This is a genomic window from Salipiger sp. ABN3_019 (assembly GCF_056158605.1).
On record NZ_JBSWTP010000010.1, the window covers coordinates 1,296,087 to 1,343,451 of the forward strand.

Annotated in this window: 38 protein-coding genes (1 of these 38 running past the window's edge); 21 read left to right on the forward strand and 17 right to left on the reverse strand. The window is 66.4% G+C overall.

The window, feature by feature from the left end:
- The 4 genes in view from ACXAD2_RS28125 to ACXAD2_RS28140 are tightly spaced (each overlapping or abutting the next) and all read left to right on the forward strand, a layout consistent with a single transcriptional unit that may run on beyond the window.
- Window positions 1-519: the 3' portion of an ABC transporter permease gene (locus ACXAD2_RS28125; protein WP_475178236.1), read on the forward strand. The gene continues 420 nt to the left of window position 1, outside the view; 519 of the gene's 939 nt are visible here — the last part of the coding sequence; its start codon lies beyond the left edge, outside the window; its stop codon occupies window positions 517-519.
- Complete coding sequence (locus ACXAD2_RS28130; RefSeq protein WP_475178239.1) at window positions 516-1,481, forward strand: ABC transporter ATP-binding protein; 966 nt, start codon at window positions 516-518, stop codon at window positions 1,479-1,481. The genes ACXAD2_RS28125 and ACXAD2_RS28130 overlap by 4 nt, the downstream gene beginning before the upstream one ends.
- Window positions 1,478-2,500 (forward strand): ABC transporter ATP-binding protein, encoded by a 1,023-nt coding sequence (locus tag ACXAD2_RS28135; protein WP_475178241.1) that lies wholly within the window; start codon window positions 1,478-1,480, stop codon window positions 2,498-2,500. Before ACXAD2_RS28130 ends, ACXAD2_RS28135 begins: the two co-directional genes overlap by 4 nt.
- Window positions 2,497-3,978, forward strand: a complete 1,482-nt coding sequence (locus ACXAD2_RS28140) for a carboxypeptidase M32 (protein WP_475178245.1) — start codon at window positions 2,497-2,499, stop codon at window positions 3,976-3,978. Before ACXAD2_RS28135 ends, ACXAD2_RS28140 begins: the two co-directional genes overlap by 4 nt.
- 18 nt (window positions 3,979-3,996) lie before the next feature.
- Here the strand turns inward: ACXAD2_RS28140 and ACXAD2_RS28145 are convergent, their stop codons facing one another.
- Window positions 3,997-4,890 (reverse strand): LysR substrate-binding domain-containing protein, encoded by an 894-nt coding sequence (locus tag ACXAD2_RS28145; protein ID WP_066104977.1) that lies wholly within the window; start codon window positions 4,888-4,890, stop codon window positions 3,997-3,999.
- Between the two features lie 119 nt (window positions 4,891-5,009).
- On the opposite strand from ACXAD2_RS28145, the gene ACXAD2_RS28150 reads away from it, so the two are divergent.
- From ACXAD2_RS28150 to ACXAD2_RS28165, 4 genes are read left to right on the forward strand one after another with little or no spacing between them, the layout of a single operon-like run.
- Window positions 5,010-5,291, forward strand: coding sequence for a (2Fe-2S)-binding protein (locus ACXAD2_RS28150; RefSeq protein ID WP_475178251.1), 282 nt, complete (start codon window positions 5,010-5,012; stop codon window positions 5,289-5,291).
- A complete protein-coding gene (locus tag ACXAD2_RS28155; RefSeq protein ID WP_475178254.1) occupies window positions 5,288-6,667 on the forward strand; it encodes an FAD-dependent oxidoreductase in 1,380 nt (459 codons plus the stop codon). The genes ACXAD2_RS28150 and ACXAD2_RS28155 overlap by 4 nt, the downstream gene beginning before the upstream one ends.
- Entirely contained in the window at window positions 6,664-7,815 is a 1,152-nt protein-coding gene (locus ACXAD2_RS28160) for an NAD(P)/FAD-dependent oxidoreductase (protein WP_475178257.1), read from the forward strand. The genes ACXAD2_RS28155 and ACXAD2_RS28160 overlap by 4 nt, the downstream gene beginning before the upstream one ends.
- On the forward strand, window positions 7,812-8,156 hold the full coding sequence (locus ACXAD2_RS28165) for a RidA family protein (RefSeq protein ID WP_475178261.1): 345 nt from the start codon (window positions 7,812-7,814) through the stop codon (window positions 8,154-8,156). The genes ACXAD2_RS28160 and ACXAD2_RS28165 overlap by 4 nt, the downstream gene beginning before the upstream one ends.
- 164 nt (window positions 8,157-8,320) lie before the next feature.
- Here ACXAD2_RS28165 and ACXAD2_RS28170 read toward each other — a convergent pair whose 3' ends face one another.
- The 7 genes from ACXAD2_RS28170 to ACXAD2_RS28200 all read right to left on the reverse strand — a co-directional run bounded on the left by ACXAD2_RS28170 (window position 8,321) and on the right by ACXAD2_RS28200 (window position 17,348).
- The gene (locus ACXAD2_RS28170) at window positions 8,321-10,054 is read right to left on the reverse strand and encodes a hydantoinase B/oxoprolinase family protein (protein ID WP_475178263.1); all 1,734 of its coding nucleotides are present in this window, start codon (window positions 10,052-10,054) and stop codon (window positions 8,321-8,323) included.
- Window positions 10,055-10,057: 3 nt separating this feature from the next.
- Window positions 10,058-12,082, reverse strand: a complete 2,025-nt coding sequence (locus ACXAD2_RS28175; RefSeq protein WP_475178267.1) for a hydantoinase/oxoprolinase family protein — start codon at window positions 12,080-12,082, stop codon at window positions 10,058-10,060.
- Window positions 12,083-12,109: 27 nt separating this feature from the next.
- Window positions 12,110-13,399 (reverse strand): TRAP transporter large permease, encoded by a 1,290-nt coding sequence (locus ACXAD2_RS28180; protein ID WP_066104955.1) that lies wholly within the window; start codon window positions 13,397-13,399, stop codon window positions 12,110-12,112.
- Complete coding sequence (locus ACXAD2_RS28185; protein WP_475178273.1) at window positions 13,396-13,893, reverse strand: TRAP transporter small permease; 498 nt, start codon at window positions 13,891-13,893, stop codon at window positions 13,396-13,398. The genes ACXAD2_RS28180 and ACXAD2_RS28185 overlap by 4 nt, the downstream gene beginning before the upstream one ends.
- Window positions 13,894-13,964: 71 nt before the next feature.
- A complete protein-coding gene (locus ACXAD2_RS28190; protein ID WP_475178276.1) occupies window positions 13,965-14,960 on the reverse strand; it encodes a TRAP transporter substrate-binding protein in 996 nt (331 codons plus the stop codon).
- A 27-nt stretch (window positions 14,961-14,987) separates the two neighbouring features.
- Entirely contained in the window at window positions 14,988-16,100 is a 1,113-nt protein-coding gene (locus ACXAD2_RS28195) for an NAD(P)/FAD-dependent oxidoreductase (RefSeq protein ID WP_475178281.1), read from the reverse strand.
- 576 nt (window positions 16,101-16,676) lie between these two features.
- Window positions 16,677-17,348, reverse strand: a complete 672-nt coding sequence (locus ACXAD2_RS28200) for a GntR family transcriptional regulator (RefSeq protein ID WP_475178283.1) — start codon at window positions 17,346-17,348, stop codon at window positions 16,677-16,679.
- Between the two features lie 119 nt (window positions 17,349-17,467).
- On the opposite strand from ACXAD2_RS28200, the gene ACXAD2_RS28205 reads away from it, so the two are divergent.
- The 11 genes from ACXAD2_RS28205 to ACXAD2_RS28255 all read left to right on the forward strand — a co-directional run bounded on the left by ACXAD2_RS28205 (window position 17,468) and on the right by ACXAD2_RS28255 (window position 31,305).
- Window positions 17,468-19,567, forward strand: a complete 2,100-nt coding sequence (locus ACXAD2_RS28205) for a hydantoinase/oxoprolinase family protein (protein ID WP_475178285.1) — start codon at window positions 17,468-17,470, stop codon at window positions 19,565-19,567.
- Window positions 19,564-21,168 carry a hydantoinase B/oxoprolinase family protein gene (locus ACXAD2_RS28210; protein ID WP_475178288.1) on the forward strand — a complete coding sequence of 535 codons (1,605 nt, stop codon included), beginning with the start codon at window positions 19,564-19,566 and terminating at the stop codon, window positions 21,166-21,168. Before ACXAD2_RS28205 ends, ACXAD2_RS28210 begins: the two co-directional genes overlap by 4 nt.
- A 67-nt stretch (window positions 21,169-21,235) precedes the next feature.
- Window positions 21,236-22,765 (forward strand): ABC transporter substrate-binding protein, encoded by a 1,530-nt coding sequence (locus ACXAD2_RS28215; RefSeq protein WP_475178291.1) that lies wholly within the window; start codon window positions 21,236-21,238, stop codon window positions 22,763-22,765.
- A gap of 10 nt (window positions 22,766-22,775) precedes the next feature.
- Entirely contained in the window at window positions 22,776-23,732 is a 957-nt protein-coding gene (locus ACXAD2_RS28220; protein WP_066104934.1) for an ABC transporter permease, read from the forward strand.
- Complete coding sequence (locus ACXAD2_RS28225) at window positions 23,732-25,585, forward strand: dipeptide/oligopeptide/nickel ABC transporter permease/ATP-binding protein (protein ID WP_475178296.1); 1,854 nt, start codon at window positions 23,732-23,734, stop codon at window positions 25,583-25,585. Before ACXAD2_RS28220 ends, ACXAD2_RS28225 begins: the two co-directional genes overlap by 1 nt.
- Window positions 25,582-26,589 carry an ABC transporter ATP-binding protein gene (locus tag ACXAD2_RS28230; RefSeq protein WP_475178299.1) on the forward strand — a complete coding sequence of 336 codons (1,008 nt, stop codon included), beginning with the start codon at window positions 25,582-25,584 and terminating at the stop codon, window positions 26,587-26,589. The genes ACXAD2_RS28225 and ACXAD2_RS28230 overlap by 4 nt, the downstream gene beginning before the upstream one ends.
- A gap of 289 nt (window positions 26,590-26,878) precedes the next feature.
- Complete coding sequence (locus ACXAD2_RS28235; RefSeq protein WP_475178301.1) at window positions 26,879-27,688, forward strand: creatininase family protein; 810 nt, start codon at window positions 26,879-26,881, stop codon at window positions 27,686-27,688.
- 76 nt (window positions 27,689-27,764) lie between these two features.
- Window positions 27,765-28,766 carry a TRAP transporter substrate-binding protein gene (locus tag ACXAD2_RS28240; protein WP_475178304.1) on the forward strand — a complete coding sequence of 334 codons (1,002 nt, stop codon included), beginning with the start codon at window positions 27,765-27,767 and terminating at the stop codon, window positions 28,764-28,766.
- Window positions 28,763-29,326, forward strand: coding sequence for a TRAP transporter small permease (locus ACXAD2_RS28245; protein WP_475178306.1), 564 nt, complete (start codon window positions 28,763-28,765; stop codon window positions 29,324-29,326). Before ACXAD2_RS28240 ends, ACXAD2_RS28245 begins: the two co-directional genes overlap by 4 nt.
- A 3-nt stretch (window positions 29,327-29,329) precedes the next feature.
- Window positions 29,330-30,616 (forward strand): TRAP transporter large permease, encoded by a 1,287-nt coding sequence (locus tag ACXAD2_RS28250; protein WP_475178310.1) that lies wholly within the window; start codon window positions 29,330-29,332, stop codon window positions 30,614-30,616.
- A gap of 11 nt (window positions 30,617-30,627) precedes the next feature.
- Window positions 30,628-31,305, forward strand: a complete 678-nt coding sequence (locus tag ACXAD2_RS28255; protein WP_475178313.1) for an RraA family protein — start codon at window positions 30,628-30,630, stop codon at window positions 31,303-31,305.
- Window positions 31,306-31,309: 4 nt separating this feature from the next.
- On the opposite strand, the gene ACXAD2_RS28260 is transcribed toward ACXAD2_RS28255, so the two are convergent.
- Window positions 31,310-32,221 (reverse strand): LysR family transcriptional regulator, encoded by a 912-nt coding sequence (locus ACXAD2_RS28260; RefSeq protein WP_475178316.1) that lies wholly within the window; start codon window positions 32,219-32,221, stop codon window positions 31,310-31,312.
- 41 nt (window positions 32,222-32,262) lie between these two features.
- On the opposite strand from ACXAD2_RS28260, the gene ACXAD2_RS28265 reads away from it, so the two are divergent.
- Window positions 32,263-33,195 (forward strand): 2-hydroxyacid dehydrogenase, encoded by a 933-nt coding sequence (locus ACXAD2_RS28265; protein ID WP_475178320.1) that lies wholly within the window; start codon window positions 32,263-32,265, stop codon window positions 33,193-33,195.
- 66 nt (window positions 33,196-33,261) lie between these two features.
- Here ACXAD2_RS28265 and ACXAD2_RS28270 read toward each other — a convergent pair whose 3' ends face one another.
- The 7 genes from ACXAD2_RS28270 to ACXAD2_RS28300 all read right to left on the reverse strand — a co-directional run bounded on the left by ACXAD2_RS28270 (window position 33,262) and on the right by ACXAD2_RS28300 (window position 44,144).
- On the reverse strand, window positions 33,262-33,990 hold the full coding sequence (locus ACXAD2_RS28270; protein WP_066104903.1) for an SDR family NAD(P)-dependent oxidoreductase: 729 nt from the start codon (window positions 33,988-33,990) through the stop codon (window positions 33,262-33,264).
- Window positions 33,991-34,051: 61 nt separating this feature from the next.
- Complete coding sequence (ggt, locus tag ACXAD2_RS28275; RefSeq protein WP_475178329.1) at window positions 34,052-35,719, reverse strand: gamma-glutamyltransferase; 1,668 nt, start codon at window positions 35,717-35,719, stop codon at window positions 34,052-34,054.
- A 420-nt stretch (window positions 35,720-36,139) separates the two neighbouring features.
- A complete protein-coding gene (locus ACXAD2_RS28280; RefSeq protein ID WP_475178333.1) occupies window positions 36,140-37,543 on the reverse strand; it encodes an FGGY family carbohydrate kinase in 1,404 nt (467 codons plus the stop codon).
- A gap of 3 nt (window positions 37,544-37,546) precedes the next feature.
- Window positions 37,547-38,779, reverse strand: a complete 1,233-nt coding sequence (locus ACXAD2_RS28285; protein ID WP_475178335.1) for an NAD(P)/FAD-dependent oxidoreductase — start codon at window positions 38,777-38,779, stop codon at window positions 37,547-37,549.
- Window positions 38,776-40,170, reverse strand: a complete 1,395-nt coding sequence (locus ACXAD2_RS28290) for an FAD-dependent oxidoreductase (RefSeq protein ID WP_475178338.1) — start codon at window positions 40,168-40,170, stop codon at window positions 38,776-38,778. The genes ACXAD2_RS28285 and ACXAD2_RS28290 overlap by 4 nt, the downstream gene beginning before the upstream one ends.
- A 160-nt stretch (window positions 40,171-40,330) precedes the next feature.
- A complete protein-coding gene (locus ACXAD2_RS28295) occupies window positions 40,331-41,089 on the reverse strand; it encodes a DeoR/GlpR family DNA-binding transcription regulator (RefSeq protein ID WP_475178341.1) in 759 nt (252 codons plus the stop codon).
- A gap of 223 nt (window positions 41,090-41,312) precedes the next feature.
- Window positions 41,313-44,144: an FAD-binding and (Fe-S)-binding domain-containing protein gene (locus ACXAD2_RS28300; RefSeq protein WP_475178345.1), complete on the reverse strand. Its 2,832-nt coding sequence runs from the start codon at window positions 44,142-44,144 to the stop codon at window positions 41,313-41,315.
- Between the two features lie 60 nt (window positions 44,145-44,204).
- Between ACXAD2_RS28300 and ACXAD2_RS28305 the strand changes: the two genes are divergently transcribed.
- The gene (locus ACXAD2_RS28305) at window positions 44,205-45,140 is read left to right on the forward strand and encodes a LysR family transcriptional regulator (RefSeq protein ID WP_475178348.1); all 936 of its coding nucleotides are present in this window, start codon (window positions 44,205-44,207) and stop codon (window positions 45,138-45,140) included.
- A 37-nt stretch (window positions 45,141-45,177) separates the two neighbouring features.
- On the opposite strand, the gene ACXAD2_RS28310 is transcribed toward ACXAD2_RS28305, so the two are convergent.
- Window positions 45,178-47,103 (reverse strand): HWE histidine kinase domain-containing protein, encoded by a 1,926-nt coding sequence (locus tag ACXAD2_RS28310; protein WP_475178351.1) that lies wholly within the window; start codon window positions 47,101-47,103, stop codon window positions 45,178-45,180.
- Window positions 47,104-47,365 lie beyond the last annotated feature (262 nt).

Below are 47,365 nucleotides of genomic sequence, written 5' to 3' on the forward strand. Positions count from 1 at the left end.
ATCGAGAGCCTGCTGATGCGGATCGTCGATCTGCAACTGTCGATGCCGGCGATCCTGCTGGCGCTGGTGCTGGTTGCAATGCTGGGTCAGGGCGTGGGGCAGATCATCCTCGCGCTTGTGGTGGCGCAATACGCCTATTTCGCCCGCACCACCCATGGTGCCGCCACCGTCGAGCGCAGCAAGGATTACATCGAGGCCGCGCGCTCCACCCCGCTGCCGACGCGCCGCGTGCTGTTCCGCCACCTGCTGCCGAACGTCCTGCCGCCGCTCATCGTGGTGGCCACGGTGCAGGTCGCCAGCGCCATCGCGCTGGAGGCGACGCTGTCCTTCCTCGGCGTGGGCCTGCCGCTGACCGAACCCTCGCTAGGCTCGCTGATCTCGAACGGCTTCAAATACATCCACTCGGACCGCTATTGGCTGTCCATCTATCCGGGGATTTTCCTGATGATCACCGTGGTTGCCATCAACCTCGTCGGAGACCAGGTGCGGACCGTGCTCGACCCGCGAGGCCAACGATGAGCGCCGCGCTGGACGTGCGCGGGCTGACCACGCGCTTCGACACCCGCAAGGGCCCGGTCACCGCCGTGAACGATGTGAGCTTCGCGGTCGCGCCGGGCCGGATCATGGGGCTCGTTGGCGAGAGCGGCTCGGGCAAGAGCGTGACCGGCTTTTCGGTGCTCGGGCTGATCGACGCCCCCGGCGAGGTCACCGGCGGTCAGGTGCTGGTCGAGGGACAGGAACTGCGCGCCCTGCCGCCCGACGCCATGCGCAAAATGCGCGGCAGCAAGGTCTCGATGGTCTTTCAGGACCCAATGATGACCCTGAACCCGGTGCTGCGGGTCGGGGATCAGATGGCCATGGCTGTGCGCGTACACGAGAAGATGAGCAAACGCGCCGCATGGGACCGCGCGCGGCAGGCGCTCGAGACGGTGGGCATCCCTGCCCCTGCCGAGCGGCTCAAGGCCTACCCCCACCAGCTTTCGGGCGGCATGCGCCAGCGCGTCGCCATCGCCATGGCGCTGCTGCACCAGCCCGCTGTGATCATCGCCGACGAGCCCACGACGGCGCTCGATGTGTCGATCCAAGGCCAGATCCTTGCCGAGGTGCGCCGCCTTGCCGATGAGACCGGAACCGCGATCGTCTGGGTCACGCATGATCTGGCGGTGGTCTCATCGCTCGCCGACGATATTGCGGTGATGTACGCGGGCCGCATCGTCGAAAGCGGCACCGCCGAGCAGGTGATCGAAGCACCGCGCCATCCTTACACCCGGGGCCTGATCGAAAGCGTACCAAGCCTGCACGAGCCGGGCCGCAAGCTGCCGCAGATTCCCGGCTCCACCCCGCAGCTTGCCAATCTGCCCTCGGGCTGCCCGTTCCGCCCGCGCTGCGCCTTTGCCACCGAAGCCTGCACGACCGCACCGCCCCTGCATGAGACCCATGGCCGCCGCGTGCTGTGCCATCACCCGCTGGAGGCCCAATGACCGACGCGCTGCTGAAAATCGAAAACGTCTCGAAACGGTTCAGTCGCAAGCCCGGCCTTCTTGGGCGCGGGATCGACAGGCTCACCGGTCGCAGTTCGGAAAGCACCGTGCATGCGCTCACCGATGTGTCGCTGCAGGTTGCCCGCGGCGAGGTGCTGGGGGTCGTTGGCGAGTTAGGCTGCGGCAAATCCACCCTCGGGCGCATCGTGTCGGGCATCTATGCGCCGACCGAAGGGGCCGTCACGCTTGACGGCCAGCCAGTGGCCAAGGGCAGCGATCGCGGTATCGAGAAGCTGACCACCCGAGTGCAGATGATCCATCAGGATCCCTTCGCCAGCCTCAACCCGCGCATGAAGGTGGGCGAGACCATTTCCGAGGGCCCGCGCGTGCACGGCATCGTCGAGCCCGCGCGCCTGCGTGCGCGGGTGTCGGAACTGCTCGAACAGGTCGGGCTTGAGGGCGCTTATGCGGGACGGCTGCCGCACCAGTTCTCGGGCGGGCAGCGCCAGCGCATCGCCATCGCCCGCGCACTGGCGATGGAGCCGGAACTGCTGGTGCTGGACGAAGCCGTGGCCTCGCTCGATGTCTCGATTCAGGCGCAGGTGCTGAACCTCTTCCTCGACCTGCGGCGCGAGCTTGATCTGACCGCGCTTTTCATCAGCCACGATCTCTCGGTCGTCCGCCACGTCTGTGACCGGGTGGCGATCATGTATCTTGGCCGGGTGGTCGAACTGACCAGCGCCGCGCGCATCTACGCGCAACCGCTGCACCCCTATACCAAGGCGCTCTTTGCCTCGGTGCCGACGCTGGGCACCGGGCGCGCGTCGTTCCATCCGATCAAGGGCGAAATCCCCTCGCCCCTGAACCCGCCCAAGGGCTGTGCCTTCCACCCGCGCTGTCCGCTCGCCGGGCCGCGATGCAAGGCCGAGACCCCGCGCCTCACCGAGCCGGAGGCGGCGCATTCGGTCGCCTGCCACCTGCACGATGGCGGCACGGGATCCGCCGAGGTGGCGGCATGAACTCGACACTGAGGACCCGCGTCGCACGGCTGAACGATGTGCTGTGCAGCGTGAATGCGCTGCAATGGGACGCAAGGGTGATGATGCCCCGTGGCGGCGCCGAAAGCCGCGGCCACCAGATCGCCACGCTGAAGGGCATTGCCCGTGAGATGATCCTCGACCCGGCGATGGAGGAGGCCGCGCAGGCGGCCCTCGGGACCGGCGAAGACGCCTCGGCGCGTGCGGTGCTGGCTGCGCGCGCGTGGCACGCCGCGATCCCCGCCGACCTGCTGCGCCGCCTTGCCGAGCAATCGGCCCTCGCTGGCACGGTCTGGGCCGAAGCGCGCGCGGCCGGGGATTTCGCACTCTTCCAGCCCTATCTGCAGCAGATGCTGGATCTGTCGCGGCAGGTCTCGGCGGCCAGCGGGGTCGGCAGCCACCCCTATGATCCCATGGTGCATGTCTTCGAACCCGGCGAGACCGCCGCCAGCCTTGGCAGCCTCTTCGACAGGCTGCGCGCCGCGCAGAAACCGATCCTCGACCGCGCGCTCGGCAAGCCCCGCCCCCGCACCGATTTCCTCTACCGCGACTACCCGGTGGCGCAGCAGCAGGCCTTCTGCCGCGCGCTGGTCGCCGAGCTTGGCTATGACTTCACGCGCGGGCGGCTCGACACCGCCGTGCATCCGTTCGAGATTTCCATGACCCGCAGCGACGTGCGCATCACCTCGCGCTGGCCGACAAACTATCTGCCCATGGCGATCTTTGGCTCGGTCCACGAGACCGGTCATGCGCTCTATGAGATGGGTGTCGATCCGGCGCTGAGCCGAAGTGCGATGACCACCGACATGATCGGGCTCTATGCGGTTGGCGGCACCAGCTTTGGCATGCACGAAAGCCAGTCGCGCCTGCTGGAAAACCACGTCGGACGGTCTCCGGCCTTCTGGGCGCGCCACTTCGGGACATTGCGCGACCATTTCCCGCAGCAGCTTTCGGACGTCACCGAAGAAGAGTTCGTCGCCGCGGTGAACCGGGTCGAGCCGGGGCTCATTCGCGTCGAGGCGGACGAGCTGTGCTATGACTTCCACATCATGCTGCGCGTGCGTCTGGAGATGGCGCTGATGGAGGGGGCTCTGTCCGTCGCCGACCTTCCCGCAGCGTGGAACGAGGCGATGCGGAGCGACCTTGGCGTGGAGGTTCCGCATGACGGTATGGGATGTCTGCAGGATGTCCACTGGTCGTCGGGCTACATCGGGTCTTTCCCGACCTACACCATCGGTAATATCACCGCTGCGCAGATCATGAGCGCCCTGCGCGCGCAGCAGCCAGAGGTCGGCACGGCGCTGTCGCGAGGCGAGACCGCACCATTGCGGGCGGCGCTGGAGCGCCATGTCTGGCGGCACGGGCGCGGGCGCAGCCGCGCTGAACTTCTGGGCGCGCTCGGGCAAGAGGCGTCGGACCCGACCGCCTATATCGCCTATCTGCAAAGCAAGTTCGGCTGAGCGCAGGGCGCAAGTCGCTCAACCGCTGTAGCGGGCGACTTGGGCATCAAAGACCTCGAGCAGCGCCTCCAAATCCGGCCCCAGCGACATGCCGCGCGGCCGGATGATCGCCAGCCTGAAGCGCGCGTCGGTCTCGAAGGGCCGCGCCAGACCACCCTGCGCCTCATGCGAACGGGCGGTGAAGGGATCGACGAGCGAAACGCCCAGACCGCGCAGCACCAGCGCCGAGACCAGCGTCGACAGATGCGATTGCACGATGACCTCTGGCGCATTGACCATCTTGCCGAACTCGCGCTGCAGGAAGGCGCCCGTGGCGGTGTTCTCGCTGTAGCCAACCACCGACTGTCCGGCGAAATCCTCAAGCCGCAGGCGATCCTTGGCGCCAAGCGGGTGCTCGGGCGGCAAGATACAGACGTATTCCAGCTCCACCGTGCGCACCAAGTCGATATCGTGCTCGTGCCGCGTCGGTGAGGTGAACCCAAGCTGGCTCTGGCGCGAGGCGACCTGCCGCACCACGTTGTGGGTTTGCATCGAGAGCAGTTGCACGCGGAAATTCGGGCGCTTCACCAGCAGATCGACCAGCGCGTCGGGCAGCAGCGAATGCGCCAGTGCGGGCATCGCCGCAACTGCGACCGTGCTGCGCCGACCCTGACGGATCTCGGTCGCAGTCTTCTCGATGGTCGCGAGGCCGACGAAAGAGCGCTCCACCTCCACCGCAAGCTCCCGCGCCTCGGGGGTGGGAACGATCTTGCCGCCGAAGCGGGTGAAGAGTTGCAGCCCCGTCCGATCCTCGAGATCGCGGATCAGGCGGCTCACCGCGGGCTGCGAGACATTCATGATCTCGGCGGCGCCAGAGACGCTGCCGCTTTCGAGAACGGTCTTGAAGGCTTCGAGCGCGCGTTGTGACAGCATGGCTATAACATTCCCGGATGGAGGTCGCTGTATTTGTTATTTGATTTATGGGCGCCAATGCAAGGAAACTGCCTCTCGAAACAGATATTTCTGCCACCGAAAGAGCCCCGTAACCGCCCATGTACACGCGAACCGAGCCGGTCAGGACACCGATCACATTCACCTTCGAGGGCCGGTCGATCAGCGCCGATGCGGGCGAGAGCCTTGCCGCCGCCCTGCTGGCCGAAAACGTGGGGTCCTTCCGCGATACGCCGGTCAGCGGAGCGCCGCGCGCGCCGTATTGCATGATGGGCACCTGCTTTGAGTGTCTGGTGACGGTCGATGGCGTGCCGAACCGGCAGGCCTGCATGACCGAGGTGCGTGAGGGCATGGTGGTCAACCGCCAGAAAGGCGCCGCATGACCCATCAGGACCTTTGCATCATCGGGGCTGGCCCGGCTGGCATGGACGCGGCGATTGCCGCCCGGCAGGCGGGGCTTTCGGTCACCGTGCTCGACGAGGCGCTGCGCCCCGGCGGGCAGATTTACCGCGATGTCACCCGCGCCGACGATGCCCGCCTAAAGATCCTCGGGCCGGACTACGCGGCGGGCCGCAAGCTGGCCGAGGCCTTTGCCGCCAGCGACAGCACCTATCTCTCGGGCGCCACCGTCTGGCATGTGGAGCAGGATGCGTCGGGCTATGCGCTGTCCTACTCGCAGAACGGTGCCTCGCATGTGGTGCGGGCGGATGCGCTGATCGTCGCCACCGGCGCGGTCGAGCGGCCGATGCCCCTGCCCGGCTGGACCCTGCCCGGCGTGACCACCACCGGAGCGCTGCAGATCCTGCTGAAGACGGCGGGCACGGTCGCCGAGGATGTGGTGCTGATTGGCTGCGGTCCGCTGCAGCTGCTGCTTGCGGCGCAGATGGTTGCCGCAGGGCGTCCGCCCCGCGCCATCCTCGAAACGGTGCCCAACGCCAACTACCTGAGCGCGCTGAAGCATCTGCCGGGGGCGCTGCGCGGCATGGGTTATCTCACCAAGGGCCTGACGCTGCTGCGCAAGGTCCGCGCGGCGGGCGTGCCCATCTACCGCGATGTTCAGGACATCTCGCTGGACGGCGACAGCCAGCTTGAAGCGGTCAGCTTCTCTGCCGGGGGCCGCAGCCATCGCATCGAGACCGGCACCGCCGGGCTGCACCATGGCGTCGTGCCGAACCAGCAGATCACCCGGCTGATGCGTTGCGAGCATGTCTGGAACGACGCGCAGCACGCGTTCCAGCCGGTGACGGACAGCTACGGTGAAACCTCCCTGCACGGCCTCTATGTGGCGGGTGACGGCGCGGGCATCCGCGGCGCACGCTCTGCGGCCTTGGCCGGGCGCATCGCCGCCCTGCGCGTGGCGGAAAAATCTGGACGTCCCGCTTCGCCGGACCTGCCCCGGCTGCGCCGCGAGCTGGCCAGGGACGCCGCCGTGCGCCCCTTCCTCGAAACGCTCTACGCGCCCGCGGCACAGGCACTGGCGCCGCGCGACGAGGTGATGATCTGCCGCTGCGAAGAGGTCACCGCCGGTCAGATCCGCGCCGCGGCCAAGGCCAATGCGCCCGGCCCGAACCAAGTGAAATCCTTCCTGCGCACCGGCATGGGCCCCTGTCAGGGCCGCACCTGCGGGCTGGCGGTCACCGGGCTGATCGCCGAAACCTCCGGGCGCAGCCCCGGCGAGACCGGCTATTTCCGCATTCGCCCGCCGCTCAAGCCGCTGTCGCTTTCCGAACTCGCCGCCTTCGAGCCCGACACGGAATGACCTCGGGCGCGGCATCCGATCTGCTGGTCAGCGGCGGCGGGCTGCACGGCTGCGCCGCCGCGATGTTTGCCGCCGAGCGGGGCCTGCGCGTGACCCTTCTGGAGAAGGACAGCGTGAGCCGCCATGCGTCGGGCGCGAACGCTGGCGGGGTGCGGCGGCTGTGGCGCGACCTAGCAGAGGTGCCGCTGGCGAACCTGTCGATGCAGATGTGGCACCGGATGTCGCAGATCGTTCAGGACGACTGCGGCTTTCAGCCGGTGCCGGGGATCAAGGTCGCCGAAGGCGATGCCGATATGGAGGTGCTCGCCGCCCGCGTCACCCGGATGCAGGAGGCCGGGCATACGCACGAACGGCTGATCGACCGCGCCGAGTTGCGGGCGCTTGTGCCCGCCATCTCCGAACACTGCACCGGCGGTCTGCTGTCCGAGGACGGATTTGCCATGCCCGCCCAGACCACCGCCGCCTTCGCCCGCCGCGCCCGCGCGCTCGGCGTGACGATCCTCGAAGGCGAAGCGGTGAAGGCGATCGAGCACAGCCGCGGGCTCTGGCGCGTGGAGACGCAGAGCGAGCGCCACACCGGCGCCAAGCTGCTCAACTGCGCTGGCGCATGGGGCGGCAGGATCGCCGAGCTGCTGGGCGAGACGGCGCCGGTAGAGGCCATCGCGCCGCTGATGATCGTCACCCAGCGCATGCGCCCCTTCTGCAGCGCCGTGATCGGCGTGGCGCGGCGGCAGCTCTCGTTCAAGCAGATGGCCAATGGCACGGTGGTGATCGGCGGCGCCCGTCTGGGCCGGGTCGATCCCACCCGCAACCGCACCGATATCGACTTTCGCGAGCTGCGCCTCACCGCGCGCACCGCGCAGGACATCTTCCCGATCATGCGCGGCGCCACGGTGCAGCGCGCGTGGTCGGGCATCGAGGGGCGCACGCCCGACCGGCTGCCCATCATCGGCCGCTCGTCACGGCACGAGAGCGCCTTTCACGCCTTCGGCTTTTCCGCACATGGCTTTCAGCTTGGCCCGGCCACCGGCGCGCTGATGGCAGACCTCATCGACACGGGCCGGCTCGCTCCAGAGCTGGACCCCTTCGACATCACCCGCTTCTCGGCTCCCACCGAGGCGGCTACGCAACCAAGGAGACTTGCATGATCACCCGTCACATCCAGGGCAAAATCCACCACCGCATCGTCGAGCACGGCGACACCATCTACATCGGCGGTCTGGTGGCCAGCGACAAGAGCAAGGACATGAAGGGCCAAGCCGAGGAAATCTTCGGCAAGCTCGAAGAGCTGCTCGCTCAAGCCGGAAGCTCGAAAGACAAGCTGCTGTCGGTGACCATTTATTCCGCCGCCTTCGATCAGAAAGACGCCTTTAACGCGGCATGGACCGAATGGCTCTCGCCCGAGAGCTTCCCGGTCCGCGCCTATATCGGCGGTGCTGAGCTGTCGAAGGGCACGCTGGTGGAGATCACCACCATCGCGGCGAAATAAGCGCCGCTTTTACCTTACCTCCCTGAACTGCCCCCCGCCCTGCGGGGGGCTTTTTTTGTGCCCTAGCTTTCCTCCGTCCTCCCGCCCGCGCCCAAGAGTGGCGCAAAAGAAAACGCTCCCCGCCGCAGCGGAGAGCGTTCTACTGTCCCTCGGGGGAAGCCGTCTCAGGCGCGGTCGAGCGCCTTTTCCAGCATCTCCTTGCCGTAAAGCTCTTCGGCTTTTTCATGGCTCATCCGCCCGTCGCGCAGGTCGCGTCCAAGCTCTGCGGGATCGCGCTCTGCCGGGGTGCCGTAGCCGCCGCCGCCGGGGGTCTCGAGCCGCACGCTTTCGCCCGCACCGAGGCTGAGACCGGCGATCATCGGGCTCAGTTCCTCGGCGTGATTGCTGCCGGGGTTCTTCACCAGATGCGCCTCGCGCCCGGCGCTGCCGCCCTTGGCTCCCGGAGCGCCCTCGCGGTGCCCGTCCGAACGCGCGGTGAAGATCACCCCGCCATTGGGCGCCGAGATTTGCCGGGCGATGCCCATGCCGCCGCGATAGCGGCCCGCGCCCGAGCTGTCCTCGACCAGCGCGTATTCATCGACCAGCAGATCATATTCGATCTCCAGCGGCTCGATCGGCAGGTTCGAGGAGTTGGTGACATGCACATGCACCCCGTCCATGCCGTTTCCGAGCGCCCGCGCGCCTGCGCCGCCGCCGATGGATTCGAGATAGACATAGCCCTCGTCGCGGCCCCGGCGCTTGCCAGCAAAGACCATGACCGGAACGATGTCCTGCCCCGCCGCTTGTCCGCGATCCTCGGGCAGCAGCTGCGAGAAGGCCCCGATCAGGGCGCGCACCACCTTGTTGCAGGTGATCGAGCGGGCGCCGGTGGCCGCGGGCTGGCGCGGGTTCAGCAGGCTGCCTTCGGGGGCCGAGATCTCGACGCCGTCGAACATGCCCGAGTTGGGCAGGAGGTAAGGATCGAGCAGCGTCTTGACCACATAGTAGACCGAGGCGTTGAGCGCCGAGGCCACCACGTTGAGACCGCCGCGCGCCTGCGGGCCGGTGCCTTCGAAATCGACGATCAGCCGGTCGCCCTTGACGGTGACATTGGCTTGGATCGGCACTTCGACCGGGCCAAGGCCGTCGCTCTCGATCTTGGAATGGAAGCTGGCGGTGCCGTCAGCCATTTCCGAGATCCGGTTGCGCAGGCGCTGCGCGGTATAGGCGAAGAGGTCTTCGACCAGCGCGTCGACCTTGTCGGCCCCCAGCGTGTCGGCCAGCTCGCGCATCAGCCGCGCGCCGCGTTCGTTCGCCGCCGCCTGCACCTTGATGTCGAGCCAGCGTTCCTCGGAGGAGCGCGAGTTCAGCGAGATCATCCGCAGCAGGTCTTCGTCAAGCTCGCCCGCGCGGAACAGCTTCATCACCGGCAGGCGCAGGCCCTCTTCGAAGATCGAGGTGGCGCCGCCGTGGATCGAGCCCGGCACAGTGCCGCCGACATCCGAGTGGTGGCCGATATTGGCGGTGAAGTAGCGCAGCCGCCCGCCCGCGAACACCGGGGTGATCACCGAGATATCGGGCGTGTGGGTGCCACCGGCAACATAGGGATCGTTACAGATGAAGACGTCGCCCTCGACCATCTTCTCGATCGGATAGGCCTTCAGCACCGCGTTGACCGAGCCCATCAGCGAGCCGAGGTGCAGCGGGATGTGGCTGGCCTGCGCGATGAGCCGACCATCCGCCGAGAACAGCGCCACCGAGCAGTCCTTGCGCTCTTTGATGTTGGACGAGAAGGAGGCCCGGATCATCGAGGTGCCGATCTCGTCGGCGACCGCGAGCAGCCGGTTGGTAAAGACCTCCATGGCGATGGGGTCGGAAAGGGCGGGTTTGCTTGCGTCGCTTTTGCTTGTGTCGCTCATGGGTCAGACCTCGATGATCATGGTGCCCGAGCCGTCCACGTGCAGCCGCTGGCCGGGCTCCACGATGGTGGTCGAGGACATTTCCTGAATGATGGCCGGGCCCTCGACATAGGGGCCGACCGGAAGGCGGGCGCGCTCGTAGATGGTGGTCTCATACCAGCCGCCTTCGAAATACACCTGCCGCGCGCCGAGCGTCGGATCGCCCTCGGTCGCGGTGTATTCGGCATCCGGCGCAGCCGCCGAAGCGCCCTTCACCGAAAGCCGCAGGTTGACGATCTCGACCGCGCGGTCCTCGATGTCATAGCCGTATTCCTGCCGGTGCGCGGCGCGGAAGCCTTCGAGGAAGGTGTCATAGGCCGCGTCGGCACTGTCGAGCGTCACCTGCACCTCGTGGTTCTGACCGTCATAGCGCGCGTCGACCACATATTGCATCGAGCGGCGGTCTTCCGGCACGCCTTCGCCGCTCAGCCAGTCCTGACCGTCCTTCAGCATCTCCTTAAAGGCCGCGCCGATGGCGGGCCAGCTTTCGGGCGTGGCGTTGGACACGCCGGTGCGCACGAAGTCAAAGCCGACGTCCGACAGCAGGATGCCGCGGGCGCACATGGTGCCGGGCTGGGCGGGAACGATCACCGTCTTCATGCCGGTCTCCACCGCCACGGCGGCGGCGTGCAGCGGACCCGCACCGCCATAGGCGAAGAGCGCGAAGTCCTGCAGGCGGTGGCCCTTCTCGGTGGACACCGCGCGGATCGCGCGGCCCATGTTGGCGACGGCGATGCGCAGGATACCCAGCGCCGCCTCTTCGACCGTCAGGCCGAGCGGCTTGGCGATCTGCGTCTCGATGGCATCGCGCGAGGCCTGTTTGTCGACCTGCATACGGCCCGAAAGCAGCGTGTCGCTGTCCAGCCGTCCAAGCACGAGATTGGCGTCGGTGGTGGTCGGCTCGGTGCCGCCCTGCCCGTAGGCCACCGGCCCCGGATAGGCGCCCGCAGACCGCGGCCCCACTTTCAGCGCCCCGGCATCGTCGAGCCCGGCAATCGAGCCGCCGCCCGCGCCGATCACGTTGATGTCGAGCATCGGGCAGCGCACCGGGTAGTCGGCGACCAGCCGCGAGGTGGTGAAGGCCGGGCGTCCGCCCTCGACCAGCGACACGTCGGTGGAGGTGCCGCCAACGTCATAGGTGACGATATTGGGATAGCCCGAGATGCCTGCGACCTTGGCCGCGCCGACCACACCCGCAGCGGGGCCCGACAGACAGGTGCGCACCGGGAAGCTGCGCACGGTGTCCACCGACATCAGCCCGCCGTTGGAATGGATGGTGCGCGGCGCGTTCTTGATGCCGATGTCGGCAAGACGCTGCAGGAAGCGCTCGAGATAACGGTCCATGCGCGGGCCGACATAGGCGTTGATCACCGTGGTCGAGAAACGCTCGAATTCGCGGAACTCGGGCAGCACCTCGGAAGAGATCGACACATAGGCGTTCGGCAGCACCTCACGCACGATCTCGGCGGCGCGGCGCTCGTGGCGGCCATCGCGATAGGCGTGCAGGAAGCACACCGCCACCGCTTCGGCCCCGGCGTCGCGCAGCGTTTCCGCCGCCGCGCGGACCTCGGCCTCGTCGAGCGACTGCAGCACGTCGCCGTTGGCGTTCAGCCGCTCGGTCACTTCCAGCGCCATGTAGCGCTCGACCAGCGGCTCGGGCTTGGTGATCGCGTAGTCATAAAGGTGCGGGCGGGTCTGGCGACCGATCTCGAGCACATCGCGTGCGCCCTTGGTGGTGATCAGCCCGGTCGGCACGCCGCGGCGCTCGATCACCATATTGGTGGCGACGGTGGTGCCATGGCCGACGAACTCGAAGTCCTCGGGCGCAACGCCCAGTTCCTCGACATAGTGGCGCAGGCCGGTTTCGATCGCCTCAGAGGGATCATGCGGGGTGGAGGAGGTCTTGAAGTGGATGGCCTTGCCGCTTCCGGTCTCAAGCGCCGTGAAGTCGGTGAAAGTGCCTCCCACATCGAAGCCGATACGGTACATTGCGTTGGGTCCTTTGCAATCTGCGCCTTACTGAGCCGTCGGCATCAGCAGGTCGGGAAGGAAGAGCGTGATCTGCGGCACGAAGGCGACAAGCAGCGCCACCACGATCATCGCGACATAGAATGGGGCCAGCGCCCGGGTGAGTTCGCCCATGCCGACGCGCGCCACCGTCATCACGGTGTAGAGCACAAGGCCGACGGGCGGCGTGATGGTGCCGATCATCATGGTCACCACGACGGTGACACCAAGATGCACGGTGTCGATGTCGAAGCTCGACGCGATGGCCAGCAGGGTCGGGACCAGCAGCACCAGCGCGGCCAGCACCTCCATGAACATGCCGACGATCAGCAGGATCACGATGATCAGCGCGATGGCGGCGGCCTTCGATACAAAGAGCTCCTGCATCATGTTCACCATCTCGATCGGCAGCCGCTGGATCGAGATGATCCATCCGAACACCGCAGAGACCGCGATGATGAAGAGGGTCGAGGCCGAGGTGCGCACGGTGCCCAGCAGCGCCTCGACGATCAGCGCGCGGTCAAAGCCCATCGAGATCGAGCCGATCACGAGGATATAGAGCACCACGACCACCGACGCCTCGGTCGGGGTGAACACCCCGGCAAGGATGCCGCCCAGCAGGATCACCGGGGCCATCAGCGCCGGAAGCGCGGCCCAGAAGGCGCTGACCACTTCCGAGAAGCTGGCACGCGGCAGACGCGGCGCGTCTTCGCGCCCGGTCACCACCAGCACGTAAATGATCACCATCAGGGCAAAGCCCGTCAGCAGACCCGGCAGCGCGCCGCCAAGGAACAGCCGCCCCACGGATTCCTCGGCAAGGAAGCCATAGACCACCAGCGTGATCGACGGCGGGATGATCGGCCCCATGGTGGCCGAGGCGGCGGTGACCGCGGCAGAGAAGCGCTTGGAATAGCCCGCCTGCTCCATCGCCTTGATCTCGACAGCGCCGAGACCGCCCGCGTCTGCGACAGCCGAGCCCGACATGCCCGCGAAGAGGATCGAGGCAACGACGTTCACATGGCCCAGACCGCCGGTGATATGGCGCACCAGAACGCCGGCGAAGTTGAAGATGCGCTCGGTGACGCCCATGCCGTTCATCAGGTTGCCGGCCAGCAGGAACATCGGGATCGCCAGCAGCGAGAAGCTCTCGATGCCGCCCGAGGCGCGCATGGTCAGCTGAATCTCTGGCAGCCCCGCCATCAGGATATACACCGCCGAGGTGACAAGCATGGTGTAGGCGACCGGCAGACCGAGGATCAGCAGGCCGAAAAAGGAGATCAGAAAGATCGCAGTGGTCATATATCGGCCTCCACCTTCTCGCCGCGCAGTTCGGCCCAGATCGCCTCGAGGGCGAAAAGGATCGTCATGGCAGCGCCCAGCCCGAAGGGCAGAAGGATGAGCATGAATTTCGAAGTAAGCGGCCCGTTCGGAACGGTGCCGAACTCGAGCCGCGACATCAGCGGCTGCAGCTGCCGCACCTGCGTCAGCACATAGGCCAGCACGGCGATCACCAGTACGTGCAGCGCGATGCGCAGCGCCCGATGCGCGCCAGCAGGAAGAACGGAAGACATCACGTCCAGCCCGATGTGGCCGCCCTCTCGGTAGACGAGGGCCGCCCCGAGAAAGGTCATCCAGATCAGCGAGATCTCTGCGATGTCATCGGTCATATGCACCGGCGCGTTGAACACATAGCGCGAGACGATCTGGACGCTGAGCGCCCCGATGATCGCCACCGCCAGCGCCGCGCAGAGCCACAGCGTGGCCCGGTGCAGACCGGAAAAAAGCTTGGTCATGGCAGGGTCCGAGGGGTTGGGGTCGCGGGCCGGAACATGGCCCGCGAGAGTGTTTCAGGCAGTGTGGCGGATCACTTCATCGCCTGGATCTGATCCCACCAGCCCTCGGGCAGCAGCCCCTCTTCCTCGAAGGAGGGCACCAACTCGGCGACTTTCGCGGCAAAGGCTTCGCGGGTCTCGGCAGACATGTCGCAGAAGGTGACGCCTTCGGCTTCCATGGTCTCGCGGTTCGGTGCGGTCTGCTCTTCGACCAGCGAGACGAAGTAATCGCCCGCGTCCTCTGCCGCTTTGGTGACGATCTCCTTGTCCTCGTCCGACAGCTGCTGGAACGAGCTTTCGGCGATGTAGACCGAGTTCTGCGGATACATCATCTGCGCGTCGGTCACATAGGGCAGCACTTCGTAGAACTTCGACGAATAGACCTGCTCGCCCGCGCTTTCCGCCATATCGGCAACGCCTTGGCTGAGGCCCATGTAGGTCTCGCCGTAGGAGATGGTCACCGGCACGGTGCCCACCGCTTCCCAGCCCGCGATGAACATCGGCAGGTTGGGCGAGCGCACGCGCTTGCCAGCGATATCCTCGGGCGTTTCCACGCAAGCGCCCTTGGTCATGAACACGCGCGGCAGGCGGAACCAGTTGGTGGCGAGGATGCGCACGTTGAAATCGTCGCGCAGTTCGTCCTTGAGGCCCTTGGCCAGATCGCTTTCCATGAACTTCAGGAAGTGATCCTGGCTTTCGAAGACGAAGGGAATGTCGACGACACCGAATTCCTTGACCAGGTTCGACGCATTGGAGCCCGACGAGATGTAGCCGTCCTGCGCACCGGCGGACATGGCCTCGATCTGCGCAGGGCCGGAGCCAAGCTGCGAGCCTTCGTAGAAATCGACGTGAACGCGGCCCTCGGTGCGCTCATTCACCAGTTCGGCGAAACGCTTCGAGGCTTGCGTGACCGGCGCGCCCGGCGGGTTGATGCCGCCGAAGGTGAGGCTGACCTGAGCGCTGGCTGCCGAAGCGCCAAGCACGCCCGCGGCGGCGAATGCGAGAAGGGAGAATGCTTTATATTTCATGGTTTTGTTCCTGTTGGACGTTTGGTTTTATGCAAAGCGTTGCGCGGTGAAGCTGGCAAACTCGGGCGGTCGCTGCCCGTTTATGATCCACTGCGCAAGCGGCCCTCGGTGGGCGGGGGCCAAGGTCACACCCGAATGGGTCGTGGCCACAAAGACCCCCGGGTGAGTGGGGGACTCATCATAGACGGGGTTGCCATCGGGGGTCAGAACGCGCAGCGCGGCCCAGCTGCGCACCACCCGAAGATTTCCAATTGCCGGAAGCAGGCGAACCGCGCGGCTGGCAAGTTCGCGGATGCCTTCGCCGGTGGAATGATCCTCGCCGGTCTCTTCCTTGGTGTCGCCAATGAGGATCGTGCCCTCGGCGGTCTGCCGCAGGCCCGAGGTCACCGCAGGCAGGATCGGGGCGCTGCGTTCCGTCACGAGGATCTGGCCTTTCTGCGGGCGGACCAAATCAGGGAAGCCGAAGGGACGCGCCAGATCATTGGTCGCAAGCCCCGCCGCGATCAGCACTTTCGGAGCCTTCGCCGTCAGCCCTTCGGCGGTGACCGTATAGCGGTTGTCGCTGCTCTCGATAGAGCTGACCGCGACGTTCGAGAGCAGCGTCGCCCCGGCGGCCTGAGCCCCGAGGCTGAGGCCTTGATACAGCGACAGCGAATGACAGGCGCCGTCGATCGAAGAGATCGACGCACCGCAAACCTCCGGGCCAACGCCCGGCATGATCTCGGTCAGCTCATCGCGGCGGATCATCCGCACATCGTCGCCGGGAAGCTCATGCGCCGCGACCCGCCCGATCATCTCTGCCCGCTTGTCGAACTCCGCTTCGCTCAGGCACAGATGCAGGCCAAGGCCGTTTTCATAGTGGGTATCCACGCCGCAGAGCTCTTTCAGCTCCTCTTCCAGTTCAGGCCAGGCACGCACCGCAGAGCGGGTCCATGTGGCATAGTCACGATTGCCCGCGCCCTTGCTCTGCGCCCAGACGAGGCCGAAGTTCCCGCGGCTCGCCCGAAAGCTGGTGTCGGAGGCATCGAGGATCAGCACACGCGCACCATCGCGCGCCATGCCAAGCCCGGCGGCGGTGCCCACGAGGCCGCCGCCGACCACGATGATGTCCCAGTCACCCAGATTTTTCACGTCGCGCACACCTGTTTCCATCGGAAGTCTCGACGGATTAAGGGGTGCAAGAGCGCATAAGACAAATATCAATACCTTCAATTGCGATACACTTTTGTTATAGTGATCGCTGTGCTCTTCACATGGCTGGACGGTTCGCAATCTCGGCCCGGTCGTGCGGGCTCCCCTCTGGCGCATTTGCGATGCCCGGCAGAGACACATGCTCAAGTTGCGGGCAGATGCAGGGCCTGTGGGAAAGTTTTCGGTGGATCGTTCGGCTGAAGTTTCTTCGGGCGAGGCACCCCGAGTTTGGGCGCCCAGCGGCTGCCCCAAGGGAAGCCCCTGCCCCAATCCAAACCTGCTCTCACTGCAAAATCAGGCGAGTTGCATCGCAGGTGCCACGCCCCCAGCGGCCGCGCCGCGTGGCATCAATCAATAAGAAAAATCTCTAGTGTCACAAAACTTTTGAATTGGACGCGGCGGGGGTCGGGCCGCTCACTTTGACTCAACACGACGCTCCAGCAGGCCGAATGACCCAAGCCAGAGGCACCAATGACCGCCCTTGCCCACACGCTCCCCTCGACTGCCGCCGCGCGCACCGAAAGGTCAGCCGGGCAAGACGCGAGCCAGCTGCGGCATAAGCGAAAGATGCTCGTGAACAATCTCCAGCGCGCGGGCCTCATCATACGCGGTCAGCGCGGCGACAAGCGCCCGGTGCTCGTGCTCGATGGCTTCCGTCTTGCCGAACCCCTTGCGCAGCGACAGCATCGCCAGCCGCGACAGCGGGGCCTGCAGACCTTCGTAAACCGTTGCGAGCACGGTGTTTCCCGCCGCCTCGACAATCGCTTGGTGAAACTGGCGGTTGTTTTCCAGACAGCTCAGATGGTCCGTGGCCGGGGTCGCCTCATGCGCATCGCACAGCGCGGTGAGCCGGTCCGGAACCTCGCGCCGCTCGCGGCAAATCTTGATCACCGCCTGCGTCTCGACCATCAGCCGAACCTCATGCAGGTCGCGCAGCTCGGCCGGAGACATCGCGCGCACCATCGCGCCTCTGCGCCGGTGCAGATCGACGTAACCCTCGGCGGCAAGACGGTTGAGCGCCTCGCGCACCGGCGACCGCGACACACCGGTCAATTCGCAGGCGACAGCTTCTTCGACGTAGCCGCCCGGCGGGAAATCACCGTTGAGGATGCCGGAGCGGATCGAATCGTAGGCCAACTCGCGCGCCGACAAGCGCGGCTGTGGCTCGGCTCCTGCGATGGAAGAATGTCTGTTCATTCACCTTTCTCCTCAAAAAGTGCCCGTATGGGACATCTTTCGCCCGTTCAGTCTCGACACGCGGCGACGAGCACATCTCTATGTATACGTGAAGTACACACAGGAAAGGCAACCCAGCCATGATGGACGGAGCTGCAGATTTCGAAACCGACGCCTCTTGGCGGGTCGGAGTCGACTCGGGAGGCACGTTCACCGACGTGTGCATGTTCAACGAGGCCAGCGGCGAGATCGCCATCTGGAAGGTATCCTCTACCCCCGATGACCCCTCGCGCGGCATCGCCCAAGGTGTCGAGGAAGGCATGCGGGAACGCGCGGGCGGCGGTGCTGATCCGGCGTCGGCCATCGCGTATCTCGGTCACGGCACGACCGTCGCAACCAACGCGCTGATCACCCATCGCGGTGCACGCGTTGGGCTGCTGACCACCGAAGGCTTTCGTGATCTGCTGGAAATCGGCCGCCAGAAGCGCCCCGACCTTTACGACCTCTTTGCCGAAAAGCCGCAAACGCTGGTCCCGCGCGACCTGCGGTTCGAGCTTCCCGAGCGCATGCTGCACACCGGCGAGGTGCTGAAGCCGCTCGACGAGGTCGCGGTGCGCAAAGCCGCGCAGGCGCTGAAGGCCGCCGGTGTCGAGGCGGTGGCGATCTGCTTTCTCTATGCGTTCGTCAACCCCGAGCACGAGCGCATCGCCCGCCGCATCGTCGAGGAAGAACTCCCCGATGCGTTCATCTGCGCCAGCCATGAGATCGCGCCAGAGTTCCGCGAGTTCGAACGCCTGTCGACCGCCACGGTCAACGCCTATCTCGGGCCGATCATGCACCGCTATATCAGTCGCCTCAGCCCGCGCCTGAAAGACCTCGGCCTGCCGATCCCGCCGCATCTTACGCAATCGAACGGCGGTGTGGTGCGCTTCGAGACCGCCGCACTGACCCCGGTGCGCGCGGTCCTTTCGGGGCCGTCCACCGGCGTTGTCGCCGCACAGGTGATCGGCAGCAGCGCAGGCTATGACGACATCATCACCTTCGACATGGGCGGCACCTCTTCGGATGTGGCGCTGATGGCGGCGGGGCAGACCACCCAGACCAACGAGAGCATCGTGCACGGTTATCCGATCAAGGCGCCGATGCTCGACATTCACACTGTTGGCGCGGGCGGCGGCTCGATCGCCGCGATCGACAGCGGCGGGCTGCTCAAGGTTGGCCCGGAAAGCGCGGGCGCCGATCCCGGCCCGGTCTGCTATGGGCGCGGCGCGACCGAACCCACGGTCACCGATGCCAATATCGTGCTGCAGGTGCTCAACCCCACCCACCTTCTCGACGGGCGCATGGACGTGCGCCGCGATCTCGCCGTCGAGGCGCTTGGCCGGATGGCCGATCAGCTGGGCATGGACACTATGGATGTGGCGCAGGGCATCATCTCGGTGGTCACCGCCAATATGGCCAAGGCGATCCGGGTGATCTCGGTGCAGCGCGGTCACGATCCGCGCGGCTATGCCCTGATGGCCTTCGGCGGTGCCGGTCCGCTGCATGCGGTGCGGCTGGCGCAGGAACTGGGCATGGCGCGCGTCATCATCCCGCGCACGCCGGGCACGCTCTGCGCCATGGGCCTGCTGCTGACCGATCTGCGCGCCGATTTCTCCTCTACCCGCATCCTGCCGCTCGAGGAGAGCAGCCTCGCCCCGATCGCCGAGGCACTGCGCGAGGTCGAGGAGGAAACCGGCGCATGGTTTGAAAAAGAGGCCATCGCAGAGGGCAAGCGTCGCAGCACGCGCCGCATCGACATGCGCTATGAGGGCCAGAACTACGAACTGTCGATCCCGGTGCCGGACGGCCCGCTCGACGCGGCGGCGCTCAAGCTGCTCGAAGAGCGGTTCACTGAGGCGCATACACGGCTCTACGGCTTTGCCGTCGAGGGCGAACGTATCCTCTGTGTCACCTTCCGCGCCGAGGCGCTGGGGCTGGTGCAGAAAGCCGCCCTGCCCGAACGCCCGCTTGGGGCCGCCGATGCCTCGGGCGCGATCACCGGCAGCCGCGACGTCTGGTACCCCGAGACCCGCGCCTTCACCAAGACCACGCTTTACGCCCGCGACCGCCTCGCTCCCGGCATGAGCTTCGAGGGCCCGGCGATCGTCGAGCAGATGGACACCACGACGCTTGTCCCGCCGGGCGTACGCGTCTCGGTGGACAAGATCGAAAACCTCATTCTGGAGGTAACCCGATGACCCAGCAGGCCACCACTCACACACTCGACCCAATCACTGTCGAGGTCATCGGTGCGGCGCTTTCTTCGATTGTGGAAGAGACCGGCGAGGCGCTTGTGCGCGCCTCCTACTCGACCAACATCAAGGAGCGCCGCGACTGTTCCACCGCCCTCTTCGACCGCGAGGGGCGCACGCTCTGTCAGGCCGAGCACATCCCCGTGCACCTTGGCAGCTTTCTGGACTTCATCCCGATGGTGCTGGCCGATCACGACCCGGCCGATATGCAGCCCGGCGATGTGTTCGTCGGCAATGATGCCTATCGCGGCGGCGGCACCCACCTGCCCGACATCGTGCTCGCCGAGCCGATCTTTGTGGGCGGCGAGCTGGTCGCGTGGACGGTCAACCTTGCGCACCATTCGGATTTCGTCGACCGGGCGCATGCGCATATCTATCAGGAAGGCCTGCGGATCCCGCCGATCCGCCTCTACCGCGCCGGAAAGCTGCAGAAGGACGTGCAGGAACTGATCCTGCTCAACTGTCAGGTCCCGCGCGAGCGCCTGTCGGACCTGCGCGCGCAGATGGCCGCCAACCGCGTCGGCGTGCAGCGTTTTCAGGAGCTGTGCGAGCGCCACAGCCTCGACACGGTTCTGGCCTCGGGCGAGGCGCTGCTGGATTACGCCGAGCGCAAGATGCGCGCGGGCATCAAGGCCCTGCCCGACGGAAGCTGGAGGTTCGAGGATGTCTTCGACAACCTCGATCTCGATGCGCCGCTGCCGCTGGCGGTGACCGTCACCGTCGCGGGCGATGAGATCAGCCTGGATTTCGAGGCCCCAGCGCAGCTGCGCGCCGGGATCAACATGACCCGTACGGCGCTGCTCGCCACGGTCTATTACATCGTCAAATCGGTGATCGACCCGACGGTGCTGCCCAATGCCGGGCTTGCCCGTCCGATCACCGTCAACGCGCCGCATGGCTCGGTGCTCAACTGCGCGCATCCCGCCGCCGTGAATGGCCGCGTGCAGACCTGCCAGCGTGTCGCCGACCTGATCATCGGCGCCTTCGCACAGGCAGTGCCCGAGCGCGTCTCGGCCTGCACCAACTCGAGCTGCACCGTGGCGCTCTTTTCGGGCACCCGCCAGTCCGGTCCCGAGGAAGGCAATTACTGGGTCTATCTCGAGACCATCGGCGGTGGTGGCGGCGCGCGGCCTCACGCCGAAGGGCTCGACGGCATCCACGTGCATGCCACCAACACCTCGAACCTGCCGGTGGAGGCGCTGGAGCTGGAATATCCGCTGCTGCTGGAGCGCTATGAGTTGGTCGACGGGTCTGCGGGCGCGGGCAAATTCCGCGGCGGCATGGGCCTGCGCCGGGTCTACCGCGCGACCGAAGACTGCATGGTGCGCGTCGACATCTCGCGTAACCAGTCGCGCTCTTGGGGCCTGCAGGGCGGCGGCGAAGGCGGCCACGGCAGCTATGCCACCAGCCCCGAGACCGAAGCGTTCGACCGCGGCGCGGGCATCCTGCGCGCCGGCGAGTGGCTCGAGGTCGTGACCCCGGGCGGCGGCGGCTACGGCGCCCCCGAAGAAGACGCGGAACCCACCACCCATCTTGCCGCGGAATAACGCGGCAGGCCTCACTTCTCATTCAAGGGCCGACAAGAGCCCATTTCCTCAACATGGAGTCCAAACGATGAAGAACCACATGAACCGCCGGGGCTTTCTGGCCACTACGGGTGCCGCTGGCGCGCTCACATTCCTCGGCCCGAAGGTCCTGCGCGCGCAGGACAACGGCACGCTGCGCTTTGGTCTCTCGACCTACCCGCCCAGCTTTGACGTCTGGGCTTCGAACGGCACTTCGGCCGGCACCATCAAGGTGCTCTGCCACCGCGGCCTGCTGAGCTACGACAAGGAAGGCCTCATCCGCTCCGAACTGGCGGAAAGCTGGGACGTGGCCGAAGACGGCACTTGGACGTTCAAGCTGCGTGACGCCAAGTGGCACGACGGCTCCCCGGTGACCGCAGAAGACGTGGCATGGACCGTGACCGAGGCGCAAAAGCCCGACTCCGCTGCCTATCTGCAGGCCAGCCTCGCGACCATCACCTCGGTCGAGACCCCCGACGAGAAAACCGTCGTGATGAAGACCAGCGAGCCGCAGGCGGTGCTGCCGGAGTGGTTCGCCAACTACAACATGTCGATCATGAAGAAGGGCTCCGAGCGCGACAGCCTGATGGGCGCCGGTCCGTTCAAGCTGGTCTCGACCGACCGCGGCGTTTCGGTCACCGTCGAAGCCAACCCCGACTACTACAAAGAAGGCCTGCCCAAGGTCAGCACCATCGAGGCGATCGTCTACGCGGACGAGAACCTGCGCGTCGCCGCGCTGGAAGCGGGTGACGTGGACATCGTGGAATATGTGCCGTGGCAGGCAATGGAGCAGGTTGCGGAAAACGACGCGCTGAAGCTCGACACCACCTTCGGCCCGTTCATGTATCTGACCTTCAACGCGAGCAAGCCGCCGTTCGACAACCCGCTCGTCCGCCGCGCCATGGGCCACGCGATCAAGCGCGAGGACATCGCCGCAGCCGCCTTCTACGAGCGCGGCGCGCCGCTTGAGCATCTGCCGCTGCCGGACGCGTCGGAATACTACAACGCCGAGTTCGCCAACGAGTGGAACTACGACCCTGAGAAGGCCAAGTCGCTGCTGGCCGAAGCGGGCTATCCCGACGGGTTCAACTGCACCATGCTGTCGACCGCGCAATACGGTATGCACCAGTCGACCGCAGAGGTCTGTCAGGCGTATCTGTCGATGATCGGCGTCAACGTCACGCTCGACCTGCCGGAATGGTCGACCCGCGTGAAGAAGGGCAACGAGGGCACCTATGACATCGCCGTCATGGGCACCGCCGCCGCGAACAACGATCCCGACGGTCTGGCCACGGTGCTCGACGGCTCGCTGAGCCCCAGCTACGCGCGCAGCTACGGCATGGAAACGCCCGAGATCTCCGAAGCCTTCGCCAAGGGTCGCGCCAGCTTCGACACCGAAGAGCGCAAGGCGATCTACAAGGAACTGGAACGCGTCGCCATCGAGACCGCGCCGATCATGGGCCTGTGCTGGCGCGAACAGGGCTACGGCATGGCGGCCAATGTCTCGGGCTTCGGCAACCTGCCCGGCCAGCTGACCTTCCACTCCGGCTTCACGCTGGAAGAAGCGATGATCGGCTGATCGCAAACCCATGTTGAGATACATCGCCTTCCGTAGCCTGGTGGCCCTGTTCCTTGTCTGGATCGTGGTCACCGTCGTCTTCTTGCTCCTGCACCTGATCCCCGGTGATCCGGCGGAACTTCTGCTCAGTCAGGGCAATATTCCGGCCGATCCCAATGCGGTCCTCGCCCTGCGCGAGAAGATGGGGCTCAACGCCCCGCTCTGGCAGCAGTATCTCGACCATATCGCCGGTATCTTCACCGGAGATCTCGGCGCGTCGTTCCGTGATGGCGCGCCGGTGATCGAACAGATCGGGCTTCGCCTGCCCCGGACGCTCGAAGTCATCGTGTCGGCCGCGCTGATCGCCTCGGCGATCGGCGTGCCGCTCGGCACCTTCGCCGCGATCCGGGCCGATGGCCGCGCCGACGCCGTGATCTCATTCTTCGCCTCTGCCGCGCTGTCCACGCCGGTTTTCGTGGTCGGCTCGGTGGTGATCCTGATCTTCGCGCAGGAGCTGAAATGGCTTCCTGCCGGGGGCTTCGTGCCGTTCAGCGAGGATCCGGTCGAACATCTCAAACTGCTGCTGCTGCCCGCCGGGACCGTGGCGCTGTCGCTGCTCGCGGTGATCACCCGCATGAGCCGCGCCTCGGTGCTCGAAGTGCTCGAGCGCGACTATGTGCGGACCGCGCGCGCCAAGGGTGTCAGCCGCGCGCGCATCCTGCGCCGCCACGTGGTGCGCAACGCGCTGATCCCGGTGCTGACCATTCTCGGCCTCGAGCTTGGCACGCTGATCGGAGGCACCGTCTTGGTGGAATTCGTCTTCAACTGGCCCGGACTGTCGGGCTACCTCGTGACCGCCGTCGATGCGCGCGACTATCCCGAAGTGGTGGGGATCGTGATGACGATCTCGGTGCTCTTCGTCCTTCTCAATCTCGTGGTCGATGTGGTGAACGCCATGCTTGACCCCCGTATTTCGCTGGTGCGCTGATGAGCCGGACAACACGCAAACTGCTTCTGCCCGGCACCATCATCGCGCTGATCGTCGCGACCGTGCTGCTGGCCCCCGTGCTGCCGCTGCAAGACGTGCGCGGCATGGACATCCCGCATCGTTTCGCCCCGCCCTCCGCCGAGCACTGGCTTGGGCAGGACGACTTTGGCCGCGACGTGCTGGCGCGCCTGATCTGGGGCGGCCGGGCCTCGCTCTTCATCGCCGTCGGCTCGGCGCTGATCGCCGCCGCCATCGGCACGACGCTGGGTCTGCTCGGCGGCTATTTCCGCGGCGTGGTCGAACTGCTGACCGTGCGCGCCTCCGAGATCATCCTTTGCCTGCCGCCGCTGCTTCTTGCGCTGCTGGTCGTGGCGATCCTCGGCGCGGGCACCTGGCCGCTGATCATCGCGCTGACCATTCTCTACACGCCGAACTATGCCCGCGTGGTCTATGCCGCCACGCAGCAGGTGCGCGGGCTCGATTTCGTCACCGCGCAGCGCGCCATGGGCACCCATCCGCTGCGCATCCTCGTGCGGACCATCCTGCCGAATGTGCTGCCGCCGCTTCTGGTGCAGATGTCGCTGGTGGTGGCCTCGGCCATGGTGATCGAAAGCGGTCTGAGCTTCCTTGGCCTCGGCGTCGTGCCCCCTACCCCGTCGTGGGGCCTGATGATCCGCTCGGCGCGCGGCGCTATGGAGGTTGCCCCGCTGCTGCTGGTCTGGCCGTCGCTGGCGCTGGCTGGCACGATCCTCACCTTCAACCTGCTTTGCGACCGGCTGCAGTCGGTGCTCGATCCGCGCAGCTTCACCGCTGGTGGCGCGCTGTGGCTGCGCCCGCGCCAGAAGCACAAGGCGAAAAAGCCGGTCAAAGCGCTCGAAACCGACGCCCCGCTGCTGGAGATCCGCGACCTGTCGATTGCCGCGCACAACCTTGAACTGGTGCGCCGTGTCGGTCTCACCGTGCGCGCCGGCGAGACCGTGGCGCTGGTCGGCGAGAGCGGCTCGGGCAAGACCCTCACCGGGCTTGCGATGACCGGGCTGCTGGCCGACACGCTGCGCATCACCGGCGGCTCTGCCGTCTACCGCTCGCGCAGCGGCGCGCCGATCGACCTGACCGGCCTTGACGAAGATGGCTTCCGCGCCCTGCGCGGCGAGGACATCTCGATGGTCTTTCAGGACGCTGCGGCGGCACTCAACCCGGTGCTGCGCATCGGCGAGCAGGTCGGCGAGGCGATCCGCGCGCATCACGACATCGACGACGCGGCCCTCAAGACCCGCGTCATCGAGTTGCTGCGCCATGTGGGCATTCCCGACCCGGAGACCCGCGTCTCGGCCTATCCGCACGAGCTGTCCGGCGGGCAGCGACAGCGTGCGATGATCGCCGTGGCCGTGGCCAACAACCCGCGGCTGCTGATCGCCGACGAGCCCACCACCGCGCTCGATCCGACGATTCAGGCGCAAATCCTGCAGCTCTTCGCGCGGCTCAAGGAAGAGACGCCCGAGATGGGGATGATCTTCGTGACGCATGATCTGGCCGTGGTCGCAGAGATCGCCGACCGGGTGACCGTGATGTACGCCGGTGAAGTGGTCGAGGAAGGCCCGGTCGCCGAAGTCTTCGCAGCGCCCAAGCACCCCTACACGCAGGCGCTGATCGCCTCCGTTCCCGAGGGCGGCTCCGAGCGGCTGGTGGCCATTCCCGGCGCCGTGCCTTCGCCCCGCGCCATGCCCACCGGCTGCCGCTTTGCACCGCGCTGCTCTTATGCGCTGCCCAGCTGCATCGACCATGCACCGCAGGCCGCAGAGCCCACTTCAGACCGGCTGACACGCTGCTTCCGCTGGGAGGATGTCTCTTGATCCACGACGTACCCACTGCACCGCTGGTCGAGGCAAAAGACCTTGGCCGCAACTTCCCGTCGCGCAAGGGCCTGCTCGGCAAGAAAAAGGACGTCTGGGCGGTCAATGGCGTCAGCCTGACCGTCTCGCCCGGTGAAACCGTCGGCGTGGTCGGCAAGTCCGGCTGCGGCAAGTCCACGCTGGGCCGGATGATGCTGGGGCTCGACGCTCCGACCACAGGGGCCGTGACCTTCGATGGCCGCGACCTCTCGGGGATCACCGGAGCCGACCGCCGCCGCCTGTCGCGCCGCATGCAAATGGTGTTTCAGGACCCTTTCGGATCGCTCGACCCGCGCCGCTCCGTCGGCGCGCAGATCGCCGACGGGTTGCGCACCCATAACATCGTGCCGTCGAGTGAAGTCGACGCGGAGGTCGCGCGTCTGCTCGAACAGGTCGGCCTGCCCGCCTCGGCGGCGCAGCGCCGTCCGCATCAGTTCTCGGGCGGTCAGCGGCAGCGTGTCGCCGTCGCCCGCGCGCTCTCGACCCGGCCCGATTTCATCGTGGCGGACGAGCCGGTCTCGGCGCTCGACGTGTCGATCCAAGCGCAGGTGGTGAACCTGCTGATGGACCTGCGCCGCGATCTCGACCTCGCGATGCTGTTCATTAGCCACGACCTGCATGTGGTGCGCCACCTCTGCAACCGCATCGTGGTGATGTACCTCGGCCGCATCGTCGAGGAAGGCCCCGCCGAAAAGGTCTTTGGCACACCGGCTCACCCCTACACCCGCGCCCTGCTCGCGGCGACGCCGTCGCTGGAGGCGCGCGGAGACGATGCGCGCGACAAGGTGCTGGAGGGCGAACTGCCAAGTCCGGCGAACCCGCCTTCGGGCTGCCCGTTCCGCACCCGCTGCCCGATGGCCGAAGAGGCCTGCGCCGTAGCCGTGCCCGCGCTGGAGCCGGTCGGCACCGGTTGGCGCGCCGCCTGTATCAAAGCGGGGCCGCAGCCCCAGACCACCGCGGGCTAAGCCCGCCTCGGGCAGCGGGGCATACTCGACCCCCGCCTCGCTGCCAGCACTCAGAACGACTGCGTTTTCCAAAGCCGAAGCGATCCCGCCCGGCCCCGGAAAGCGCCCCACCCACCCCCGCGGCGCGCCCTGCGCGACCGTTGCGGCGGAGCTGTGTTTATGGCGACAAGCCACGGTAAAAATTGAAAAATTTTCTCTATGGCAAGGCAACCCGAATGAATTGGACGGCTGCGGCCCGGCACGGCTTCATTGACCTCAAAGACGACCAAAGCAACAGGAACCTCCCCAAATGATCGAGAAGATCCGCATCGCCGAGCTGACCTCGGAAGAGGCCCGTCAGGAACTGACCTCCGAGGCCGTGGTGCTGCTGCCCATGGGCTCGCTGGAAGACCAGGGCATCCACGCACCGATGGGCGACTATCTCGCCGCTGACCTGATGGCGATGGAGATCGCCAAGGCCGCGCGCGCCGATGGTGTGCCCACCTTTGTGGCCCCGGTGATCCCCTTCGGCGGCAAGGACTACTTCGAGTCGAGCCACGGCGGCATCTCGATCAGCCACGCGACGCTCTGCGGCATCCTCGACGACATGTTCGGCTGTCTGAACCGGCACGGCATCCGCAAGCTGATGATCGTCAACGGCCACGGCGGCAACGTCCCCGCGATCACCGAGGTCGCGCTGCGCTGGCGCCAGAAGGCCGGTCTCTTCGTGCCGTCGATGTATCTGTGGCAGGTCGCCTATGGCCAGTTGCCCGCGCTGATCGGCGCCGAGAAGGCCAAGGCCTCGTCGGGCCATGGCGGCGATCCGCTGACCTCGGTCGGCCTGCACTTCTACCCCGACCTGATCCGCAAGGACCTCGTGCGCGAAGCCCCCACCGGCAGCACCATCAAGGGCATGGCCATCGGCGGCTTCTCGTCGGTCGAGTATGACGGCGCGAAAATTCAGGCCCCGATCGAGGCGCTCGAAGCGACCGAGACCGGCGCCTACGCCTGCAACCCGACGCTCTGCTCGGCAGAGACCGGTGACGTGCTGGTGGCGCGGCTGGCCGAGATCGGCGCGGGCCTCGTGCGCGACCATGTCGCCAAGGGTCTGCACGACTGATCAGCCCCCGGATCCACGCATTCACAACAATGAGCCGGGACAACCCGGCCATTTCCCCCAACACGGAGAACGACACATGAAGAAAAGAACCTTTCTTGGCCTCGCGACCAGCCTCGCGCTGGTGCTCGGCTCTGCGGCACAGGCCGAAACCACTTGGAAAATGGCCACCAAGATGCCGGTCGACAGCCCCGAGGGGCAGGTTTTCGAGAAATTCGCCGAGCTGACCGAGGAATACACCGGCGGCGAGTTGAAGATTACCGTCTACCCCAACGAGCAGCTCGGCAAAGAGAACGCCGTTCTCGAGCAGCTGCAGGCCAACATCGTGCAGGTCTACGCCGAGGGCTTTGGCTACATGAAGAAGTGGGAGCCCGCGCTTGGCTGGCTCGCTGGCCCTTACGCCTTTGACGACTTTGCCCACTGGCAGCGGTTCATGAACTCCGACACCGTGAAGGGCTGGTTCGACAATGCCGCCGAAAAATCCGGCGTGCGTCCGCTGGGCGATCCGACCCTTGTGCTGCGCGGCCCGTTCCGCGTCACCGTCTCGAACGTTCCGGTGAAGACGGCGGCCGATTACGAAGGCCTCAAGATGCGCATGCACGAGAACAAGGTGGCGATCGACACTTGGGACCGTCTGGGCGCCGAGGTCATCACCCTGCCCTGGACCGAAGTCTATCAGAGTATCTCGAAAGGCATCGTGCAAGCGGTGAACTCGCCGGTCGCGCTGGTTGAATCCATGCGTTTCAACGAGGTCGCGCCGTATATCGCCCGCATGGACGAATACTGGCAGTCGGTTGGCTTCATGGTCAACGAAAGCGCCCTCAACGCGCTCGACGAAGACACCCGTGCGGGTCTTCTCAAGGCCTATGAAGAAGCCGGTGAGATGTCGCAGGACCTGATGTTCAGCGTCGCCGACGAGAGCATCGAGCGTATGGTCGCCGATGGCGCCGAATACACCGTGCTCGACACCGCACCGCTGGTCGAGAAGATGAAGGCCTTCTACGAAGAGATGGCCGAGAAGGGCGAGCTGCCCGAGGGCTTCATGGAAGCCGTCGAAGCGGCCCGGGCGCCCGCGCAGTGACGCCGTTCGACCTTTCGCCGGAGGGCCCGCTGCAGCGGGCCCTCAACCGCCTCGACCGTTTCAACTGGTCCATGGGCGGCGTGTTCCTCTGGATTTCCAACATCTGCCTTCTGGTGATGCTGGGGCTGACCACCGCGACGATCATCCTGCGGCCCATGAGCATGGCGCCCTACTGGATGTGGCCGTGGACGATGGTGTTTTTCATCTGGCTCAGCTTCTTCGGCTTCTTCGCCCTCTACGCCCGTCTCAAGGACGTGCGCATCGATTTTCTGGCCGAGCGGCTTGGCCCGGCGGGTGTCGTCTTTACCCGCATCCTGTCGGACGCGGCGACGCTGCTGGTCACCGGCGTGCTGCTTCAGCAGCTGCCTATGGTCATCGCCACTTCGAACGGCGTCTATGACGGCGCGATCCTCCCCGGCGGCGCCGAGCTGCCGCGCTTCGCCCTCTCTGCGCCCCTCTTCATCTCGACCTTCCTCGTTGCCCTGACCGCCGTTCTCGATCTTGCGAAACTGGTTGCCGGGCTGCCGGAGAACGTCACAGACCACCATCCGGAAGTGTAAACCATGGCCTGGATTCTCTTCGGCACATTCATCGCGCTCATCCTGCTGCGCGTTCCGATCTCGATTGCCATCGGCACCGCAACGGTGCTGACCTTCCTGACCTCGGATTTCTCCACCGCGCTGCAGATCATTCCCCAGCAGATGCTGGAAGGGGTGAACAAAGCCTCGCTGACCGCTGTGCCCTTCTTCATCATGGCGGGCAATCTGATGAACGCCACCGGCGTCACCGAGCGCATCTTCGCCTTCGCCAATGCGTTGGTGGGCCACCTCAAGGCGGGCCTCGCGCAGGTCAACATCCTCTCCTCGATGATCTTCGCGGGCATCTCGGGCGCCGCCGTGGCGGACTGCGCCGGTCTGGGCGCGATCGAGATCAAGGCGATGCGCGAGAGCGGCTACAAGCCCGATTTCGCCGCCGCGATCACCGTCGCCTCCTCGGTCATCGGGCCGCTCATCCCGCCGTCGATCGGCCTCGTGCTCTATGCCTTCCTCGCGCAGCAATCGATCGAGCGGATGTTCCTTGCGGGCCTCGTGCCGGGCATTCTCGTCGGTCTGGCGCTGATGATCTACGTGCGTATCCGCGCGCAGTTTCAGGACTTCCCGACCCAGCCCCGCGCCACCCCGCGCGAAGTCGTAGGCACCGCAAAGCATGGCTTTTTGGCACTGGTCGCCCCGGCGATCATCTTGGGCAGCATCATGTTCGGCTTCGTCACCGCCACCGAGGCGGGCGTGCTGGCCTGCATCTACTGCGTGCTGATCGGCATCTGGTACCGCGAGCTGACCTTCCGCGCCTTCTTCAACGCGCTGTCGGACACCGCAATGATGACCGCGGTCATCATGATCATCATCGCCTTCTCGATCGCCATGGGCTGGCTGCTGGCCATCGACCAGACGCCGCAGAAACTGGCCGAGTTCACCTTCGGCCTGACCGAGAACAAGAACGTCTTCCTTGCTCTGCTGCTGGTGTTCATCATCCTTGTTGGCTGCGTCGTCGAGGGCGTGCCCGCCAAGCTGATCCTTGTGCCCACCCTGCTGCCGCTGATCGACGCCTATGGCATCGACCGCGTGCACTTCGGGATCATCATGCAACTTGGCCTGCTGATCGGCATCGCCACGCCGCCCATGGGCATCGGCCTCTACATCGTCGCCGAAGTCGGACGCGTGCGCTTCGAGAAAGTGACCATGGCCGTGCTGCCGATGCTGCTGCCGCTCTTTGCGGTGCTCATCCTCCTGACCTTCGTGCCGCAGACCGTAACGCTGCTGCCCGACCTCATCCTCGGACCACAAAACTAAAAGAGGGACCCATGTCCAATCTCGTCTACAAGCTGAACCCGATGCCCGAGCCCATCCCGCAGGACAAGCTCGACCGGCTGGCAAAGCTCGAAACCGCCACCATCGGCCACTTCTACCACTACGGCTTTGCCGCCCCCACGATCCAGCCGGTGCTGCCGGGCAAGGTCGTCGCCGCCACCGTCGCGACGCTGGCCATTCCGGGCCTCGACAGCACACTGCTGCACCATTGCCTTAGCCAGTGCGGGCCGGGCTACTTCCTTGCCGTCGACCGTCTCGGCGACACGAAATACGCCTGCTGGGGCGGCGGCGTCACCCGTATGGCGGCGATGATCGGCCTTGAAGGCGGCTGCGTCGACGGCCCGCACACAGACACCGCCGAGATCAAGGACCAGGATTTCGCCATGTGGTCGCGCGGCCCCTCGCCCGTCACCACGCGGCTTTACAACACCGGCGGCGGCTTCAACGTGCCGGTCTCGATCGGCGGCGCCACCGTTCTTCCGGGCTACGCGGTGCTGGCAGATGAAAGCGGCGTGCTGTTCATTGCCCCCGAGGACCTCGACGAGGTGCTGGCCGAGGGCGAGCTGAAAACCGAGCGCGGCCGCGTCAATGAGGCCAAGGTCACCGCTGGCACGCACCTCGGTGAGATGTCCGGTGCGACCAAGATGGTCAAGGCCAAGACAGAGGGCTAAGCCCTCAGATCTCGACGAAGGAGCTGTAGTCAGGATGTTCTGCGCACCACTCTCTGGCAGCCTCACGGGCCAGCTCGAGCACTTCGACCACCTGCTTGCGGCGGGCCCGGTTGAGGTGGGTGCAGGACACGTGCAGCGGCGCGAGCGGTTCGGTCGCCGGAATATGGACGACCGTGCCGTGCGCCAAATCCTCGCGCAGCGCGGTGAGCGCCAGCGCCGAAGCGCCGTAGCCGCCGCGCACCATCTCGCAGATCGTCGAGAGCGAATTGCCGTAGTGGCGCGGCGCGGGACGCTCGCGCATGTCGTCGACATAGTCGGCGACCGGCGTGAAGAGCGGCGAGGTCTTGGGATAGAGCACCAGCGGCAGCTTGCGCAGCTCGTCCGGGCTCATCGGCATCGCCCTGCCCTCGATCACATCGGGTCGCGCCACCCAGCCCACGTCGTAGCGCACGGCGAAATCCGTGCCGCGTGCCCTGTCGCCCGTCGCGGTGAAGGCCGCGTCCAGCGTGCCGGCCTCGACAAAGCGGCGCAGCTGCAGGTCCGATCCGGCGTAAATGTCGAGGATCAGCTCGGGATGCGCCGCCTCGACCGCGGCGCGCAGCAGCGGCCCCCAAGTCAGCGCGGCCATGCCCGCAAGCCCGATGCTCAACCCGCGCTTTTGCTTGTCCTGCAGCCGTCCCATCATCGCCTCGCGCAAATTCAGGAAGTCGACAGCGAACTCGGCCACCTCCAGCCCCTGATCGGTCAACACGAAGCCCGGCGCTTCGCGGTCGATGAGGGTCTTGCCGAGGTCCTTCTCGAGCGACTGAATCCGCGCGGACACCGCAGGCTGCGTCAGACCCAGATGCTCTGCCGTCTGCCTGTAATTGTGAAACTCGCTAAGCCAGTAGAAGGCTTCGAGCTGTTTGAAGTTCATTCCCTTGTCTCCGATACCAAGGCCACACCCAAGGAGTTCCCATGACTGTCGCCGTCTATCTTCCCCTCGCCGATAAGACCCAATGGTGGGTGGATATGCTGCAAGACCTGCTGCCCGGATGGACGGTCCAGCCGCTGGATGAGGTGACCGACCCCGAGGCGGTCACTTATGCCGTCGTCTGGCGTCCGCGCACCGGCGATCTGGCCAAGCTGCCCAACCTCAAGGCCATCGTCTCGATCGGCGCCGGCATCGACCACGTGCTGGCCGACGAAGCGCTGCCGCAGGGCGTGCCGATCATCCGCACGGTGGGCACCGACCTCACCCAGCGCATGCGCGAATATGTGGCGCTGCAGGTGCTGCGCCATCACCGCGACATGCCGCGTCAGCTGCAGGCGCAGGCCGAAAAGGACTGGCACGCGATCGTCGTTCCCGTCGCCCCGAACCGCATCGTTGGCGTCATGGGTCTTGGCAACCTCGGCACCGCTGCGGCGCAGACGCTGGCCGGGCTCGGCTTCACCACGCGCGGCTGGTCCAAGTCGCCCAAGAGCATCGAGGGCGTCGAGACCTTCACCGGCCCCGAGCAATTCGACGAGTTCCTGTCGGGCTGCGAAATCCTCGTGAACCTGCTGCCGCTCACCGACCAGACCCGCGGGCTGATGAATGCCGAGCTTTTCGGCAAACTGGCCAAAGGTGCCTGCGTGATCAACTGCGCGCGCGGCCCGCACCTTGTGGACGAAGACCTGCTGGCGGCGCTCGACAGCGGCCAGATCAAGCAGGCGACGCTCGACGTCTTCCACCAAGAGCCGCTGCCGACCGACAACCCGTTCTGGGATCATCCGGCGATCACCGTGACGCCGCATGTGGCCTCGCAGATCGACGCGGCCACCGGCGGGCGTATCATTGCCGCCAACCTCAAGACCTATGAGGAAACCGGCACCTGCGCTGATCTGGCGGATGCGGGGCGCGGCTACTGAGCCGCCCCCTACCCTGGGAGCAAAACCGCGGGGGCGGGCGTGTCGCATCACGCCCGCCCCTTTGCTTCAGGCATGCTGGCCACCGTTGACGTCGATCGAGGCACCGTTGACGTAAGAGGCCTGTTCGGAGCACAGGAACAGCACCACGCGCGCAACCTCGTCCGGCTTGCCGAGGCGGCGCAGCGGAATGATCTCGGCCATTTCCTCGGTCCCCGGCGAGAGGATCTCGGTCTCGATCTCGCCCGGCGTCACCATGTTCACCCGCACCCCGCGCGGGCCAAGCTCTGCCGCCGCCTCGCGCGTCAACGCGGCCAGCGCCGCCTTGGAGCAGGCATAGGCCGCCCCGGCGAACGGGTGCACCCGCGAGCCGACGATCGAGCCGACGTTGACCACCGCGCCCTTGCCCTGTTCAAGCTCGGGCAGCAGATCGCGCATCAGCGCCGCCGGTCCCATCAGGTTGACCGCCAAAACCTGCCGCCAGACCTCGTCGGAGCTTTCGGCAATGCCGAGCCGCGAGCCGCCCTCCCCTTTCGGAGAAATCCCGGCGTTGTTGACGATGGCGTTGAGCGGGCCACCGCCAAGGCTTTCGCGCACCCGCGCCACCAGATCGGCGCGGTTCTCGGGGTTCGACAGATCGCCCTGAAAGTGATCGGTGGATCCGGCGTGCCACGGGCAGCGGTCGTCAAAGCCCGTGCGCGAGACGGTCAGCACCCGCCAGCCCGCCGCCTGGAACACCTTCACCGTGGCATGGCCAATCCCCCGGCTCGCCCCGGTCAGCAATAGCGTCTTTTGCATGTCTCGTGCCTCTCAGTCTGCTGCGCTGCGCCATGTGCTGGCGCCGCGCCTCTGCACTTTGTCAGATATGGAAGGCAATGCCTTCGCCCGCCAGCCCGCCGCCAAGCGCCGAGACCGTGCCATCGGCACGCCAGCAGGCGGCCCCGGTCATCTCGCCGTCGGCGCCAAAGGCGATGGCATTCATCCCGCCGCCGATATGCGGCACCACGCGCACCTCATGGCCCATCGCGGTCAGCGCCTCGGCATGATGCGCGTAAGCCGGTTCAAGCTCCACATGCGCGCCCTCTGTCCAGACCCGAGGCGCCTCGACCGCCTGCTGCGGGGTCATGCCGAAATCGATCATATTGATGATCGCCTGCATCGCCGAGGGGAAGATGCGCACGGCGCCCGGCAGCCCCAGCGCAAAGCTCGGCTTGCCATCCTTCAGCACGATCATCGGCGCCATGGAGGTGGGCACGCGCTTGCCCGGCGCGATCGACAGCGCCTTACCGGGATGCGGGTCGAAATTATACATGTAGTTGTTGGGGATCATGCCGGTCCCCGGCACCATGAAACGCGCACCAAAGAGACCGTTGATCGTATGCGTCGCCGAGACGATCCGCCCGTCGCGATCTGCCACGGTGATATGCGTGGTGTTGCGGCTCTCATAGCCCGGCGGCACATGGCCCGCGCCGCCCGCGGGGCGCATACGGTCGCGGCATGCCTCGCCATAGGCCTTGGAGATCAGCTTCTCGACCGGGATATCGACGAAATCGGGATCGCCCGAGGCGGCGCGGCGGTCCTCGAAACCGATACGGATGGCTTCGGCCAGAAGGTGCAGGCGCTCGGGGTTGTCAAAGCCCATGGCCGCCAGATCGAAGCCCTCGAGGATGTTGAGCATCTGCGCCACATGCACGCCCGACGAGGCGGGCGGCGGCGGGCCAACGATGTCATGGCCGCGATAGCTGCCGAAGATCGCCTCGCGTTCTTTCGCGGTGTAGCCCTCGAGATCCGCCATCGAGACGAGCCCTGCATCCGGCCCGCCGGTGGCAAGCCGGTCAACCAGCGCGCGGCCCAGAGCGCCGCCGTGCAGCGCCTCGGCGCCTTCCTTGGCCACGAGCTTCAGGCTCTCGGCATAGTCGCCCTGCACCAGCCGATGGCCGGGCTTTGCCGGGGTGCCGCCGGGCAGGAAGATGCGCGAGATCTCGGGGTCCTTTGACATGTCTTCGGCGTGGCGTTCGATGTTCGAGGCCAGATAGTTGGTCACCGCAAAACCGCGCTGCGCGTAGCGGATCGCCGGGGCGATCACATCCTCGAAGGGCAGCGCGCCATGGGCCTTTTGCATCGCGCACCAGCCCTGCAGGTTGCCGGGCACCGCGACCGCCGAGGGGCCCACGAGATTGCGGCGGCCCGCCGTCTCCATATAGTCCGGCAGCCGGTCCGACACCGGCTGGAACATATCCGGCGTTGCCGCCGCGGGGGCCTGCGACAGGCAGTCATAGACCGTGTGCTCTCCGTTCGGCAGGCGCAGATGCGCCACGCCGCCGCCAGCGATGCCCACCATCATCGGCTCGACCACCGTCAGCGCCAGCAGCGAAGCCACCGCCGCATCCACCGCGTTGCCGCCCGAGGCGAGCATCTCGTGCCCCGCCACCGAGCCAAGCGGATGGTTGGTCACCACGATGCCCTGCGAGCTTTGCGCCGGGGTCTTGCGGCAGACAAAGGGGAGCGGCGGGTTTTCGGAGGTCATGAGCTTTGCTTTCCTGTTCGGTCTTTCAGAGCCACACCCAAGTCGGAAATCGGGGCGGGTTGTGGTTTCGGTCAGCGTATGACCGAGGTGATCCTAGGTCACGGGAAAACTCCCGTCCCGGCGCGCTCCGCCGTGCTTGCAGAGCAAGAAATGCAGGGTGTGCGGCACGCTGGGCAAGCCTGCCGAAGGCAGGCATTTGCACTATGTGCATTGCCCGGGGGAAGTTAAGTGACTGGCAAGAGAAATGCCGCCTAGGCGACAGTTTGGCCTGTTTTTTACACAGATCTGCCTTCTGCAGTGCGGTTTCGGAATCGGTATTGGAGAGCCCCACGTAAGAACTGACCGAATGGTCTATTTTTCGCCCGATATGGCGGTTCGCACCACGTCGCCAAAACGCAGAAACCCGAGCCCGCAGCACCCCTATTGCCGCCATCCGCGGGCCCGCGTCACCGCGTCGGAAAACCGGGACATGCGTGCCGCCCTGTCACAGGCACGGGGGATGATTTCTGCCCTTGGCAGCGGGGCGGGCAACTCCACGCCCAGTCCCAGCGCCGCCAATTGCGCCGCGCCATAGGCCGTGAGTTCTTCGGTCCCCGGCAGCACGATCTGCGCGCCGGTCACATCCGCGAGGAACTGGCACAGGTATCCCGAGCGGCTCAGCCCGCCGTCCACGGAGATGCGCTCGATGGCACCCTGCGTTTGCCCCATCCGTTCCACCACCTCAGCCGCGCGCAGCGCCACGCCTTCGATCAGCGCCTGCGCCAGATCATCGCGCGTCGTGGCCCCGGTCATGCCGATAAAGAGCCCCGCAGCAGACCCGTCCCAATGCGGCGCGGCCAGACCCGACAGCGCGGGAACGAAGATCAGATCGCGATCAATGGCGGGCGCCGCATCAAACGCCGCGAGCGCCTCCGGGCCGTCCAAAAGGCCAACGCGCAGCGCCCATTCCACCGCCGCGCCAGCCGCATGCACGCCGCCGTCGCTGGCAAAACATGTCTGCTCTCCGAGACGCCACGCCACCGTCGGCAGCAGCCCGCTGCCCTCCAAATCAGGACGTGTCTCGCCTGCCAGCGCCAATGCGAAGGCGCCGGTTCCAAAGGTGATCTTTGCATCCCCCGGCGCGCGGCACCCATGCCCGTAAAGCGCCGCCTGCTGATCGACGATAGCTGCGGTCACCGGGGTTTCGCCGATGCGCCCGAAGTCGCTTATCGTGGCGCGGATCTCGGGCAGGCACTCCAGCGGGACACCGAAGAGCGCGCAGAGGTCCGGATCCCAACTGCCCGTCTCCAGCGACATGAGCGAAGTGCGCGAGGCGGTGGTCACATCGGTCAGCGCCGCGCCGGTCAGGTTCTGCAGAAAAAAGGCGTCCGTGGTGCCAAGCCGAAGCCGCCCGGCGCGATGCGCCTCGGCCACCTGCGGCTGCGATTCCAGAAGCCACGCCAGTTTCGAGGCAGAAAAATAGGGATCGAGCGGCAGCCCTGCCCGCGCGCGCACCATCGCCTCGGCCTCTGCCATCTTAGCGAGGCGCGCCTCGGTGCGCCGGTCCTGCCAGACGATGATGCGCGACAGCGGCGCGCCGGTCTGGGCATCCCACGCAAGGCAGCTTTCGCCTTGGTTCGACAGGGCAATGGCATCCACCGGACCCGCCGCGTCGATCACCGTGCGCAGGTTGGCCAGAAGCTCGGCAGGATCATGTTCGACCCGGTCGGCGGCGGGGAAATGTTGCGTGTGACGCAGCGCCTTAATGATCCGGCAGCCGCCGCGCGCATCGACCAGCAGGCCGCGCGTCGAGGTCGTCCCCTGATCGAGCGCCAGAATTCTCATGGCTCAGCCTCTTTCTTCCAACCGCAACTCAAGCTCCTGTCCGGACAGGCCGCCTGTTTGCGCCGGCACCTTAAGTCGAAGCGGCTGCTCGGGATAGCTGTTGACCCGGCGCGACGCGACCTCTTGCCCCGCCGCGTTGCGGAGCACGAGGCGCCCGCGCGCCGCCCCTTCGGCACGGAGATTTAGCACGCAATCCACCTCCGCGCGGGCCAGCGATTGCGGCACCACGTAGCGCAGCCCCTCACCAAGCGTGATGCGAGGCCCCGCCTGCGTGATCGGGGCGCCGGTGGATAGGTCCTCTGCGATCCGCCGCGCGATGCGCCGGCCTTCGGCCCAGCAATGGCCCGCCGTCTCGACCGGGTGCAGCACGTTGCCCGCAACGAAGACCTGCGGATCGGAGCTGCGACCCTCGGCATCCACATCCGGCCCCAGCGTGCCCGGATCGAGCCGCAACGCGCTTTGCCGGGCCAATGTGGCCTCGGGCGTGAAGCGGCCGGAAAAGATAATGCCATCGCACTCCAGACGCTGCTCCGTGCCATCGGCCTTGCGCAGACACAGCGCCTCGACCCGGCTGCGGCCCTCGATCGAGAGCAATTGCGCCCCGCAATGGACCGGCACGCGCAGCGCCCGGCAAAGCTGCATGAAGAGCGCGCGTGTGCGCGGCACGCGGTCGGGCTCGATCAGCGCAACGGGTCGGATTCCATGACGGCGGCAGGTGAGCAGTGCGGCGAGCGAGACAAGCTCGCTGCCGATGATCACCGGTCGTGCGAAAGGGGCGCGGCCTTCGAGATAGACGAAGGATTGCAGCGCCGCGGTGTTCATCACCCCCAGTGGGCGGAGCCCCGGTGCGAGCAGTTGGGCACGGGACTGCTCACGGGTGCCCGTGGCGATGAGGATGCGGCGGGCAGTGAGGCGCTCGATCCCCTCAGTCGTTGCCACCTCGAGCACGCCGCCGGGCTTCAATTCAAGCACGCTGCTGCGGGTGCGTATCTCGACACCGGCGCGCTCTGCCTCGGCCACCAGCCGGCGCGCATAGGCAGGGCCACTGAGGATCCGGCGAAACTCGCGCAGGCCAAACGGCGGATGGCCGCAATGGCGCGGAATCCCGCCCGCGGTCTCAAACCTTTCGAGCAGCAGAACTTTTTTAACGCCGAGCGCTTTGAGGGTCGTGGCGGCCGAGAGGCCCGCTGGCCCGCCACCGACGACGATCACGTCATAGCCGTCGCGGGCGGTCATGGCGCGTCCTCCGAAACCATCGGCGCGCGCAGACGGCCTTCGCACAGGCTGGCGATCCGGGCGAGGCAGTTGAACCCCTGACAGCGGCCCATGGCGCAGCGGGTGCGGCGGCGGAGGCCGCCGAAATCGCCCGGCGGCAGCGGGCTTTGCAGCGCCGCCTCAACCTCGCGCGTCGTGACCATTTCGCAGTGGCACAGGATGCCGTCATGTCCCGGCTGCTGCCAATCCCGAGGGCGGTGTTCGGCAAGGTTGGGCATCTTGGGGACCGGCGGCACGGCAACGGCGGGCCCTGATGTGGAATGCGCCTGTGCCCAAAGGTCGAAAACGTGGCGTGCGATGCCCAGCGAGGCGGTGAGCCCGGTGGACCGGATCCCCCCGGCGCAGTAATAACCTAGGTCGGCATCGGCATGGACACGGTATTCCTTGCGCTCACTCGCCGGGCGCAATCCGGCATAGACCGCCGTGACCGGCATGTCGCGCAGCCCCGGCACCATCTCTCCGGCCCTTGCGATCAGCGCGTCAAGCTCGGGCCGGGTGACATCGGGACGGTCGCGGGCCTCCTGTTCTTCCGCCGTCGGGCCGACCAAAAGGTTGCCGAAAGCCGTGCGCGTCAACACGATGCCCTTGGTGCGGTCGTTCGGCACCGGCAGCAGGATCGTGCGCAGCAGCGCCGATGCCGCCTTGTCGAAGACCACGAATTGCCCCTTCCGCGGGCGGATCTCAAAGCGGCTGGCGCCGGTCAGCATCGCCTCGACGTGATCCCCGTACAGACCCGCGCAATTGACCACGGTTCTTGCCCGCACCTCCCCAGCCGCAGTCGCCAGATGCCATGTGCCGCCGTCGCGCCGCGCCGATCGAAGCGGCGCGCCAAACATGAAGCGCGCGCCAAGCGCCTGCGCCTGCGTCGCATAGGCGAGCGGCGCTGACCACGGGTCGATCACATGCTCGCGCGGCACCAGAAGCGCGGCGCGCACGTCCCCCGCCAGATGCGGCTCGCGGGCGAGCACCTCGGCGCGCGAGATCAGCCGCGCGTCGCTCACCCCATTTTCCTGCGCCTGCGCAAGTAATTCCGGCAGGCGCTCTTCCTCCTGCGCGGTCCAGGCCGCCACCATCGCGCCGGTCTCCAGAAGCGGCAGGTTCATCTCTTTGCGAATGCTGAGGTATTCGTCATAGGCCTGCTGCATGCAGCGCAGTTCAAGCGACCCCGGCGGCGCGTCGAACCCGGTGTGCAGGATCGCGCTATTGGCCTTGGACGCGCCGGACAGGATGTCTGTGCCCGCCTCGATCACCACAACGCGCGCGCCTTCCAAGGCAAAGCGGCGCGCCATCGCGCAGCCCACAACACCGGCACCAATGATTGCGACTTCCGTGTCGGGCACTGAAATGGTCAAACTACGCCTCCGTCACTTTCCATAGCGCGGAACCGTTGGCGCTCTGGATTTTGACTGATCGTGCATCAAAATGCCCGTATCCACAATATCGAGACGGTGCGCGAACAAGAAAACCCGCCGACTGCGGCGGGCTTTGCGGAAAGTTTCAGCGGATTTCCTGTCACTCGTCGGGCGCGACGATCAGATCCACCCCTGCCGCGCGCAGTGCCGCCTGTATCTCGGCGGTGGGCAGACGGTCTGTCACCAAACGATCAATGTCTTTCAGCGCCGCCACCTCGAACACCGCCGCGCGGCCCAGCTTACTGTGATCCGCCAGCACGGTGACCTCTTCCGCGCGCGCGACCATGGCGCGGGCAAGTTCCGTCTCGCGCAGGTCGAAATCCATGATTTCCCCGGTGGTCATCCCGCCGATCGTAAGCACCGCATGGCGGGCCTTGAAACGGCCAAGCTGTTCGATGGCCAGCGCACCCAGCGTCTCGCGACCCTCGGCGGCAATCTCGCCGCCGACGAGATAGACCCGATGCTGGCCCTCGGGGCGGGACAGCAGGCGGGCGATCTCCGGCGAATTGGTGATCACGGTAAGCGCGCGCCGCCGCGCCAGCGCCCGCGCAAAGGCGATCGTTGTCGATCCGGTGTCGATGAAGATCACCGCCCCCTCGTCAAACAGATCCGCCGCGCAGCGTCCGATCGCCGCCTTTTCGCCCGCCAATGTCTCCATCCGCGTGTCGAAAGGCCCCTCGACAAGCCCACCGTCGCCCCGGCTGGAGGCTTTGCGGGCCCCGCCGTGAAACTTGCGGATCCGCCCCGCCCCGTCCAATTCGTTCAGATCGCGCCGGATCGTCTCGCGGGAGGCATCGAACCGCTCGGCAAGATTGTCGACAAGCACCTCCCCGAGATCCTCGACAAGTTGCACAATCATTTCCCGGCGCGCAGCTGGCTTCACGAGGGTCCTCCCAAAAACATTCACCAAAATGGTGACGGTTTGGTCACCAATATAGACTGTTTCCACAGGTTGGCGGAACGAGGTACCCGGCGCAACGGGAATGGGAAGGGTGCGGTGCCTACGCGCCAGCTTCGGCGCGCAGGTGATCAATCCTGCGGCCTTCGGGGGCAAAACACCGGGTTTGGAGCCTTCGCGGAGCTTAACTCAGACGGTCCGCAATCAGGCCCAGCGGGTGACGCATCGGCGTGCCAGAGAGCCGCTCCGTCTGGCAGCGGCAGGAAAACCCCGTGGCCACTGCCTCATTAGCTTTAGACAATGGCTCAGCCCAAGACATATCGAACAGCTTGCGAGACATCTGCTGGTGCCGTTCCTTGTGCCCGAACATACCCGCCATGCCGCAGCATCCGGTTGCGGGCGTATCGATCTGCAGCCCCAGCGCGGCAAACACCTCCTGCCAGTCTTTCCGCGCCGCCGGCGCTCCGGTGCTTTCGGTGCAATGGGTGAAGAGGCTCAGCGCCCCGCCGGGCACCTGCGGCATCCTCGCCCCGCGCCGGACCTCCGCCGCAAGAAATTCCTGCGGCAAGAGCACCTCCGGCACGACGAGCCCCGCCTTGCGATAGTCCTGCCGCAGCGCCATGACGAAGGCCGGGTCGAGACCGATCATCGGCGCGCCGCTGGCCGCCCCGTTCCTGAGCGCCGCCACCAAACGCGCCGCCATCTTCGCAAACCCCGCCCGGTCGCCAAGATCGCCCGCCACTTTGCCCGCTGGCAGCATTTCGACAAAGAGCGGCGCATAGCCGAGCGCCGTGAGACCACGATAGACATCGCGCTGCGTCGCGCCGTCATAGAGCGCCGAGAACCAATCCATCCACACAAGAACCGCGCGCTCCGGAAGCGCGCGCTGTTTGAGCTCGGCCAGCGAGATCCGTGCTGAACGCGGCAAGGGGTGCGCCAGATCAGCAGGCAGGTCCGTCACGCCCAGCACGGCCTCTGCCACGCGCCGCGCGAGCGGCCAGAACGGGCGTATCACGGGGGCCGCGCGCAGCATGAGCGGGCTCAGACGTTCGGCCAGCAGCATTGCCCGGTCGGTCAGCGGCCGCGCCTTGCGGGTGTAGACGTCCGCGTAGAACGCCGCGCGCATCGCCGGAATATCCACCTGAACCGGGCAGGTCGAGGCGCAGGCCTTGCAACCGAGGCAGGTATCGAGCGTGCCAAGAAGGTCCGCCTCGTCAATCGTCGCCTCTCCTGTTCGCTGATCCTGGTGCCATGCGCGCAGCGCATCGGCGCGGCCCTTGGGCGAGTGTCTCACGTCCCCCGTCGCCTTGAAGGACGGGCACATAGGCACGCTCGCCGCATAGCTGAGACATTGCGCATTGCCGTTGCAGCGGAAGGCCTTTTCCAGCGGGTCGCCCTCGGGCGCGTTGAACGGGCGGAAGGGTGTCGTGGCGATCCCCATGACCGGCGCTCCCGCGGCGACCAGCTTGCCGGGATTGAAACGCCCCGAAGGATCGAAGGCGGCCTTTACCCCCTGCAGCGCGGCATAGGCCTCCGGCCCGATCCAGTCCTCGAGATAGGCGCCGCGCACCCCCTTGCCGTGCTCGCCCCAGAAGATGCCGCCATGGCGGTTGACCAGCTCGAAGATCTCGTCAGAGACCTGCACCAGCCGCGCGCGGCCCTCCTCTGCGTCGATATCGAGCGCCGGGCGGATGTGCAGGCAGCCCACGTCCACATGGCCGTAAATGCCAAAGCTCAGCCCGTGCCGGGTGAGAATGTCGAGAAAACCGTCGAGGAACTCTGGCAGCGTCTCGGGCGGCACAACGCAATCTTCGACGAAGGCAACGGGGCGCGCCCGGCCGTCGATCTTGCCAAGCAGCCCGACACCGGCCGAGCGGACCGCCCAAAGGTCGCGGATGTCATCGCTGCCTGCCGCGACATGCACCGCCCGGATGCCGGGCAAGCCCTGCAGACGCGCCTCGCAAGCCGCGATGCGTGCCGCAAGTTCCGCCGGATCGTCACCATTGAATTCAACGAATGTGTAGGCCAGCGCCTCACCGCCCCGCGGACGCAGGGTTTCGGGCAGGCGGCCAAGCAGACCGGCCTCTTCGGCCAGCGCCTGGACCCTCTCGTCCATCACCTCGATGGCCGTGGGGTTGTCCTGCAGCAGCGGCATCGCGGCGGCCAGAGAGTCGCGGAAACTGGCAAACCCCGCGACCACGAGGCGCTTTTCCTTGGGCAGCGGGCGAAGCTTCACCCGGATGCGGGTGATCGGCCCAAGCGTGCCTTCGGATCCGGGGAACAGCCGCCACCACTGAAAGCCGCCCTCTTCGGGGCAGGCGCGCTCTAGGTCATAGCCGGTGAAGCGACGGTTGAGCCGCGGGGTGTTTGCGATGAAGGCCGCGCGCCCGGCCCGCGCTGCGGTTTCTGCCGCCGCTAGCATCGGCGCGGCCCAGTCCGGCGCGTTCCTGAGGCTGGAGACCAGCCCCTGCCCCCGCGCGATCTCGACCCCCAAGAGATTGTCCGAGGTCTTGCCGTAGATGCGCGAGCCCTTGCCCGAAGCATCGGTCGACACCATGCCGCCGACGACGCAGCGGGTCGAGGTCGAGGTTTCGGGCGCAAAGAACAGCCCCTTGGACCGCAGCCGCGCGTTCAGATCGTCGAGCACGATGCCCGGCTCCACGTCGGCCCATTGTCCCTCGGGATCGACCTCCAGCAGCCGGTGCATATGGCGGCGCATGTCGAGGATGATGCCGCGGTTGAGGCTCTGGCCATTGGTGCCGGTGCCGCCGCCGCGCGCGGTCAGCGGGACATGAGCAAACTCGGGGCGCTCCAGCACCGACATGCAGGCCACCACATCCGCAGCATCGCGCGGCGCGACGATGAGGTCGGGCAGGATGCGATAGACCGAATTGTCGGTCGACATCGCCGCCCTGAGCGCGCTGTCACGCGTCACCTCTCCGCGAAAGCCCGCGTCCTTCAGGGCGCGGGGAAGTCGGTCGATGGCGTCGGAAAGGCTGCGGTCGGTGGCGGTCATCTGGGTCTCCTGTCTGGCGGCATATTGACCGAAGACCTGTATTCTTTGAAATTGAAACATATGAAGATTGATTCAGAAAATACGAACTTCAACTTGCGTCACCTGCGGGCCATCCACGCAATCCGCGCGGAAGGCAGTTTTGCCCGTGCGGCGGACCGTCTGGGTGTGGTGCCCTCGGCGCTGACTGAGACGGTCCGCCAGCTTGAGGACATCGCCGGCGGCGCGCTCTTTGACCGCCGGTCCCGGCCCCCTGCGCCAACGCCGCTGGGGCAGGAGTTTCTTGAAGAGACGGCACCGCTGCTCGCGGCCATGGACCGCGCGCTGTCGCGGCTGCGCGATCGGGCGCGCGGTCTGCGCGGGCGCCTTCGGATCGGCGCGACGCCCTCGGCGATCACCCCGCATGTGGCCCCGGCGATTGCCGCCTTCCGGCAGAGCCATCCTGATGTGGACCTCACCCTGCATGACGATGTCGCCGAGGCGCTGGCGGGGATGGTCGCAGACGACCGGCTCGATCTGGCGATCGCGGGACGCGCCCGCAGCTCGCCAGAGCTTGTTCAGACCGAGATCGCCGCCGATCTCTTCGGGCTGGCCTGCGCCGCGGGTCACCCTCTGGCGCGTGCCGGGGCGGCAGTGCCGCTGGATGCCATTGATCCGCAAGAGCTCATTCACCTTGGCGCGGATACCGGCACCTCGCGGCTGCTTGCGGGCGCGGCGCTGCCCGCGCGGTTCAAAACCGGCCCGCTGCGGAGCCATTCCACCATCGCGCAGCTTTGCCTCGTGCGCGCGGGCGTGGGGATCGCGCTGCTGCCGCGCAATGCGGTGGAACTGTTCAACGATCCGGGCATCGCCTTTGTCCCGCTCGCGGACCTGCGGCTCGAACGCAAGCTCTACCTGCTGACCCCGGCACGGCGCGCGCCCTCGCCCACCGCCGCGGCCTTCGAAGTGCAGTTTCGCGACCTCAGCGCGAAGACGGCCGCAAGCCGCGCGGAGCGTTGAGCGCACGCCAGCCGCTCTACCCTGACCGGCTGGCCCTTCACATGCTTTTCAGCGTAGCCAGAAGCTCGGCCTCAGAGATGGGTTTTGCAAGCCGGGGCACGCCGGTCATCGCCTCGCCGTCATAGCCCGAGATGATCACCACCGGCACACCATGCGCCATCAGTTTGTCCAGCACCGCTGTCGAGCGCTCGCCCGCAAGGTTCTCGTCCAGCAGGGCAAGGTCAGGCATGCCCTTCTCAAGCGCCTCGAGCGCCGTAGCAACGGTGCCATGTTGACCAAAAAGCGCATAGCCTGCGTCTTCCATCATACCCGCAAGGTCCAATGCGATGATCGGCTCGTCCTCGACGATCAGGACCGTCGTTGCAGGATCATCTCCCCCTGCGATGACCTCGGCGGCGGAAGCGGAGGGCTCGGCAGACCACGCGCCGTTGCGCAGGGTTACCGCGTAGCTGAACTGCCCCGGCGCAATGGCTTGCTCGATCTGTCCCTGAAAATGGTCCTGAACAACCCGCTGCAGCAGAACGGTGCCGAAGCCGCGCGGAAGGTCGTCTTGAGCCCCCTCCGGCGCGATCAGGCCCGAATGCTCGACCCAACGCAGCAGCACCGCGCCATCTTCGCGCCGCACACTCCAGTCCACTTCGAGCGCGCCCTCGGGATCGCCAAGTGCGCCATGTTTCAGGGCGTTGGTGCTCATCTCATGGATCATCATCGCCAGCAGTTGCGCATCGCCCGCCGGCAGCGAGACTTCGGGGCCAGACAGCGACAGGCGGACGCCCTCGGCAACGCCGAAGGTTGCGATCTCGACCTCGATCACCTCGCGCAGTGTCAGACCGTCCCACTTCCGCTGCGACAGCAGACCATGGATCCGTGCCAAAGCCGCGATCCGGTCATCGAGCTTGGCCTTGTAATCCGCGACGGTCTCGGCCGAAATCAACCGCGCCACGGCGCGCAGGATCGCCAGAATGTTCCGCGCGCGGTGGTCGATCTCCTGCGACATCACCGCCTCGCGCGCCCGCGCCCGCTCCAGTTCGGCCCAAGACATCACCGTCTCGAGCACCTTCTCGACCAATGCCACGTCGAGCACGCCGGTCGATCGGTGCCGGGACCAGTGGATATAGAGCACCGCATGCAGCGCGCCGCCCGACAGCCATGGAACCAGCACGCCGCTGGCCAGATTGCGCGATGACATATAGGCCGCCGTCTCGGGGTCCTGCCCTGCCTCGCCTCTGCTGACAAAGACGTCCTTGCCAGCTTTGAGCTCGGCCAGCAGCGCCGGGCCGAACACCGACACCCCCTCGGGCCGCCGCGCCGAAGACTGCGGCGGGTAAACCTCGCACAGCGGGACGGCGGAGCCGCTGCCATCGAATTCCGTCAGCCCGACGAGATCGGCCCCCAGATGGGTTCCGAGCCGCTCAAGAGAGACCTGCATCCCGTCCTGCGCGCTGGTGCAATTGCGCAGCGCTTCGTTCAGCTTCACCATGCATTCGGCGTTGCGCCGCTGGATCACGTTCTCGGTGGTCTCGCTCCCAGAGTTCCAGACCCCGACGATCTCACCCAGCTCGCCGCGCATCGGCGTAAAGCTGTAATTCCAATAGGTTTCTTCCAGATAGCCAAAGCGCTGCATGGGCAGCATCTGGTCTTCGAGAAAAAGCCCCCTGCCGCTGCGGATCACTTCGTTGAACTGCGGCTCGATGATCGACCAGATATCGCTCCAGACCTCGCGCGCAGGCGCGCCGAGAGACGCCGGATGCCGCGGTCCGGGGATTGGCGCCCATGCGTCATTGTACAAAAGCCGCAACTCCGGCCCCCAGTAGATTGCCGTGGGAAACGCCGAATTGAGACAGATCGACAGCGCGGATCGCAGCGACTGCGGCCAGTTCTCCGGCGGGCCGAAGGGATGCGCGCTCCAGTCGGCCTCACGGATACGCCGCGCCATCTCGCCGTCCCCGGCAAGAAAGTCCATTGGCCCAAAGTGCGCATCTTGCTGACGAAGCATCCTGTCCCCCCACGACGCCGATGCAGTGCAACATAGCAGCCCGCGAGGGCCCGGCCAGAGGCGCTGGGGTTGCTTGGCGTTGGGTCATTCGGATACCCTGCCCCACGTCGAGCGCAGGCAGTCGGCTCGATCCTGGCGCGAATTGCCCAGACAAACGCGCATAGCGCGACCCGGGTGGGTCGCGTGGCGGGCGCTTGGCGCCGCAGGATAGGGATGTGTGGCCGAGGAA

Coding starts and splice junctions, on each gene's coding strand:
- ACXAD2_RS28130 (WP_475178239.1), top strand. CDS start 516: ATGAGCGCCGCGCTGGACGTGCGCGGGCTGACCACGCGCTTCGACACC.
- ACXAD2_RS28135 (WP_475178241.1), top strand. CDS start 1,478: ATGACCGACGCGCTGCTGAAAATCGAAAACGTCTCGAAACGGTTCAGT.
- ACXAD2_RS28140 (WP_475178245.1), top strand. CDS start 2,497: ATGAACTCGACACTGAGGACCCGCGTCGCACGGCTGAACGATGTGCTG.
- ACXAD2_RS28145 (WP_066104977.1), bottom strand. CDS start 4,890: ATGCTGTCACAACGCGCGCTCGAAGCCTTCAAGACCGTTCTCGAAAGC.
- ACXAD2_RS28150 (WP_475178251.1), top strand. CDS start 5,010: ATGTACACGCGAACCGAGCCGGTCAGGACACCGATCACATTCACCTTC.
- ACXAD2_RS28155 (WP_475178254.1), top strand. CDS start 5,288: ATGACCCATCAGGACCTTTGCATCATCGGGGCTGGCCCGGCTGGCATG.
- ACXAD2_RS28160 (WP_475178257.1), top strand. CDS start 6,664: ATGACCTCGGGCGCGGCATCCGATCTGCTGGTCAGCGGCGGCGGGCTG.
- ACXAD2_RS28165 (WP_475178261.1), top strand. CDS start 7,812: ATGATCACCCGTCACATCCAGGGCAAAATCCACCACCGCATCGTCGAG.
- ACXAD2_RS28170 (WP_475178263.1), bottom strand. CDS start 10,054: ATGAGCGACACAAGCAAAAGCGACGCAAGCAAACCCGCCCTTTCCGAC.
- ACXAD2_RS28175 (WP_475178267.1), bottom strand. CDS start 12,082: ATGTACCGTATCGGCTTCGATGTGGGAGGCACTTTCACCGACTTCACG.
- ACXAD2_RS28180 (WP_066104955.1), bottom strand. CDS start 13,399: ATGACCACTGCGATCTTTCTGATCTCCTTTTTCGGCCTGCTGATCCTC.
- ACXAD2_RS28185 (WP_475178273.1), bottom strand. CDS start 13,893: ATGACCAAGCTTTTTTCCGGTCTGCACCGGGCCACGCTGTGGCTCTGC.
- ACXAD2_RS28190 (WP_475178276.1), bottom strand. CDS start 14,960: ATGAAATATAAAGCATTCTCCCTTCTCGCATTCGCCGCCGCGGGCGTG.
- ACXAD2_RS28200 (WP_475178283.1), bottom strand. CDS start 17,348: ATGAACAGACATTCTTCCATCGCAGGAGCCGAGCCACAGCCGCGCTTG.
- ACXAD2_RS28205 (WP_475178285.1), top strand. CDS start 17,468: ATGATGGACGGAGCTGCAGATTTCGAAACCGACGCCTCTTGGCGGGTC.
- ACXAD2_RS28210 (WP_475178288.1), top strand. CDS start 19,564: ATGACCCAGCAGGCCACCACTCACACACTCGACCCAATCACTGTCGAG.
- ACXAD2_RS28215 (WP_475178291.1), top strand. CDS start 21,236: ATGAAGAACCACATGAACCGCCGGGGCTTTCTGGCCACTACGGGTGCC.
- ACXAD2_RS28220 (WP_066104934.1), top strand. CDS start 22,776: ATGTTGAGATACATCGCCTTCCGTAGCCTGGTGGCCCTGTTCCTTGTC.
- ACXAD2_RS28225 (WP_475178296.1), top strand. CDS start 23,732: ATGAGCCGGACAACACGCAAACTGCTTCTGCCCGGCACCATCATCGCG.
- ACXAD2_RS28235 (WP_475178301.1), top strand. CDS start 26,879: ATGATCGAGAAGATCCGCATCGCCGAGCTGACCTCGGAAGAGGCCCGT.
- ACXAD2_RS28240 (WP_475178304.1), top strand. CDS start 27,765: ATGAAGAAAAGAACCTTTCTTGGCCTCGCGACCAGCCTCGCGCTGGTG.
- ACXAD2_RS28250 (WP_475178310.1), top strand. CDS start 29,330: ATGGCCTGGATTCTCTTCGGCACATTCATCGCGCTCATCCTGCTGCGC.
- ACXAD2_RS28255 (WP_475178313.1), top strand. CDS start 30,628: ATGTCCAATCTCGTCTACAAGCTGAACCCGATGCCCGAGCCCATCCCG.
- ACXAD2_RS28260 (WP_475178316.1), bottom strand. CDS start 32,221: ATGAACTTCAAACAGCTCGAAGCCTTCTACTGGCTTAGCGAGTTTCAC.
- ACXAD2_RS28265 (WP_475178320.1), top strand. CDS start 32,263: ATGACTGTCGCCGTCTATCTTCCCCTCGCCGATAAGACCCAATGGTGG.
- ACXAD2_RS28270 (WP_066104903.1), bottom strand. CDS start 33,990: ATGCAAAAGACGCTATTGCTGACCGGGGCGAGCCGGGGGATTGGCCAT.
- ggt (WP_475178329.1), bottom strand. CDS start 35,719: ATGACCTCCGAAAACCCGCCGCTCCCCTTTGTCTGCCGCAAGACCCCG.
- ACXAD2_RS28280 (WP_475178333.1), bottom strand. CDS start 37,543: ATGAGAATTCTGGCGCTCGATCAGGGGACGACCTCGACGCGCGGCCTG.
- ACXAD2_RS28285 (WP_475178335.1), bottom strand. CDS start 38,779: ATGACCGCCCGCGACGGCTATGACGTGATCGTCGTCGGTGGCGGGCCA.
- ACXAD2_RS28295 (WP_475178341.1), bottom strand. CDS start 41,089: ATGATTGTGCAACTTGTCGAGGATCTCGGGGAGGTGCTTGTCGACAAT.
- ACXAD2_RS28300 (WP_475178345.1), bottom strand. CDS start 44,144: ATGACCGCCACCGACCGCAGCCTTTCCGACGCCATCGACCGACTTCCC.
- ACXAD2_RS28305 (WP_475178348.1), top strand. CDS start 44,205: ATGAAGATTGATTCAGAAAATACGAACTTCAACTTGCGTCACCTGCGG.
- ACXAD2_RS28310 (WP_475178351.1), bottom strand. CDS start 47,103: ATGGACTTTCTTGCCGGGGACGGCGAGATGGCGCGGCGTATCCGTGAG.